Annotated in this window: 50 protein-coding genes (1 of these 50 only partly in view); 14 read left to right on the plus strand and 36 right to left on the minus strand. The window is 66.0% G+C overall.

Going from position 1 to position 57393, the window contains the following annotated elements; genetic code table 11:
- Positions 1-264: 264 nt before the first annotated feature.
- On the minus strand, positions 265-1584 hold the full coding sequence (locus IB274_RS24245; protein ID WP_192435409.1) for an MFS transporter: 1320 nt from the start codon (positions 1582-1584) through the stop codon (positions 265-267).
- 259 nt (positions 1585-1843) lie between these two features.
- Here IB274_RS24245 and IB274_RS24250 point away from each other — a divergent pair, with 259 nt between their 5' ends.
- Positions 1844-2248: an acyl-CoA thioesterase gene (locus IB274_RS24250; protein ID WP_017521585.1), complete on the plus strand. Its 405-nt coding sequence runs from the start codon at positions 1844-1846 to the stop codon at positions 2246-2248.
- A gap of 52 nt (positions 2249-2300) precedes the next feature.
- Here the strand turns inward: IB274_RS24250 and betA are convergent, their stop codons facing one another.
- The 3 genes from betA to betI all read right to left on the minus strand — a co-directional run bounded on the left by betA (position 2301) and on the right by betI (position 6224).
- Positions 2301-3983 (minus strand): choline dehydrogenase, encoded by a 1683-nt coding sequence (gene betA, locus IB274_RS24255; RefSeq protein ID WP_192435410.1) that lies wholly within the window; start codon positions 3981-3983, stop codon positions 2301-2303.
- A gap of 128 nt (positions 3984-4111) precedes the next feature.
- Positions 4112-5584: a betaine-aldehyde dehydrogenase gene (gene betB, locus IB274_RS24260; protein ID WP_192435411.1), complete on the minus strand. Its 1473-nt coding sequence runs from the start codon at positions 5582-5584 to the stop codon at positions 4112-4114.
- 46 nt (positions 5585-5630) lie between these two features.
- Positions 5631-6224, minus strand: coding sequence for a transcriptional regulator BetI (gene betI / locus IB274_RS24265; protein WP_192435412.1), 594 nt, complete (start codon positions 6222-6224; stop codon positions 5631-5633).
- Between the two features lie 366 nt (positions 6225-6590).
- Here betI and IB274_RS24270 point away from each other — a divergent pair, with 366 nt between their 5' ends.
- Both IB274_RS24270 and IB274_RS24275 read left to right on the plus strand, forming a co-directional pair.
- Positions 6591-7151, plus strand: a complete 561-nt coding sequence (locus IB274_RS24270) for an HdeD family acid-resistance protein (protein WP_192435413.1) — start codon at positions 6591-6593, stop codon at positions 7149-7151.
- Positions 7144-7314, plus strand: coding sequence for a hypothetical protein (locus IB274_RS24275; RefSeq protein WP_192435414.1), 171 nt, complete (start codon positions 7144-7146; stop codon positions 7312-7314). The genes IB274_RS24270 and IB274_RS24275 overlap by 8 nt, the downstream gene beginning before the upstream one ends.
- Before the next feature lies 1 nt (position 7315).
- Here the strand turns inward: IB274_RS24275 and IB274_RS24280 are convergent, their stop codons facing one another.
- Positions 7316-8527: a YeeE/YedE family protein gene (locus IB274_RS24280; protein WP_192435415.1), complete on the minus strand. Its 1212-nt coding sequence runs from the start codon at positions 8525-8527 to the stop codon at positions 7316-7318.
- A gap of 209 nt (positions 8528-8736) precedes the next feature.
- Entirely contained in the window at positions 8737-10197 is a 1461-nt protein-coding gene (locus IB274_RS24285) for a PLP-dependent aminotransferase family protein (RefSeq protein WP_192435416.1), read from the minus strand.
- 116 nt (positions 10198-10313) lie between these two features.
- Here IB274_RS24285 and IB274_RS24290 point away from each other — a divergent pair, with 116 nt between their 5' ends.
- The 3 genes from IB274_RS24290 (at position 10314) to IB274_RS24300 (ending at position 12449) form a co-directional block, all read left to right on the plus strand.
- On the plus strand, positions 10314-10763 hold the full coding sequence (locus tag IB274_RS24290; protein WP_192435417.1) for a GNAT family N-acetyltransferase: 450 nt from the start codon (positions 10314-10316) through the stop codon (positions 10761-10763).
- 12 nt (positions 10764-10775) lie between these two features.
- Positions 10776-11456: a GNAT family N-acetyltransferase gene (locus IB274_RS24295; RefSeq protein WP_192435418.1), complete on the plus strand. Its 681-nt coding sequence runs from the start codon at positions 10776-10778 to the stop codon at positions 11454-11456.
- Positions 11457-11537: 81 nt separating this feature from the next.
- Positions 11538-12449, plus strand: coding sequence for a D-hexose-6-phosphate mutarotase (locus IB274_RS24300; RefSeq protein WP_192435419.1), 912 nt, complete (start codon positions 11538-11540; stop codon positions 12447-12449).
- Positions 12450-12586: 137 nt separating this feature from the next.
- On the opposite strand, the gene IB274_RS24305 is transcribed toward IB274_RS24300, so the two are convergent.
- The 4 genes from IB274_RS24305 to purE all read right to left on the minus strand — a co-directional run bounded on the left by IB274_RS24305 (position 12587) and on the right by purE (position 15249).
- On the minus strand, positions 12587-13129 hold the full coding sequence (locus tag IB274_RS24305) for a DUF3299 domain-containing protein (protein ID WP_192435420.1): 543 nt from the start codon (positions 13127-13129) through the stop codon (positions 12587-12589).
- Positions 13130-13214: 85 nt separating this feature from the next.
- Entirely contained in the window at positions 13215-13460 is a 246-nt protein-coding gene (locus IB274_RS24310) for a GlsB/YeaQ/YmgE family stress response membrane protein (protein WP_081519143.1), read from the minus strand.
- Positions 13461-13663: 203 nt separating this feature from the next.
- Entirely contained in the window at positions 13664-14749 is a 1086-nt protein-coding gene (locus IB274_RS24315) for a 5-(carboxyamino)imidazole ribonucleotide synthase (RefSeq protein ID WP_192435421.1), read from the minus strand.
- 8 nt (positions 14750-14757) lie between these two features.
- On the minus strand, positions 14758-15249 hold the full coding sequence (purE, locus tag IB274_RS24320) for a 5-(carboxyamino)imidazole ribonucleotide mutase (protein ID WP_024766741.1): 492 nt from the start codon (positions 15247-15249) through the stop codon (positions 14758-14760).
- Between the two features lie 318 nt (positions 15250-15567).
- Between purE and adhP the strand changes: the two genes are divergently transcribed.
- A complete protein-coding gene (gene adhP, locus IB274_RS24325) occupies positions 15568-16602 on the plus strand; it encodes an alcohol dehydrogenase AdhP (RefSeq protein WP_192435422.1) in 1035 nt (344 codons plus the stop codon).
- 235 nt (positions 16603-16837) lie between these two features.
- Here adhP and IB274_RS24330 read toward each other — a convergent pair whose 3' ends face one another.
- From IB274_RS24330 to IB274_RS24360, 7 genes are all read right to left on the minus strand, one after another.
- Positions 16838-17230, minus strand: a complete 393-nt coding sequence (locus IB274_RS24330; protein ID WP_192435423.1) for a lysozyme inhibitor LprI family protein — start codon at positions 17228-17230, stop codon at positions 16838-16840.
- A 42-nt stretch (positions 17231-17272) separates the two neighbouring features.
- Positions 17273-18385, minus strand: a complete 1113-nt coding sequence (locus tag IB274_RS24335) for a class II histone deacetylase (protein ID WP_192435424.1) — start codon at positions 18383-18385, stop codon at positions 17273-17275.
- Positions 18382-19773 carry a purine-cytosine permease family protein gene (locus IB274_RS24340; protein WP_192435425.1) on the minus strand — a complete coding sequence of 464 codons (1392 nt, stop codon included), beginning with the start codon at positions 19771-19773 and terminating at the stop codon, positions 18382-18384. The genes IB274_RS24335 and IB274_RS24340 overlap by 4 nt, the downstream gene beginning before the upstream one ends.
- A gap of 66 nt (positions 19774-19839) precedes the next feature.
- Complete coding sequence (locus IB274_RS24345) at positions 19840-20886, minus strand: ABC transporter substrate-binding protein (protein ID WP_192435426.1); 1047 nt, start codon at positions 20884-20886, stop codon at positions 19840-19842.
- A gap of 184 nt (positions 20887-21070) precedes the next feature.
- A complete protein-coding gene (locus IB274_RS24350) occupies positions 21071-22453 on the minus strand; it encodes an aspartate aminotransferase family protein (protein WP_192435427.1) in 1383 nt (460 codons plus the stop codon).
- A 172-nt stretch (positions 22454-22625) separates the two neighbouring features.
- Positions 22626-24119 (minus strand): aldehyde dehydrogenase, encoded by a 1494-nt coding sequence (locus IB274_RS24355; protein WP_192435428.1) that lies wholly within the window; start codon positions 24117-24119, stop codon positions 22626-22628.
- A 195-nt stretch (positions 24120-24314) separates the two neighbouring features.
- Positions 24315-25112, minus strand: a complete 798-nt coding sequence (locus IB274_RS24360; RefSeq protein WP_192435429.1) for a carbon-nitrogen hydrolase family protein — start codon at positions 25110-25112, stop codon at positions 24315-24317.
- A 204-nt stretch (positions 25113-25316) separates the two neighbouring features.
- Here IB274_RS24360 and IB274_RS24365 point away from each other — a divergent pair, with 204 nt between their 5' ends.
- The 3 genes from IB274_RS24365 to IB274_RS24375 all read left to right on the plus strand — a co-directional run bounded on the left by IB274_RS24365 (position 25317) and on the right by IB274_RS24375 (position 28495).
- Positions 25317-26225: a LysR substrate-binding domain-containing protein gene (locus IB274_RS24365; RefSeq protein ID WP_192435430.1), complete on the plus strand. Its 909-nt coding sequence runs from the start codon at positions 25317-25319 to the stop codon at positions 26223-26225.
- Between the two features lie 323 nt (positions 26226-26548).
- Positions 26549-27577, plus strand: a complete 1029-nt coding sequence (locus IB274_RS24370) for a DUF5924 family protein (protein ID WP_192435431.1) — start codon at positions 26549-26551, stop codon at positions 27575-27577.
- Between the two features lie 78 nt (positions 27578-27655).
- Positions 27656-28495, plus strand: a complete 840-nt coding sequence (locus tag IB274_RS24375) for an acyl-CoA thioesterase (protein WP_192435432.1) — start codon at positions 27656-27658, stop codon at positions 28493-28495.
- 67 nt (positions 28496-28562) lie between these two features.
- On the opposite strand, the gene IB274_RS24380 is transcribed toward IB274_RS24375, so the two are convergent.
- Positions 28563-28904, minus strand: a complete 342-nt coding sequence (locus IB274_RS24380) for a zinc ribbon domain-containing protein YjdM (protein WP_192435433.1) — start codon at positions 28902-28904, stop codon at positions 28563-28565.
- A 173-nt stretch (positions 28905-29077) separates the two neighbouring features.
- Between IB274_RS24380 and IB274_RS24385 the strand changes: the two genes are divergently transcribed.
- Complete coding sequence (locus tag IB274_RS24385) at positions 29078-32056, plus strand: autotransporter domain-containing protein (protein ID WP_192435434.1); 2979 nt, start codon at positions 29078-29080, stop codon at positions 32054-32056.
- Positions 32057-32202: 146 nt separating this feature from the next.
- Here the strand turns inward: IB274_RS24385 and IB274_RS24390 are convergent, their stop codons facing one another.
- The 3 genes from IB274_RS24390 to IB274_RS24400 all read right to left on the minus strand — a co-directional run bounded on the left by IB274_RS24390 (position 32203) and on the right by IB274_RS24400 (position 36248).
- Positions 32203-32838, minus strand: coding sequence for a c-type cytochrome (locus IB274_RS24390; protein ID WP_225615009.1), 636 nt, complete (start codon positions 32836-32838; stop codon positions 32203-32205).
- A 168-nt stretch (positions 32839-33006) separates the two neighbouring features.
- Positions 33007-34821 carry a sodium-extruding oxaloacetate decarboxylase subunit alpha gene (gene oadA / locus IB274_RS24395; protein ID WP_192435435.1) on the minus strand — a complete coding sequence of 605 codons (1815 nt, stop codon included), beginning with the start codon at positions 34819-34821 and terminating at the stop codon, positions 33007-33009.
- An 11-nt stretch (positions 34822-34832) separates the two neighbouring features.
- Positions 34833-36248: an acetyl-CoA carboxylase biotin carboxylase subunit gene (locus tag IB274_RS24400; RefSeq protein ID WP_024766119.1), complete on the minus strand. Its 1416-nt coding sequence runs from the start codon at positions 36246-36248 to the stop codon at positions 34833-34835.
- Between the two features lie 227 nt (positions 36249-36475).
- Here IB274_RS24400 and IB274_RS24405 point away from each other — a divergent pair, with 227 nt between their 5' ends.
- On the plus strand, positions 36476-37411 hold the full coding sequence (locus IB274_RS24405) for a LysR family transcriptional regulator (RefSeq protein ID WP_192435436.1): 936 nt from the start codon (positions 36476-36478) through the stop codon (positions 37409-37411).
- Here IB274_RS24405 and IB274_RS24410 read toward each other — a convergent pair.
- Together IB274_RS24410 and hexR are read right to left on the minus strand one after the other, a co-directional pair.
- Positions 37365-37580 (minus strand): PA3496 family putative envelope integrity protein, encoded by a 216-nt coding sequence (locus tag IB274_RS24410; RefSeq protein WP_192435437.1) that lies wholly within the window; start codon positions 37578-37580, stop codon positions 37365-37367. The genes IB274_RS24405 and IB274_RS24410 overlap by 47 nt on opposite strands.
- A gap of 257 nt (positions 37581-37837) precedes the next feature.
- Positions 37838-38722 (minus strand): transcriptional regulator HexR, encoded by an 885-nt coding sequence (gene hexR, locus IB274_RS24415; protein ID WP_138213612.1) that lies wholly within the window; start codon positions 38720-38722, stop codon positions 37838-37840.
- Positions 38723-38812: 90 nt separating this feature from the next.
- On the opposite strand from hexR, the gene zwf reads away from it, so the two are divergent.
- On the plus strand, positions 38813-40288 hold the full coding sequence (zwf, locus tag IB274_RS24420; protein WP_192435438.1) for a glucose-6-phosphate dehydrogenase: 1476 nt from the start codon (positions 38813-38815) through the stop codon (positions 40286-40288).
- A gap of 103 nt (positions 40289-40391) precedes the next feature.
- Here the strand turns inward: zwf and IB274_RS24425 are convergent, their stop codons facing one another.
- The 4 genes from IB274_RS24425 to IB274_RS24440 form a co-directional block, all read right to left on the minus strand.
- Positions 40392-42824, minus strand: a complete 2433-nt coding sequence (locus IB274_RS24425) for a TonB-dependent siderophore receptor (RefSeq protein WP_192435439.1) — start codon at positions 42822-42824, stop codon at positions 40392-40394.
- A 115-nt stretch (positions 42825-42939) separates the two neighbouring features.
- A complete protein-coding gene (locus tag IB274_RS24430; RefSeq protein ID WP_412548447.1) occupies positions 42940-43947 on the minus strand; it encodes a FecR family protein in 1008 nt (335 codons plus the stop codon).
- Positions 43944-44528, minus strand: coding sequence for an RNA polymerase sigma factor (locus tag IB274_RS24435; protein ID WP_192435441.1), 585 nt, complete (start codon positions 44526-44528; stop codon positions 43944-43946). The genes IB274_RS24430 and IB274_RS24435 overlap by 4 nt, the downstream gene beginning before the upstream one ends.
- Before the next feature lie 126 nt (positions 44529-44654).
- Positions 44655-45569, minus strand: a complete 915-nt coding sequence (locus IB274_RS24440) for a LysR substrate-binding domain-containing protein (RefSeq protein WP_024766745.1) — start codon at positions 45567-45569, stop codon at positions 44655-44657.
- Between the two features lie 211 nt (positions 45570-45780).
- Here IB274_RS24440 and IB274_RS24445 point away from each other — a divergent pair, with 211 nt between their 5' ends.
- Positions 45781-47205: an aspartate ammonia-lyase gene (locus IB274_RS24445; protein WP_045214106.1), complete on the plus strand. Its 1425-nt coding sequence runs from the start codon at positions 45781-45783 to the stop codon at positions 47203-47205.
- A 315-nt stretch (positions 47206-47520) separates the two neighbouring features.
- On the opposite strand, the gene IB274_RS24450 is transcribed toward IB274_RS24445, so the two are convergent.
- From IB274_RS24450 to gbcA, 9 genes are all read right to left on the minus strand, one after another.
- On the minus strand, positions 47521-47817 hold the full coding sequence (locus IB274_RS24450) for a cell division protein ZapA (RefSeq protein ID WP_192435442.1): 297 nt from the start codon (positions 47815-47817) through the stop codon (positions 47521-47523).
- Positions 47814-48044: a hypothetical protein gene (locus tag IB274_RS24455; protein WP_138213642.1), complete on the minus strand. Its 231-nt coding sequence runs from the start codon at positions 48042-48044 to the stop codon at positions 47814-47816. Before IB274_RS24455 ends, IB274_RS24450 begins: the two co-directional genes overlap by 4 nt.
- 317 nt (positions 48045-48361) lie before the next feature.
- A complete protein-coding gene (locus IB274_RS24460) occupies positions 48362-49138 on the minus strand; it encodes an electron transfer flavoprotein subunit beta (RefSeq protein ID WP_192435443.1) in 777 nt (258 codons plus the stop codon).
- 108 nt (positions 49139-49246) lie between these two features.
- Positions 49247-50479, minus strand: a complete 1233-nt coding sequence (locus tag IB274_RS24465) for an electron transfer flavoprotein subunit alpha/FixB family protein (protein WP_192435444.1) — start codon at positions 50477-50479, stop codon at positions 49247-49249.
- Positions 50480-50606: 127 nt separating this feature from the next.
- The gene (gene dgcB / locus IB274_RS24470; protein WP_192435519.1) at positions 50607-52574 is read right to left on the minus strand and encodes a dimethylglycine demethylation protein DgcB; all 1968 of its coding nucleotides are present in this window, start codon (positions 52572-52574) and stop codon (positions 50607-50609) included.
- Positions 52575-52765: 191 nt separating this feature from the next.
- Positions 52766-54826, minus strand: coding sequence for a dimethylglycine demethylation protein DgcA (gene dgcA, locus IB274_RS24475; protein WP_192435445.1), 2061 nt, complete (start codon positions 54824-54826; stop codon positions 52766-52768).
- A gap of 159 nt (positions 54827-54985) precedes the next feature.
- Positions 54986-55516, minus strand: coding sequence for a 4-vinyl reductase (locus tag IB274_RS24480; protein WP_138213637.1), 531 nt, complete (start codon positions 55514-55516; stop codon positions 54986-54988).
- A gap of 125 nt (positions 55517-55641) precedes the next feature.
- On the minus strand, positions 55642-56619 hold the full coding sequence (locus IB274_RS24485) for a dipeptidase (RefSeq protein ID WP_192435446.1): 978 nt from the start codon (positions 56617-56619) through the stop codon (positions 55642-55644).
- 492 nt (positions 56620-57111) lie between these two features.
- Positions 57112-57393, minus strand: partial view of a glycine-betaine demethylase subunit GbcA gene (gbcA, locus tag IB274_RS24490; RefSeq protein WP_192435447.1) — the final stretch only. 1008 nt of this gene lie beyond the right edge of the window; the window shows 282 of its 1290 coding nt (coding positions 1009-1290); the start codon falls outside the window, past its right edge — the gene reads right to left on this strand; it ends in the stop codon at positions 57112-57114.

Genomic DNA, 57393 nt, shown 5'->3' on the forward strand with positions numbered 1-57393 from the left:
CATCAGCGGGAGGCGCATTCTACAGCGATCAAACTCGCTGTCAACCACCTCGGCGATCTTCTTTTCAGCCCGCTACCGAAGCAGCGAATGAAGAGCGGCAAGTGAATCACCCGCCTGACCACCACTCTCACCTCAGAACACCTGTAAGTACTTGATTTTCAAGTTCTTTCAGCGCTTCGTCGCTGGGAGTGGTGCGCATTATAGGGAGTTTAAATCGGCCGTCAACGACTAATTTAATCTTTCTGCAAAAAACTGTCCGCCTGATCAGTTTATAGCCACTTCCTGGCCTGCCAGCCGCCGTTCCTGGCGCAACAGGTAGGCCCCCACCAGCAGGCCCACCACGCACAGGGCTACTACATAGTAGGCAGGGCCCAGCGGATCCTCCTTCATCAGAAGGGCAACGACCATGGGCGTCAGGCCACCGAAGATGGCGTAAGCCAGGTTGTAGGAGAAGGACAGGCCGGTGAAGCGCACAACTGCCGGGAAGGCGTTGACCATCACATAAGGCACCGCGCCGATGACGCCGACGCACAGGCCGGTGACCGCATACAGCGGGAACAGCCAATCCGGATGCGCCTTGAGGCTGGTGTAGAAGGTCCAGGAGACGACGCCCAGCAGGATGCTTCCATATATAAAGGTGCGGCCCGCGCCGAAACGGTCGGCGAGACGCCCGGACAGGATGCAGCCGACGCTCAGGCAGACAATGGCCACGCTGTTGGCCTTGAGCGACGTAGCCGCGTCGAAGCCATAGACAGTCTGCAGCACCGACGGGGTCATCAGGATCACCACGACGATGCCGGCGGACAGTACCCAGGTCAGCAGCATGGACAGCACGATGGCCGGGCGATGTTCACGCACCACCACACCCAGCGGCACCTCATCGGCCAGTTGCTTGCGCAGCTGCAGTTCGGCGAATACCGGCGTCTCGTGCAGCCAGCGGCGCAGGTAGACGGAGAACAGGCCGAAGATGCCGCCCAGCAGGAACGGGATACGCCAGGCGTAACCCTGCACTTCTTCGGCGCTGTAGACGCTGTTGATCAGGGTCGCGACCAGCGAACCGATGAGGATGCCCGCGGTCAGACCCGACGTGAGCGTGCCGCAGGCATAGCCCACATGACGGTGCGGGACGTGCTCCGCTACGAACACCCAGGCACCCGGCACCTCACCACCGATGGCGGCGCCCTGGATGACACGCAGCAGTAGAAGCGCCAGCGGCGCCCAGATACCAATCTGTGCGTAGGTGGGCAGCAGGCCCATGATCAGGGTGGGAACGGCCATCAGGAAGATGCTCAGGGTGAACATCTTCTTGCGGCCCAGCAGGTCGCCGAAGTGGGCCATCACCACCCCGCCCAGCGGACGGGCCAGGTAGCCGGCGGCGAACAGGCCGAAAGTCTGCAGCTGGCGCAGCCAGTCGGGCATGTCGGCGGGGAAGAACAGCTTGCCGACCACGGTGGCGAAGAACACGAAGATGATGAAGTCGTAGAACTCGAGGGCGCCGCCCAAAGCGGACAGCGAAAGAGTCTTGTAGTCGCTGCGGGTCAACGGACGTGACGCAGGCGCGGCAGGAGCGTTCACAGAAGGCATGGTGCTTGTTATCTCTGCTGGCAAGGAGGCTGCGGCCGGCAGCCGCAGGTGCCGCACCATAGCAAATTGCGCGGAGGCGACACAGCGGCCGCGCCCGCAGGAATTTCACCCTATCCTGCGGTCGTCGCGCCGGCCCTCCCTCTATATAATGCGAGCAGGCCGATCAAAAGCTGTCCCAAGGCCTTGCGCCGGCAGGTGTCTTGGGAGAGTTTTTCCATAACCTCACCATGAGTACGCCGGGGGCAAGAGGCCCTTACCTATGATCGAGCTCGAACAAGAAGATCCTATCCCGCAAGGCGACCTGGCCTTGCAGATCACCGCCCTGCCGCGCGAGACCAACGGCTTTGGCGACATCTTCGGTGGCTGGCTGGTGGCGCAGATGGATCTCGCCGGAACCGCCATGTCCAGCCGCATCGCCGGAGGCCGCGTGGCCACGGTAGCAATCGACCGCATGGCCTTCCTGGTCCCGGTCGCAGTCGGCGCGCAGCTCTCCTTCTATACCCAGACCCTGGAAGTGGGCCGCAGCTCGATCCGCATGCTGGTCGAGGTATGGAGCGATGACCCGCTGTCCAGCGAATGGCGCAAGGTCACCGAGGCGGTTTTCGTCTTCGTCGCCATCGACGGTAGCGGGCGTACCCGACCGGTTCCTCCGCGTCGTGGCTGAAAACTGAAAGCGCCGGCACTCTCGCCGGCGTTTTCGTTTCTTACCTTCGGAATCAGCGCTGCGGTTTTCCGCGCACCGGCGCACCATCGGCCTTGAAGTAGTCGGCGGTACTGCGCGGCAGTGACGGGCGGCCGCGGACCTTATCGGCGAGCTTCTCGGCCATCATGATGGTGGTGGCGTTGAGGTTGCCGGTGATGATCAGCGGCATGATCGACGCATCGATCACGCGCAATCCTTCCATACCGTGCACACGGCCTTCGCCATCGACCACCGCCATGTCGTCATTGCCCATCTTGCAGGAGCAGGACGGGTGGAAAGCCGTTTCCGCGTGTTCACGGACGAAGGCGTCGAGGTCGGCGTCGCTCTGCTTGTCCAAGCCCGGGCTGATCTCGCGGCCGCGATAGGGGTCGAGCGCCGGCTGATTCATGATCTCGCGGGTGATCCGGATAGCGTCGCGGAACTCCTGCCAGTCCTGCTCGCAGGACATGTAATTGAACAGGATGCTCGGATGCTTGCGCGGATCACGGGAGGTCAGGTTGATCCGCCCGCGACTGGGAGAGCGCATGGAGCCGACATGAGCCTGGAAGCCGTGCTCGCTCACCGCGTTGCTGCCGTTGTAGTTAATGGCGACGGGCAGGAAGTGGTACTGGATATTCGGCCACTCGAATTCCGGACGGCTGCGGATGAAGCCGCCGGCCTCGAACTGGTTGCTCGCGCCCAGGCCGGTACCGAGGAACATCCACTCCGCGCCGATCTGCGGCTGGTTCCACCATTGCAGCGCCGGGTACAGCGACACCGGCTGCTTGCAGGCGTACTGCAGGTACATCTCCAGGTGATCCTGGAGGTTCTGGCCGACACCGGGCAGGTCATGCACTACCTCGATGCCCAGGTCGCGCAGTAGCGCGGAAGGGCCGACGCCGGAGCGCTGCAGCAGTTGCGGAGAAGCGATGGCACCCGAGCACACCAGCACTTCGCGGCGTGCGCGGACTTCCTTCAGCGCGTTGTCATCGCCATGCAGATAGGTCGCGCCGATGGCGCGCTTGCCGCTGAACAGGATGCGGTCGGTCAGCGCATGGGTGACGATGGTCAGGTTGGGCCGCTCGCGGGCCTGGTCCAGGTAGCCACGGGCAGTACTAGCGCGTCGTCCTTGCGGGGTGACGGTGCGGTCCATCGGGCCAAAGCCTTCCTGCTGGTAGCCATTGAGGTCTTCGGTACGCGGGTAACCGGCCTGCACGCCGGCCTCGACCATGGCGTGGAACAGCGGGTTGTTGCCAGCCTTGGGCGTGGTGACGCTCACCGGGCCGCTGCCGCCGTGGTAGTCGTTGGGGCCGATGTCGCGGGTCTCAGCCTTGCGGAAGTACGGCAGGCAGTCCAGGTAGGTCCAGTCTTCCAGGCCCTTCTCCTGCGCCCAGCCATCGAAGTCCATGGCGTTGCCGCGGATGTAGCACATGCCGTTGATCAGCGAGGAGCCGCCCAGGCCCTTGCCGCGTCCGCACTCCATGCGGCGGTTGTTCATGTACGGTTCGGGGTCGGTCAGGTACGCCCAGTTGTAGCGGCGGCCCTGCAGCGGATAGGCCAGCGCCGCCGGCATCTGCGTGCGGAAGTCGGCGCGGTAATCCGGGCCGCCGGCTTCGAGCAGCAGCACGCTGACGTCGGCGTCCTCGGTCAGGCGGGTAGCCAGTACGTTACCGGCAGAACCGGCGCCGATGATGATGTAGTCGTATTCCTGGGACATGCAGGCCTTCCTCTTTTTCAGGCACGACACCGCCCGCGACGCGTGCGCGCCGGTGTCTGCGTGTTCGGGATGGCCGGTGGTCAGGGAGTCATGCCTGCGACCGGCCTTTCATGGCTCGATCGCGGCGATCAGAACACCGAGGTGTAGTCGCCCAGCTCTACCTGTACGGATTTGATGCGAGTGTAGTGAGCCAGGGTGGTCAGGCCGTTCTCACGACCGACACCCGATTGCTTGTATCCGCCAACCGGCATCTCGGCCGGCGACTCGCCCCAGGTGTTGATCCAGCAGATGCCCGCTTCCAGGCGGTGGATCGCCCGGTGCGCGCGGGCCAGGTCCTGGGTCACGACGCCGGCGGCGAGGCCGTACTCGGTGTCGTTGGCGCGGCGGATGGCTTCGTCTTCGGTGTCGTAGACGAGGATGCTCATGACCGGCCCGAAGATTTCCTCGCGGACGATGGTCATGTCGTCCGTGCAGTCGGTGAACACGGTCGGCGCGACGTATGCGCCCTTGCCGAACTCGCCGTGGGTGACGCGCTCGCCACCGCACAGCAGGCGGGCCTTCTGTTCCTTGCCGGACTCTATATAGGAGAGAACGCTCTCCATGTGCGGGAAGCTCACCAGCGGGCCGAAGTTGGTGTTCTCGTCCTGCGGGTTGCCCAGGCGGATGCGCTTCACACGCTCCAGTACCTTGGCCTCGAATCGGGCCTGCAGGTTGCGGGGGATGAACACGCGGGTGCCGTTGGTGCAGACCTGGCCTGAGCTGAAGAAGTTGGCCATGACGGCGATGTCGGCGGCGCGGTCGAGGTTGGCGTCCTCGAAAATGATCAGCGGCGACTTGCCGCCCAGCTCCATGGTGACTTCCTTGAGCGAGGAGCTGGAGGCACTGGCCATGACCTTCTTGCCGGTGGCGGTGCCGCCGGTAAAGGAGATCTTCTCGATCAGTGGGTGCTCGGTCAGCCACTGGCCGACTTCGCGGCCACTGCCGGTGAGCACGTTGAACACGCCATCGGGCAGGCCGGCCGCGGTATAGACCTCGGCGAGCTTCAGCGCGGTCAGCGGGGTGACTTCGCTGGGCTTGAAGATCATCGCGTTGCCGGCGGCCAGGGCTGGGGCGGATTTCCACAGGGCGATCTGGATCGGGTAGTTCCAGGCGCCGATGCCGGCCACCACGCCCAGCGGCTCGCGGCGGGTATAGACGAAGCTGGTGTCGCGCAGCGGGATCTGTTCGCCCTCGATGGCGGGTACCAGGCCGGCGTAGTACTCGAGCACGTCGGCGCCGGTGACGATGTCGACGAAGCGGGTCTCGGCCAGCGGCTTGCCGGTGTCGAGGGTTTCCAGCTCTGCGAGTTCGTCGTTGCGCTCGCGGAGGATGTCCACGGCGCGGCGCAGGATGCGCGAGCGTTGCATGGCGGTCATTGCCGCCCAGACTTTCTGCCCTTGCACCGCCGCCTGCACGGCGCGTTCGACGTCGTCCTTCGAGGCGCGTTGTACCTGGGCGAGGACTTCACCGTTGGCCGGATTGATGGTCTCGAAGGTGGCGCCGCTGGTGGCTTCCACGTAGCGACCGCCAATGTAGAGCTTCTGTACTTCGAATCGAGCCATGGTGCGGTGGTCCTCTCTTGTCGGTGTCAGCGCAAGGCTGCGCCCGCTATCCGGGGCGCTTGGCCAGTTGTTGGTCGAGGTAGTCGTTGGCAATCGCCAACGCCTGCTCGGTTTCGAAGGCATCGCCCGAGAGCGCGCCCCGCAGCCACAGGCCGTCGATCAGCGCGGCCAGCCCGCGAGCGGCGCTGCGGGCCTGGGCCAGCGGCAGTTCGCGGCGGAACTGGCTGCACAGGTTCGAATACAACCGGTGGTCGTTGATCCGCTGCAGTCGGCGCAGCGCCGGCTGGTGCATGCTGGTCGCCCAGAACGCGAGCCAGGTCTTCATGGCCGGGCCGTTGACCTGCGAACTGTCGAAGTTGCCGGCGATGATGGCCCGCAGGTGCGAGCGCGGTTCGTCGTTGCGCAAGGTAGCGCGACGCTCGGCGACGGCCTTGCTCAATGCCGACATCAAATGTCGCATCGTCGCTTCCAGCAGCCCGTTCTTGTCCTGGAAGTAGTGGCTGATGATGCCGTTGGAGACCCCCGCGAGGCGGGCGATCAGGGCGATGCTGGCGTCGCTCATGCCCACCTGGTCCACCGCCTCGAGGGTCGCGTGGATCAGCTGGGAGCGGCGAATCGGCTGCATACCGACCTTGGGCATTTCGAATCTCCTCTTCGCCGGGCGTACCTGTGCCGTCCGGCGATAATGTGGGCCAGTCTATTCGTTTTTTATTGAACGCTCAATCAACTAAGAATATGCTGCGTTGCATCAACACCTCCGAGGCGCCCGCATGGCGGGGCCCGTGCCGTTCATCGCTACGCCACATTCCAACCCGCAAGGATCGCAGAATCCGCGCCGGATGTGTCGCAGCCGCTCTCCCCGGTGACGTCGCCTGACGGCACCTGCCCGTTGCGACGGGCTTTTTACAGCCCGGCCCGTGCCGGGCTTTCTTTTGCCCCACGTCAGGGCCCGCCCCGCGCACCAGCGACTATGGTTTCAGCCATACCCCTCGCGAGGATCGCCGCCATGTCGCAACACCCGCTCTGGCAAGCCCTGGGCCGCCACTGGAAATGGATCGCCCTGCGCGGCGTCGCCGCCCTGCTGTTCGGCATCCTGGCCATGGTCTGGCCGGGCATCGTACTGACCGTGATGGTGCTGTTCTTCGGTGCCTACGCCTTCGTCGACGGCCTGTTCACCCTGATTGCGGCCGCGCAGATGCGCGAATCCGGCCGGCCCTTGTGGCCGCTGGTGCTGGTGGGATTGCTGGGGATCGCTGCCGGGCTGGTCGCCTTCCTCTGGCCGCAACTGACCGCGCTGGGCCTGCTGATGCTGATCGCCGGCTGGGCGCTGGTAATGGGCGTGCTGCAGATCATCGCCGCGATCCGCCTGCGCAAGGCACTGCAGAACGAATGGTGGCTGGGGCTTTCCGGCGCGGTGTCGGTTCTGTTCGGCGTGATGATGATCGCCAATCCGGGGGCCGGGGCGATCGCCGTGGCCTGGGTGATCGGTGCCTACTCGGTATTCTTCGGCGCCCTGCTGATAATGCTCGCGCTGCGCCTGCGCAAGACCTCGACTTTCAATGCCTGAGCAGCGGGACTGGTGCCTGCTGCGCCTGGACGACAACGGCAACCGCTTCGTCATGCACCGCCAGCTGGCCCGCGCCGAGGCCGAGGCCCTGGCGCGGGACTACCAGGCCCGCGGCCACCGGCAGACCTACTGGGCGGAGCGCGAGACGCCACGCCCGGAATGACTCAACAGCCGGTCAGGCGCTCTTGCACACGCTCGGCGGGGAAGAAGACCGGGCGCAGACGCACGCCCACCGCGTTACCGAAGAACGCCGCCACCAGCCACAGCCAGCCGTGCAGGCTGCCGGAAGCGATGCCGCTGAAGTACGCGCCGATGTTGCAGCCATAGGCCAGGCGCGCGCCGTAGCCCAGCAGCAGACCACCGATCACCGCCGCGATGAGCGAGCGTGCGGGAATCTTCAAGCTCGGCGCAAAGCGACCGGCGAGGCCGGCGGCCAGCAGCGCGCCGATCATGATGCCGAAGTCCATGACGCTGGTGACGTCCTGCCACACCGGAGCGGCCAGCGCCTTGGCGTTGGCTTCGACTTGCCAGAAGGCCCACTGGTCGACGGCGATGCCGAGGCTTTCAAATGCCTTCGCGCCCCACAGGGCAAAGGCCGAAGTGACGCCCCACGGGCGCCCGGCCAGCACCAGGGTGGCGAAGTTCAGCAGCGCCAGCGCCACTGCGCCCCAAACCAGCGGCCAGGGGCCACGGAAGAACCGGCCGATGCCTTTCTCGCCATTGCTGGCAATCAGCTCCAGCACACCATGGCGGCGGCGCTCCAGCACCACGCTGACGGCGGCGATGGCAGCGAACAGCGCCAGGCTCAGTGCCAGCGCCGGGAACAGGCCGAGACTCTGCACGATGGAAGTCGGCGGCAGCGACGGCAGGGCGAACCACCAGCCGATGTGGTGGGTCGCGACCACCGAGCCGATGATGAAGAACAGCAGCGTCACCAGCATCCGCGCATTGCCGCCGCCCACGGTGAACAGCGTGCCGGAGGCGCAGCCGCCGCCCAGTTGCATGCCGATACCGAAGATGAAGGCGCCGACGATGACCGACGTGCCGGCCGGCGACACCAGCCCCTTCACCGGTTCGCCGAACAGCGTGCCGGCGGCCAGTGCCGGGAAGAACAGCAGCACCGCCAGCGCCAGCATCACCATCTGCGCACGCAGGCCGGCACCACGGCGCTCACGGATGAACACTCGCCAGGCGGAAGTGAAACCGAAGGCCGCGTGGTAGAGCGTCAGCCCCAGCGCGCCGCCGACCAGGAACAGCAACGCCTGCCGGCCGCTCACTACCTGGGCGAGGAAAAGCGCACCCGCCAGCAGCAGGAGGAAGGCGACCCAGGGCGCCGTGGACTTGCGCTCGGGGACGGTGGACAGGGCTAGGCTCATGGCGGCTCCGGGGTATTTTCGAGAGGGGCGATATTCTAGGGAGCCTGGTGCCTGCCGCCAACTTCGTAAGGCAGCTAAGGAAATAGCCGGGAGTTACAAGCCTCGGGGAAAGCCCGAGTTGAGCGTAGGGCGAATAACGCCCCAAGCGTTATCCGCCGCCCGACTGCGCCGGAGCTCGGACGGCGGATAACCGTAACCGGTTATTCGCCCTACGTTCGAGCCCAGGCCTTGCGCAAAGCCTTCAACGCCTCGGCAATCCGCGCCTCCGGCACCGCGGCAAAGCCCAGCACCAGCCCGGCACGCTGGTCCGCCGGCTCGATGGACTCCGGCAGCCAGTAATCGCTCAGGGCATTCACCTCGACACCAACCGCCGCCGCACGCTGCACCAGTTCCAGCTCACGCTCGCGGCTGTCGACCCGCACGCACAGGTGCAAGCCTGCTTCCACCGCCGGCATCGGCGCGCAGCCAGCCACCTCCGGCCAGCCGCGCAGCAGCGCATCGCGGCGACTGCGAGCAGCGCGGCGCATGCGCCGGACATGACGCTGGAAATGCCCTTCGGCGATGAAGTCCGCCATCACCCGCTGGGTACCGACCTCGGAATGCCGCACATCCAGCGCACGGCGACGGGCGAAGGATTGCGCCAGCGCCGGGGGGACGACCAGGTAGCCCAGGCGCAGCGCCGGAAAGGCGATCTTGCAGAAGGTGCCGACATAGAGCACGCGATCATGGCGATCCAGCGCGGCCAGCGGCATCAGCGGCGTGCCACTGTAGCGGTACTCGCCGTCGTAGTCGTCCTCGACTATCCAGCCGCCGCTGCGCTCGGCCCACTCCAGCAGTTCCAGGCGCCGCGCCAGGGAAAGGGTCACGCCGGTGGGGTACTGATGCGACGGCGTGACGTAGACCACCCGGCAGTCCGGCAGTTGTTCCAGCTGCGCTGTGCACAGGCCATCGGCATCCACCGGCACGCCGTTCAGGCGCGCCCCCGCCGTGGCGAATGCATGACCCGCAGCGCGGTAGCCGGGGTTCTCGATGGCCGCGCCGTCACCTTCGGCGAGCAGCACCTGGGCACAAAGTGCGATGCCCTGTTGGGCGCCGCTGGTGACGATGATCTGTCCGGCATCGCAATGCAGGCCACGGGTGGTGCGCAGGTAGGCGGCGACCAGTTCGCGCAGGCGATGCTCGCCGGCCGGGTCGCCGTAACCCAGGCAATCCAGCGGCGGATCGCGCCAGAAGCGCGCCTGCAACCGCGCCCAGGTATCGAAGGGGAAGAGGTCGAAGGCCGGTACGCCGACCCGGAACGCCCGTGGCGCGCCGGTCGGAGGCAGCGGCAGATGGTGCCGCGCGAGGCGTTCCAGCGAGGGCGCATCCGGGCTGCGGGCTTCGCTGCGAACCGCATCGACCGAGGGCTGAACCCGCTCCGCCACGTAGGTGCCATCGCCCGTGCGGCCTTCGATGTAACCCTCGGCGTAGAGCTGCTCGTAGGCGCGCACCACGGTATTGCGCGAAACCCCCAACGATGAGGCCAGGTCGCGGCTGGCCGGCAGGCGCGAACGGGCAGCCAGGCGACCGTCGAGGATGCGCTCGCGCAACGCCTGCAACAGTTGCGCGCCCAGCGGTCGGGCGGGATCGAGGCGGATGCCGGACGGGTTGAAGGACAACGGGACGCTCATGGAGGCTGATTCCAGATGACAGCAATGGTTCCTTTTATTTCACCATTAATGGCTCTTTAGCAGAACCAATTTCCGACCTAGTCTGAAAGCATTCCAACGCACACAAGGTTGTCAGCATGTCCTCCGCCGTCGAGATCCGTCCGATCAGCGCCGCTGATCACGCTGCCTGGCTGCCACTCTGGCAGGGCTACCAGCGCTTCTACAAGACCACCATTGACGAAGCCACCACGGCCGTCACCTGGCAGCGTTTCCTGGACGCGGCAGAACCGATGCACGCCGCCCTCGCCTGGCGCGATGGCGTGGCCATCGGCATGGTGCACTTCATTTACCATCGTTCCTGCTGGACCCAGGGCGACTACGTCTACCTGCAAGACCTGTATGTCGCTGAAGGCCAGCGCGGCGGCGGCATCGGCGCGCAGCTGATCGAGCACGTCTACGCCGACGCCCGCGCCAATGGCGCCTCGCGGGTGCACTGGCTGACCCACGAGAGCAACACCGACGCCATGTTCCTCTATGACCGGATTGCCGACCGCTCCGGGTTCGTCCAGTACCGTAAGATCCTCTGAGCCGGAGCGCCCATGAACGACCAACCCCTGCTGAACTGGCGCCCCTCCACCAGCCCCGAACGCCGTACCCTGACCGGCCGCACCATCAACCTGGCGCCGCTGGACGCCGCCCTGCATGGCGATGACCTGTGGCAAGCGTTGCAAGGCCCGGACTCCGATCCGGTGCTGTGGGACTACCTGCCCTACGGCCCCTTCCCCGAGCGCGCGCCTTTCGATGCCTGGCTGGCGGGCAACGCAGCGAGCAACGACCCACTGTTCTTCGCCGTGATCGACCGCACCAGCGGGCGCGCCGTCGGCCTGCTCAGTTACCTGCGGATTTTCCCGAAGGACGGCAGCATCGAGATTGGCCACATCGCCTACGGCCGTGTGATGCAACGCTCGCCGGCCTCCACCGAGGCGGTCTACCTGCTGGCCCGCTGGGCCTTCGAGATGGGCTACCGACGCCTGGAGTGGAAGTGCAACGCGCTTAACGCCCGCTCCATGCGCGCCGCCGCGCGCCTGGGCTTCGTCTTCGAGGGCACCTTCCGCCAGGCCACGGTGGTCAAGGACCGTAACCGCGACACCGCGTGGTTCTCCATCATCGACAGCGAATGGCCACGCTGCCAGCAGGCCTTCGAGGCCTGGCTGGTCGCATCCAATTTCGACGGCGAAGGACGGCAGCGGACACAGCTGGCAGACCTGCGCCTGCGCTGATCTTTTCATTCTCCGGGAACTGCCTGCGGCGCGAAGGATCGGTGATACTGAAACTTTCGCAGCGCAGTCCCGGAGAACACCATGAGCAGCGACATCCAGACTCCCCGCGTCGAGCAGGTACAGATCGATCAACTGTCCTGCTGGCGCATCCACACCGCTTATGGTGAAGCCCTGATCGCCCAGCAAGGTGCGCAACTGCTCAGCTACCAGCCCCACGAACAGCCGCCTTTGGTGTGGCTGAGCGATACCGCCGAGTATCGCCACGGCCAATCCGTGCGCGGCGGCGTGCCGGTGTGCTGGCCGTGGTTCGGCAACCTGGACCGCAACCCGGTGGACATCCGCACCGCCTACCAGGGCGACAAGCCGCCGGCCCACGGCCTGGTGCGTGCTCTCGACTGGCAGTTGGACGACATCGCCGACGAGCAGGGCCAGCTGTCGGCGCACTTCAGCTACGACGCCAGCCAGGGCCTGCCCGGCTGGGCGCACTCGGCGCGCCTGGAACTGGTGATGCGCTTCGGCGAACGCCTAACGCTGGAAATGACCACCCACAACCTCGGCGACAAGCCGCTGCCGCTGACCCAGGCACTGCACACCTACTTCGCCGTCAGCGATTGCCGCCAGGTCAGCATCGAAGGCCTGCAGGGCAACCGCTACCTCGACGCCATGGAGAACTGGGAGGAGCGCCAGCAGCACGGACTGATCCGCTTCACCGGCGAGACCGACCGCGTCTACCTGGACGTGGAGAAGACCCTGGTGATCCAGGACCCGCTGTGGGAGCGCGGCATCCACATCAAGGCTGGCGGCTCGCGCTCGGCGGTGGTGTGGAACCCCTGGATCGACAAGGCCGCGCGCCTGTCGCAGATGCCCGACGATGCCTGGACCGGCATGCTCTGCATCGAGACCGCGCGGGTGATGGACGACGCCATGAGCGTGGCGCCGGGGCGCAGCGAGACCATGAGCGTGGAAATCTGGGGTGAGCCGCTGAAGGCCTGATGGCCTTGGAGGGCGTCCAACGCGCCAGCGTTATCCGCCGTAGACGGTCCGGCGAATAACCTGTTCCAGGTTATTCGCCCTACGTTCTCTCCTCGAGAATCGGTGTGCAGCCGCGAACGGTGGTACGCCGACAAGCCTTACAGATCGCTCTCTTCCACCGGCCGCACCTTGGCGTCGTCGATGGCGTAGGCTGCGTCGGCCAGGTCATTGCTGATCTTCTCCACCTTCAGCGTGCCGCTGACCCAGATCGGGTTGTAGATATCGTCGATCTGGATGCCCTTGGGATAGCGCACCAGCACGATCTGGTTCGGCGGCGGCGGCGGCACGTGGATGCAGGCGCCCGGGTAAGGCACCAGGAAGAATTCGGTGACGCGGCCCTTCGCGTCGTTCTCCAGCGGCACCGGGTAGCCGCCCAGGCGCAACGCTTTGCCATTCAGCGCGGCCACGGTCTTGGTCGAATACATCACCTGCGGCAGCTTCTTGTCGGACTGCTTCAGCCCGCCCTTGTTGGTGAAGGTACCGTTGGCCTCGGGGCCGTTGTGGGTGATTTCCGGCATGTCCTCCAGCGCCTTGCGATCGCTCGGCGGCATCAGGGAAAGCCAGTCGGTTTCGGGGAGTTCGGCGGCAGACGCCAGGGACGTCAGCACTATCAGACAGCAGGCGAGCAATGGTCGGCGCATCGTGGACTCGAAGGGCCCGGTCGGGCACAGGCGGTAAGGGCTTCCTGCGCCCTCCCCCTGGGCGGGAGAGGGGCGGAAATCACCGTCAATTCTTCTTGATCAGGCCGTAAATGACCAGCAGCACGATGGCGCCGATTACCGCACCGATGAAGCCCGCCGCCTGGCCGGCCGCGTAGATGCCGAGCGCCTGGCCACCGTAGGTCGCCAGCAGCGAGCCGCCGATGCCGATCAGGATGGTCATGATCCAGCCCATGCTGTCGTCGCCCGGCTTCAGGAAGCGTGCGATGAGTCCGACGATCAGGCCGATGACGATGGTTCCGATGAAGCCCATGACAGTCCCTCCTTGTGGGATATGCGCGGCGTATTCGCGCGTGTCATGGGACAGTGTAGGAAAGCATCGCGTTCCGTGTTTCCCCGCGTGCCAGAGCGAGTCGGAGTGTTTCGCGAGCCTTACAGCAGTCTGCCGATCGCCCATGAAAAAAGCCGCGTCAGCGATTGACGCGGCTTTCTCCTGTCACCCTAGTCGGCGGGCCGTCAGGCCTTGGCGATCAGCGCCTCGACCTCGGCGATGCGCGCCTTCAGGGTCGGCAGGTCGGCGCTGCGCAGGGTGGCGTGGCCGACCTTGCGCCCGGCCTTGAAGGCCTTGCCGTAGTGGTGCAGGTGGCAGTCGGCAATGTTCAGCACATCGGCCACCGGCGGTACTTCGCCGATGAAGTTGAGCATGGCGCTCTCGCCCACTTTCGCGGTCGAGCCCAGTGGCAGGCCGGCGATGGCGCGCACGTGGTTCTCGAACTGGCTGCACTCGGAACCTTCGATGGTCCAGTGGCCAGAGTTGTGCACGCGCGGGGCGATCTCGTTGGCCTTCAGGCCGCCGTCGACTTCGAAGAACTCGAAAGCCATCACGCCAACGTACTGCAGCTGGTCCAGCACGCGGCCGACGTAGTCTTCGGCCAGCGCCTGCAGCGGGTGGTCGGTGCTCGCCACGGAAAGGCGCAGGATGCCGTTCTCGTGGGTGTTGTGCACGAGCGGGTAGAAGCGCGTCTCGCCGTCGCGGGCGCGTACCGCCACCAGCGAAACTTCGCCGGTGAAGGGCACGAAGCCTTCGAGGATGCACGGCACGCTGCCCAATTCAGCAAAGGCGCCGCTGACGTCCTCGGCCTTGCGCAGGACCTTCTGGCCCTTGCCGTCGTAGCCCAGGGTGCGGGTCTTCATCACCGCCGGCAGGCCGATGCTGGCCACCGCGGCGTCGAGGTCCGCCTGGGACTGCACGTCGGCGAACGCCGGGGTCGGAATGCCCAGGTCCTTGAACATGGACTTCTCGAACCAGCGGTCGCGGGCGATGCGCAGCGACTCGGCGTTCGGGTAGACCGGGACGAACTGCGAGAGGAAGGCCACGGTCTCGGCCGGCACGCTCTCGAATTCGAAGGTCACCACGTCGACTTCATCGGCCAGCTGGCGCAGGTGATCCTGGTCGCTGTAGTCGGCGCGGATGTGTTCGCCCAGGGCTTGCGCGCAGGCGTCCGGCGCCGGGTCGAGGAAGGCGAAGTTCATGCCCAGCGGTGTACCCGCCAGGGACAGCATGCGGCCCAGCTGGCCGCCACCGATGACACCGATCTTCATGGTCGTACTCAGGCCTCGCGCGGATCGGGATTGTCCAGCACCGTCTCGGTCTGGGTGGCGCGGAACTGCTTCAGCGCCTCGTGGTATTTGGGGTACTTGGCACCCAGGATGCTGGCGGAAAGCAGGGCTGCGTTGGTCGCGCCGGCCTTGCCGATGGCCAGGGTGGCGACCGGGACGCCGGCGGGCATCTGCACGATGGACAGCAACGAATCGACGCCCGAGAGCATGGAGGACTGGACCGGCACGCCGAGGACCGGCAGATGGGTCTTCGCGGCGCACATGCCCGGCAGGTGGGCGGCACCGCCGGCGCCGGCGATGATCACTTCGATGCCACGGCCATCGGCCTCTTCGGCGTACTGGAACAGCAGGTCCGGAGTACGGTGGGCGGAAACCACCTTCACTTCATACGGAATGCCGAGCTTGTCCAGCATGTCTGCGGTGTGGCTCAGGGTGCTCCAGTCGGATTTGGAACCCATGATCACGCCAACCAGTGCGCTCATCGTCGTGCCTCTCTCAAGTGCGCTCTTGGGCGCGTCAGAAACCAACAAGCCACGACTCCGTGAGGGCGTGGCTTGTACGTGGCCAAACCGGCGGGCAGTGCCGGCTTGAAGGCGGCGCAGTATACCGCAAAGGGCGCGGCGGAGTGCACTGTGCGTGACCGTTGGTCCCGATTTCGTCATTACCCGATTGAATCGCCCTGCAATGAATTCGGAAAAGCTTGCCGCAGCTCAAGATGACCTAGGCTCAGAGGCTCAGACTCGTCTGACACGAACCTGCCCGGATGGGGCAGGTCCCTCACCCTTCAAGGAGCGAGCGCAATGTCCACGACCCTGCCCACGACCATGAAAGCCGCCGTCGTCCACGCCTTTGGCGAGCCACTGCGGATCGAGGAAGTCAAAGTCCCGCTGCCCGGCCCGGGGCAGATCCTGGTGAAGATCGAAGCGTCCGGCGTCTGCCACACCGACCTGCACGCCGCCGAAGGCGACTGGCCGGTGAAGCCGAGCCTGCCGTTCATTCCCGGCCATGAGGGCGTCGGCTTCGTCGCTGCGGTCGGCGCCGGCGTCACCCGCGTGAAGGAAGGCGACCGCGTCGGCGTGCCCTGGCTGTACACCGCCTGCGGCTGCTGCGAGCACTGCCTGACCGGCTGGGAAACCCTCTGCGAGAGCCAGCAGAACACCGGCTATTCGGTGAACGGCGGCTACGCCGAATACGTGCTGGCGGACCCGAACTACGTCGGCATCCTGCCCAAGGACGTCAGCTTCCTGGAAATCGCGCCGATCCTCTGCGCGGGCGTCACCGTCTACAAGGGCCTGAAGGAAACCGGCGCGCGCCCCGGCCAGTGGGTGGCGATCTCCGGTATCGGCGGCCTCGGCCACGTGGCTGTGCAGTACGCCAAGGCCATGGGCCTGCATGTGGTGGCGGTGGACGTGGATGACGCCAAACTGGAGCTGGCCAAGCGCCTGGGTGCCAGCCTCACCGTCAACGCGAAGAAGGAGGACCCGGTCGAGGTGGTGCAGCGCGATATCGGCGGCGCCCACGGCGTGCTGGTCACGGCGGTATCCAACAGCGCCTTCGGCCAAGGCATCGGCATGGCGCGTCGCGGCGGTACCGTGTCGCTGGTCGGCCTGCCGCCGGGCGATTTCCCCACGCCGATCTTCGACGTGGTGCTCAAGGGCCTGCACATCACCGGCTCCATCGTCGGCACCCGCGCCGACCTGCAGGAAGCCCTGGATTTCGCCGGCGAAGGCCTGGTGAAGGCCACCGTCGCCTCCGGCAAGCTGGATGACATCAACGGCATCCTCGACCGCATGCGTGCCGGGCAGATCGAAGGGCGGATCGTGGTCGAGATGTAAAGCTCCTCCCGCACAGAGCAAGAGCCCCTCACCTGACCCTCTTCCGCTAGCGGGAGAGGGTCAGAGTGAAACGCGCGTCGCCAGCACCACCTGCTCCCCTTCCTTTCTGAGCGAGGTCCTTGCGCCAAAGCCTACCTGCAACACGGCCGGGAGCGCCTGGCCCATGGGCGCTACTCCTACACCCATCGCCGACAGCACGGGTATCGCTTCGCTCCACGCCACCCAACAAATGCACTCAGGGCCTGGGCGCGGGACAGTTGAAGTCGCCTTCCTGGCAGTCGGACAGCGTCTGCAGTTCCTTGATGCGATTCTCGGTCATGGCCTTCAGGCAATTGCTGTAGGCCATCGGGTAGCCCGATCCGCCCTTGGCGCCCGCCGTCTCGAACTGGCAGCTAAGGTCGCGGTACTTCAGCCAGGCCTTCTGCGCGGCGGTCAGGGCCTTCTTCTGCCCGGCATCCAGGCGTTGACGGTACTGCCCGTAGAGGTCGTTGAGGCGCTTGTCGCTGGCCTTGTAGGCGGCGCCGGTGCAGGCGTTTATCTCGGCCTGGGTCTGGGCGTGGGCGCAGTCGTCGGCGAGAGCCGCAGCGCTGAGGACCAGCAGCGGCAAGGAAAGAAGCAGAGCTTTCATGGGCGAATCGTCCTGACGTTCGATCCGCCCACTCTAGCAGTGTCAGCCGAGCAGCCTGGCGGCCATCCGCTCCAGCGCCTGGCGCTGGAAGGCGCGGAAGTCCGCGTCGGGCTGCTGGCCTTCGAGCATCGGCAGGAAGGGATCGACCACTTCGGTGCGCACGCCGGCCATTTCCTCGATCACCGCGTGGCCGCAGAACGGCACGTAGGCTTCCGCGTAGCCGCCTTCGTGGACCACCACCAGGCGGCCATCGCACAGACGCTCGGCGGCATCGCACACGGCGGCGGTCATGAAGCGGAAGGTCTCGCTGTGGGCGAGCATGCGCGCCAGCGGGTCCACGCCGTTGGCATCGAAGCCGCTGGCGACCACGATCAGCTCCGGCTGGAAGCGTTCCAACGCAGGCACGATGATGGTTTCCATGGCCACGCGGTAGGCGTCGTCACCGCTGCCCGGATAGAGCGGCACGTTGAGGTTGTAGCCCTTGCCCGCACCCTCGCCGATGTCACCCACCGCACCGGTGCCGGTGGGGTAGCAGTCGGCCTGGTGGATCGACAGGGTCAGCACGTCGTCGCGGCCGTAGAAGATCGCCTCGGTGCCGTTGCCGTGGTGCACGTCCCAGTCGAGCACCGCCACGCGCTGGATCCCGTGGCGCGCCTTGGCCGTCTCTACCGCCACGGCGATGTTCGCCAGGTAGCAGAAGCCCATGCCGCGATCCGGCAGGCAGTGGTGACCCGGCGGGCGGGACAGCGCGTAGGCGTTGTCCAGCTCGCCGCGCAGCACCGCATCCACCGCGGCGATGGTCAGACCGGCGGACTGCCGGGCGATGTCGTAGGTGCCATGGCTGACCATGGTCTCCTCGCCCATGTCGCCGTGGCCGACTTCGCTGTAGGCCTTGAAGCGCTCCAGGTAGCTGGCCGGGTGGACCCGCAGCAGGTCTTCCTCGCTGGCCAGCGGAGCGCTGGACAGGTGCAGCTGGCTGCTCAGCCCGGAGACGTCCATCAGGCTTTTCAGGCGGCGCTTGCTCTCCGGTGACTCGGCGTGGCCGCCGCCCACCGGCGGCTGCAACCAGCCACCGACGGGAAGGATCAGCGCGTGCAGCCCGGTCGCGTGCCAGAAGCAGCGCTCGTCGAAGAAGAACCCGGTACGACGACTCATGCGCGAGCCGCCTTCAGGGCACGCTGGCGCTTGCGGCTGAACAGCCAGTAGACCGGCGAGACCACGCCCAGGCCGACCACCCAGGAGATGTCCGCACCGTTCATGGCCTGCGCGGCGGCGCCCGTGTAGAGCGCAGTGGACATGAACGGAACCTGCACCAGGATGCCGAGGATGTAACAGTTCACCGCGGTCCAGTTGAAGGTGCCGTAGATGCCGCCGTCACGACGGAAGAACGACAGCACGTCGTACTCGCCATGGGCGATCAGGTAGTAGTCGACCAGGTTGATCGCGCTCCAGGGCACCAGCACGTAGAGCAGCAGCAGGATGAAGTTGGTGTAGTTGGCCATGAAGTTGTCCTGGCCGAGCAGGGCGATGGTCAGCGAACCGCCGAACAGCGCCAGGGCGATCACCGCGCGCCAGCCGGCCTTGGCCGACCAGGCCGGGATCAGCGTCTGGCCGACGGTGATGGCCGAGAGGGTGCCGCAGTACAGGTTCATCGAGTTGGTGGCGGCGATGCCGATGGAGAACACCGCGACCATGATGGCGCTGAAGCCGCCGGTCATCTCGATCAGGCCGGCGATGACGTCGCCCTCGCCCACCGACAGGCCGACCAGCACGCCCAGCAGCATCGGCAGGATCGAGCCCAGGCAGCAGCCCCAGTAGCTCGACCAGAACGCGGTGCGCGAACCGGTGCCCTGCGGCATGTAGCGCGAGTAGTCGGAGACGTAGGGCGCATACGCTAATTGCCAAAGCGCGGCGATGGACAGCGCGCCGAGGAAGCCGGGGATGTTGTTCTCGTTACGCTCAAGCAGGTCCGCCGGCAGGCCGTGGACGAACACCAGCCAGAAGAAGCTGACCAGCAGCACCGCGCCGGACAGCCAGGACATCACGCGGGTGTAGCCGTGGATCAGGCGGTAGCCGAACACCGTGGCGATCACACTGATCGCGCCCACCAGCAGGATGCCGGTGTTGGTGCCGATCACCTCGAAGCGAGCATGCAGCGCCTGGCCGCCGAGCACCAGGTTGGAGGCGAAGAAGCCCAGGTACATGATCACCACCAGGGCGACCACCAGCAGGGAACCGAAAGAACCGAACTGGCCGCGGGTCTGCACCATCTGCGGTACGCCCAGCTGCGGGCCCTGGGCCGAGTGCAGGGCCATGAACACGCCACCCACCAGGTTGCCGAGCACCAGCGCCAGCACGGCGGCGAAGAATGGCAGCTTGAACACGGTGACCGCCAGGGCGCCGGTGACCACGGTCAGCAGCATGATGTTGCTGCCGAACCAGATGGTGAAGAGGTCGCGGGCGCGGCCGTGTCGTTCGTGCGCGGCGATGGGCTGGATGGTGCTCAGCTCCAGCGTCGTCGCCTGGTTTTGCGTCGTTGTCATTGTGTTTCTCACGCGTCGTTGGCAAGGCAGGCCCGGCGCGAGCGCCGGGCTTGGATCAGGAAAGGATCAGCGGGCGGCCCAGGCGTTGAAGCGCTGTTCCAGCTCTTCGCCGTGGTCGACCCAGAAGGCCGCGTCCACCGAGCGGGCGCCTTCGAGGTTGGCCGGCGCGGTGGGCAGCGCGTCGCGCACGTCCGCCGGCAGCAGGTCCAGCGTGCCCTTGTGCACCGGGCCGTAGGGGATGTTCTCGGAGAAGGTTTTCTGGGTCTGCGGCTGGCTGGCGAAGGCGATGAACTTCTCGGCCAGCGCCTTGTTCGGCGTGCCCTTCACCACGGCCCAGTATTCCGGGTCGTACAGGCTGCCCGGCCAGACGATGCCCAGCTTCACGCCTTCCTTCTGCGCGGCAGCGATGCGGCCGTTGTAGGCGGCGCTCATCACCACGTCACCGGCGGCCAGCCACTGCGGCGGTTGCGCGCCGGCTTCCCACCACTGGATATTGCCCTTGAGCTGGTCGAGCTTGGCGAAGGCGCGATCGACGCCTTCCTTGGTGCCGAGCACCGTGTAGAGATCTTCCTGTTTCACGCCGTCGGCCAGCAGGGCGATTTCCAGGGTGTACTTGGCGCCCTTGCGCAGGCCGCGCTTGCCCGGGTACTCGGCGGTGTTCCAGAAGTCGGCCCAGGATTGCGGGGCCTTGGCGACCTTGGCGCCGTTGTAGGCCATGACCATGGACCAGACATAGGTGGCCACGCCGCACTCGCTGAGGGTGCCGGGGACGAAGTTCTTCTCGTCGCCGATGGCCGCCGGGTCGATGCGTTCGAACAGGCCTTCCTCGCAGCCGCGCAGCAGCTCGGGGCTTTCCACCTCGACCACGTCCCAGGTGACCTTGCCGACATCGACCATGGCCTTCACCTTGGCCATCTCGCCGTTGTACTCGCCGGCGACGATCTTGCCGGCGCCGCTGGCCTCGAAGGGCTTGAAGTAGGCCTGCTCCTGGGCCGCCTTGGTGGCGCCGCCGAAGGAGATGACGGTGATGCTTTGGGGCTGTGCATTAACGCTGCCGACAGCGGCAGCAAGGGCACAGGTGATGGAGATGCGCGTGAGCAAGGACACTTTCATGGAACGACTCCCACAGCCGGATTGGCGTTGTTGTGTTGCTGGGCAGTACCCCCGGCCAGAAGCCGGGCAAAAGGGTTCCATCGCGCGGGCGTCTTTGCGCTCGCGGCGTTGTTATCAGGTATTCGTGGAGCCGTAGGGCGGATAACGCTGGCGCGTTATGCGCCCTACAGTCGGCTCCGGCGCCTTACAGCACGCCGATTTCCTGGGCCGTGCGGTCGACCGCGCGGCGGGTCTTGTCGACCAGCTCGTCGATCTCGGCACGGCCGGCGACCAGCGCCGGGGCCATGATCATGCGGCCGAGGGTGGAACGGATGATCACGCCCTCCTCGAAGCCGATGGTGCGGCAGCGCCAGGCGATGTCGTTCTCGTTGTCGAAGCGCTTGCGGGTCGCCTTGTCCTGGACGAACTGCAGCGCGGCGACGAAGCCGGTGCCCTGGATGTCGCCCACCAGCGGGTGGTTGCCGAAGACTTCGCGCAGGCACTGCTGCAGGTACGGGCCGGTGTCGTTCTTCACCGCATTCACCCAGCCCTCTTCGCGCAGCGCGCGCAGGTTGGCCACCGCCACCGCTGCCGCCACCGGGTGGCCGGAGTAGGTCAGACCGTGGGCGAACACGCCGCCCTCTTCCACCAGCGCCTGGGCGATGCGCTTGCTCAGCACCAGGCCGCCCATGGGGATGTAGCCGCTGGTCAGGCCCTTGGCGATGGACAGGGTGTCGGGCTGGAAGCCGAAGTGCTGGTGGGCGAACCACTCGCCGGTGCGGCCGAAGCCGCCGATCACTTCGTCGGCGCACAGCAGCACGTCGTACTGACGGCAGATGCGCTGGATTTCCGGCCAGTAGCTTTCCGGCGGGAAGATCATGCCGCCAGCACCCTGGAAGGGCTCGGCGATGAAGCCGGCGACGTTGTCGGCGCCCAGCTCGAGGATCTTCTCTTCCAGCTGCAGGGCGCAGCGACGGCCGAATTCGGCCGGGGTCAGGTCACCGCCGGCGGCGAAGAAGTAGGGCTCGTCGATGTGCGCGATGTCCGGGATCAGGCCGCCCATCTCGTGCATGAACTTCATGCCGCCCAGCGCGGTGGCTGCCAGGGTGGAGCCGTGGTAGCCGTTCCAGCGGCCGATCATGATCTTCTTCTGCGGCTTACCTTCGATCTGCCAGAAGCGGCGCACGGTGCGGATCAGCACCTCGTTGGCCTCGGAGCCGGAGTTGGTGTAGATCGCGTGGCTGTAGTGGTCGGGCAGCAGGCTGAAGAGGGTCTCGGAGAGTTCGATCACCGCCGGGTGAGTGGTGTGGAAGAACATGTTGTAGTACGGCAGCTCGTCCAGCTGGGCGGTGGCGGCGGCGGTCAGGTCCTTGCGGCCGTAGCCCAGGTTGGTGCACCACAGGCCGGACATGCCGTCGATGTACTTGTTGCCATCGTTGTCCCAGAGGTGCAGGCCTTCGCCACGCACCATTACGCGCGGGCCTTCGGCGTTCAGCGCCTTCTGGTCGAGGAAGGCATGGATGTGGTGGGCCGCGTCCGCTTTCTGGTATTCGCGGGTATCACGTGGCGCGCGGGTCTTGTCGGTCATCGACTTTCTCCTCTATCCCTCGGCGGTGCTCCGGCAGCCGGCCTGAGGGGTCTTCAGGGGATCGAGGGCGACGGACTTACCTAGGCAGTCTCACCGGCCGTCTCGAACGGTTCGGTTAGGAATTCGGGTGTTGCTCAGGTGCCGGGCGCGACCCCGGCGGCCTGTCTTTCATTCAGTCGCGCAGCTGGAACCAGGTGGTCTTGAGCTGCGTGTATTTATCGAAGGAATGCAGCGAGAGGTCGCGGCCAAAGCCCGACTGCTTGCCGCCACCGAACGGAATCGCCGGGTCCAGCGCGTCCACGGTGTTCACCGACACGGTGCCGGCGTTCAACTTGCGCGCCACGCGGTGGGCGCGGTGCAGGTCGTCGCTCCACAGGGAGGCGGCGAGGCCGTAGATGCTGTCGTTGGCCAGGCGCACGGCTTCTTCTTCGCTGTCGAAGGGGATGACTGCAAGCACCGGGCCGAACACTTCGTCGCGGGCCAGGGATTGCTCCGGGCGCACGCCGGTGAAGATGGTCGGTTCGATGAAGTTGTCCGAGCCGTTGAAGCTCAGCTGGCGGCCACCGCAGGCGAGCTGCGCGCCGTCGCTCTGGGCGCGGTCGATGCAGGCCATGATGCCGGCAGTCTGCTTGTTGTCGACGATGGAGCCGGCGCGGCTGGCCGGGTCCAGCGGGTCGCCCGGCGCCCAGTCGCGAGCCTTGGCGATCAGGCGTTCGACGAACTCGTCGTGGATCGAACGCTCCACCAGCAGGCGCGAGTTGGCCGAGCAGACTTCGCCCTGGTTGAAGAAGATACCGAAGGCGGCCTTCTCGGCGGCGAGGTCGAGGTCGCGGCAGTCGGCAAACACCAGGTTCGGGCTCTTGCCACCGCATTCCAGCCAGACCTGCTTGAGGTTGGACTGCGCGGAATACTGCATGAAGTACTTGCCGACCTGGGTCGAACCGGTGAACACCAAGGCGTCCACATCCGGGTGCAGGCCCAGCGCCTTGCCGGCGGCTTCACCCAGGCCCGGCACGACGTTCAGCACGCCTTCGGGGATGCCGGCTTCCAGCGCCAGCTCGGCCAGACGCAGGGCCGAGAACGGCGACTGCTCGGCGGGCTTGAGCACCACGGAGTTGCCGGCAGCCAGCGCGGGCGCCAGCTTCCAGGCGGCCATGTCGAGGGGGAAGTTCCACGGCACCACGGCGCCGATCACGCCCAGCGGCGTGCGGGTGATGGTGGCCAGGGCGTTCTGCGCGGTCGGGGCGACCTGGTCGTAGAGCTTGTCGAGGCTTTCGGCGTACCAGGAGAACACGCCAGCGGCGCCGGGCACGTCGATGTTCCAGGCGTCCATCACCGGCTTGCCCATGTTCAGGGTGTCGAGCAGGGCCAGTTCGTCGCGGTGGGCCATCATCAGCTCGGCGAGCCTCTGCAGCACGGCCTTGCGCTCACGCGGCGCCATGCGTGCCCACGGGCCGGTCTCGAAGGCCTGGCGGGCGACGCGCACGGCGGCGTCGACTTCGGCCGCGCCACAGGCGGCGACATTGGCCAGCAGGCGATTGGTCGCCGGGTCGATGGCGGCAAAGGTCGCGCCATCCTGTGCAGTCACGCGGCGGCCGCCGATCAGCGCGCTGTCGATGAAAGTCTGCCGGGCAGCACGCTGCCGCCAATCGTTGAGCTTGTACACCAGGGCACTCCTGCTTCGCTCGCCCTCGAGGGACGTTGTTGTTCGAATGTGGATTGGATGGTCGCCCAAGGCCTTGCCAAGGAAAATTATTAAATTTGTCTTCGGGATATATGAAAAAGCTGGGCAGCCACGCACCGGCCCGGTGCATGGCGCACCATCACGGTGCGCGCCTGCGCACCGCTGCAGGGCCCGTATTCAGCGGGTCAGCGCGTCGTAAAGCTCGGGGCGACGGCACGGCAGGTAGGGGAAAGTGCCGGCCTGGCGGGCGCGCTGCTGCGGGTCCAGATCGACGATCAGCAGACTCTCCGCGGGCCCGGCGGCAGCCAGGCGTTCACCGTCCGGCGCGACGATGCAGGAGCCACCGAGGAAGGCCAGCCCGTCTTCCACGCCGCAGTGGTTGCAGTAGGCGACGAACAGCTGGTTCTCCACCGCCCGTGCCGGAACTATCACCCCCGGCACCGCGCCGTATTCGGGCGTCAGCGCGGTGGGAATGAGGATCAGCCCGGCGCCGTTCAGCGCGTGGGTGCGCACCGCCTCGGGGTACTCCACGTCGAAGCAGATCAGCAGGCCGATGCGCCAGCCGGCGTAGTCGAACGGCGCTTCCAGCACATCGCCGGCGCTGAACACCTCGCGTTCCATGGCACCGAACAGGTGCGCCTTGCGGTAGTGGCCCAGCGCGCTGCCGGACGGGCCGATCACCTGCACCGAGTTGTAAGGCTTGCCGCCCTGGGGATGGCGCTCGGCGTAACCGTAGGCGATGGCCAGCCCGAAGCGCTGCGCCAGCTCGCCGATGCGCCCGGCCGACGGCCCGTCCGCCGCTTCGGCCAGCTCGTTCATGCGCTGCGGCACGTTGTAGCCGCCCAGCCATAGCTCCGGGCAGAGCAGCAGTTGCGCGCCGGCGGCGGCCGCGGCGCCGGCCTGGCGCTCCAGTTGGTCGAGGTTGCCGGCGACATCGCCGGGGAGGCCGCAGGTCTGCCAAAGGGCCATACGCATGAGCTTTACTCCAGGCTGCGTGTACGGGATTTGCAGGGCGTTTTCACGCACTGCGCTGGAGTATGCTCGCGCCCGGAGGGTCGCAGCAGGCGGCCAAGGCCATGAAAAATGTGGTCCCCGGCGAGGAAAATCTTCGCCATGGGCCGCCCCCGCCGGCCGGCCCAACGCGGTATCTTGTATAAAAAAGCATCAACGAGGCGTGCAGTGGCTTCCTATACCTTGCGGCAATTGAAGTATTTCGTGACCACCGTGGAATGCGGCAGCGTAGCCGAGGCGTCGCGCAAGCTGTACATCGCGCAGCCGTCCATTTCCACGGCGATCAAGGGGCTGGAAGAAAGCTTCGGCGTGCAGTTGTTCATCCGCCACCACGCCCAGGGCGTGTCGCTCACCCCCAGCGGCGCGCGCTTCTACCGCAAGGCGCAGGAACTGCTGCGCATGGCCCACGAATTCGAGCAGAACGCCCTCGCCGACAACGACGTGGTGGCCGGGCAGATCGACATCGGCTGCTTCGAGACGGTCGCCCCGCTCTACCTGCCGCGCCTGATCTCGGGCTTCCGCGAACGCTATCCCGGCGTGGAAATCCGCATCAGCGATGGCGAGCAACAAGAGCTGGTGCAGGGCTTGACCGCCGGCCGCTTCGACCTGGCGCTGCTCTACGAGCACGACCTCGACGCCACCATCTCCACCGACCCGCTGATGCCCGCCCAGCGCCCCTACGCACTGCTGCCGGAGAACCACCGCTTCGCCAAGCAGGACAAGGTTTCCCTGCGCGACCTGGTGCTGGAGCCGATGATCCTGCTGGACGTGCAGCCCAGCCGCACCTACTTCGTGCGCATCTTTGAGGAACTGGGGCTGAACCCGCACATCGCCTTCAGCTCGCCGTCGATCGAGATGGTGCGCGGCATGGTCGGCCAGGGTTTCGGCTTCTCCCTGCTGGTCACCCGCCCGCATTCCGAGTGCACCTACGACGGCAAGAAGGTGGTGACGGTGGACGTCGCCGAAGAGGTCAGCACCTCCGGCCTGGTCGCCGCGTGGCTCAAGCGCGCCCAGCTGACCAAGCCGGCGCAGCTGTTCGTCGACTTTGCGCGGGAGGAGTTGAGCGGGAAGCACTGAGGCTGCTTTTCGCCTTTCGCTTTTCGTAGGACCGAGGGGGACACCTAGTCCTTGCTCGCGAATCACCCAACCTCCTGTGCGATGGCCTGCCCTCACCCTAACCCTCTCCCAGAGTGACAGGGGACAATTGGGCAGGCTCTGAAAGCTCGGCGCTCGCCGGCTGACTCCATAAACGACCCAGCCCTGCGGACGGCCCCCTCTCCCACCGGGAGAGGGCTGGGGTGAGGGAAAAGCCCAAACACCGAGCCCTCCCGTCACTCCCCGTGCCCCGCGCCGACATCCGGGGTTACAATCTCGCCCCCAATCCGCAATGCCTTCCCCCCATGCCCATCTGGAAAGAGCGCGTGCAGCGCCTCATCACTCTCGTCGTCGGCCTGCTGCAGAAGTACCCGCGCGTCATCGCCCTGTTCGGCTTCTGCTCCGGGGTGTTCAGCTTCATCATGGTCGACCGCCACCGTGCCGGCTTCGCCCGCGCCATGGCCATCGTCATGCTAGTCAGCTGGATCTGGCTGATGCTGGAGAACTTGCTGACCAAACGCTTCAAGAGCCGCTTCGGCTGGGAAGTCCCGCCGGGCCTGCTGCGCTACGCGACCCAGCTGATCCACCAGGAAAGCCTGTTCTTCTGCCTGCCATTCTTCTTCGTCACCACCACCTGGAACAGCGGCCAGGCCCTGTTCACCGGCGTGCTGACCCTCGCAGGGCTGGCAGCGATCACCGACCCCATCTACTACAAGTGGCTATCGGTGCGGCGCTGGACCTTCCTCGGCTACCACACCCTGACGCTGTTCGCGGTGCTGCTCACCGCGCTGCCGATCATCCTCCACCTGAGCACCCCGCAGAGCTACCAGGCGGCGCTGGGCATCGCCGTGCTGCTGTCCTTCCCGAGCCTGGCGGTGACGGTGAAGATCCACAAATGGTGGCGCTGGTTCGCCCTCGTCGGCCTGACGCTGTCCATTGGCGCGGTGGGCTGGTTCGCTCGCGCCTGGGTGCCGCCGTCGACCCTGTGGATGACCGAAATGGCAGTGACCGAGAGCTTCGACAACGCCCAACGCACCCCCGGCGACAGCCTGGAGACGGTCAGCGTTGCGCAGATCAAATCCCAGGGTCTCTACGCCTACACCGCGATCAACGCCCCGCGCGGATTGAACGAGCGCATCTACCACGCCTGGCGGCTGAACGGCCAGGAAGTTGACCGCATCGCGCTGGACATCAAGGGCGGCCGCGAGGCTGGTTATCGCGCCTGGACGCACAAGCAGAACTTCCCCACCGACCCAAGCGGCGACTGGCAGGTGCAGGTGCTTACCGAGGCCGGGCAAGTCATCGGCACATTGAGGTTCGAGGTCACGCCCTGACCACTCGGTATCCTTGACCCAACGCGGCGCTTTCCCCTACAAGACCCTCTCCCCAGAACAAAAAGCGCCGAGACAGTCATGACCGATACCACCCTGCACCCGTTCGACCGCGCCGTGGCCCTGCAACCCGTGGCCGACCAGCCCAACCTCTACGATGGCCACACCAGCCAGGACTACTGGAACATGGTCGGTCCCTTTGGCGGCGTCACCGCTGCGGTCCTGCTGCAGGGCGCGCTGCGCCACCCGCAGCTGCTCGGCAGCCCGGTGTCGCTGACGGTGAACTATGCGGCAGCGGTGGTGGCCGGCGCTTTCCAGGTCGAAGCCGTGCCGGTGCGCACCAACCGCTCCACCCAGCACTGGCTGCTGCAACTGACCCAGGCCGATGAGGCCGGCGAGCAGCAGGTCACCACCACCGCTACCCTGGTCACCGCGCTGCGCCGCGAGACCTGGAGCCTGACCGACATCCCCGCGCCGGACCTCGCCCCGCCCAGCGACTTCGAGCCGATGAGCCCTGCCGCCAAGGGTGTGGCCTGGCCCAAGCAATATGAGATGCGCCCGGTCTCCGGCGCCTTCCCCACCCAATGGGACGGCAGCGGTGAGACCAGCCGCAGCCAGCTCTGGCTGCGCGACGCCCAGGACCGTCCGCTGGACTTCCTGTCCCTGGCGGCGATGAGTGACATCTTCTACCCGCGCATCTGGCTGCGCCGCGCCACCCCGGTGCCGGCCGGCACCGTGTCGATCACCACCTACTTCCACACCGACGCCGCGCAGATGGCCGAAGTCGGTGCCGGCTACCTGCTCGGCGACGCCCGCGCCCAGGAATTCCGCAACGGCTTCTTCGACCAGAGCGCCCAGCTGTGGAGCCAGTCCGGCGCACTGCTGGCGACCAGCAACCAGGTGGTTTACTACAAGGAATGACTCCTGCAGGGGGAACCCAATGAAAAGCCCGGCACATGGCCGGGCTTTTTGTTAGCGCTGAGAAGGCTCAGACCTTCTTCACGAACTCCGACTTCAGCTTCATCGCGCCGATGCCGTCGATCTTGCAGTCGATGTCGTGGTCGCCGTCCACCAGGCGGATGTTCTTCACCTTGGTGCCGACCTTCACCACCAGGGACGAACCCTTGACCTTGAGGTCCTTGATCACGCTGACAGTGTCGCCGTCCTGCAGCAGGTTGCCGACCGCGTCCTTGATCACGCGGGCATCGCTGTCGGTCTCGCCCGAGCCGGCGGCCGACCACTCATGGGCGCACTCGGGGCAGACCAGCTGGGCGCCGTCTTCGTAGGTGTATTCGGAGTTGCATTTGGGGCAAGGCGGCAGCTGGCTCACGGCGGTTCTCACAATGAAAGCGGTAAAAAGACCGCAGAGTATATAAGGTTTCTCCCTTTCCTGCCCGGCGACCCAGTTGGCAAAGAGCGGCAAAGCGCCAGCACCGTTACAGAACATTCATAATCCATCGCTATAAAAGGCGGCCTCTTTGATAAGAAAAAGGACGCCGCGCCATGCTGCACAAGCCCTCCCCGCTCGCGCTGAGCATCACCCTGGTGCTGGCGAGCCTCGCCGCTGAAACCGTCGCTGCCGTTCCGGTGTCGCCCATCATCAGCGACGCGCAGACTGGCAGCCGGACCCTGGCCAACCAGGACACCCTGACCGTCACCAGCACCGGCAGCCTGGTCACCAGTGGTAAGAGCGTGGACCTCAAGGGCGCAGCCACCGGCACCGGCGTGGTCATCGACAACAGCGGCCTGATGCAGTCCACCACCGGCCGCGTGGTCGATACTTCCGGCAGCGACAGCACCACCCGCTTCTACCAGATCGTCAACCGCGAAGGCGGGCGCATCCTCGGCTACGACGACGCAATCCGCATGAACAACCCGTTCAGCGCCGGCAACGTGCTGGTCGACAACGCCGGCACCATCTATTCCGCCACCGGCCAGGCGCTGGACTTCGACAAGCTGCAGAGCAACGCCACTGTCACCCTGATCAACCGCGCCAGCGGGATCATCCACAGCGATGGTAACGACGGCATCCGCCCCGGCGGCAACGCGACGATCACCAACTATGGCGAGATCAGCAGCTCGGACATGATCACCGCCGACACCAAGAACGACGGCATCGACTTCCAGGGCGCCTCGGGCGGCTACGTGGAAAACCACGGCCTCATCAGTGGCGGCCGCCACGGCATCACCACCGATGTCGGCGCCACCCTGATCAACTACGCCGATGGCGTGATCATCGGCCGCAATGGCTCTGGCTTCGGTTCCGACGGCGACGGCACGGTGATCAACTACGGGCGCATCAGCGGCGCCTACAACGGCCTGGTGCCAAACGGCGACGGCGACGGCGTGGACATCGACTACACCGGCCATATCGAGAATCACGGCGTCATCGAAGGCCTGGGCGCTGCCGGCGAGAAAGACGGCTCGCCGAACAGCAGCGAAGGCATAGCCATGGGAGGCGGCACCATCATCAACTACGCCGGCGCGGTGATCCGCAGCGTCGATCGCGGCATCCTGGTCGACGACGGCAACGGTAATAGTGGCTTCAGCTCCACCTACCTGGAAAACCACGGCACCATCACTGGCGAGAAGCTCTCCGGCGTGACCCTGTCCGGCGACCTCGACGACACCGTGGTCAACGACGGCCTGATCCACGGTGGGAACGGCGTAGCCCTGGAAATGGGTGGCGGCAATGACAGACTGGTGCAGCACTCCGGCAGCCGCTTCGAAGGCCTGGTGGACGGCGGCAGCGGCCGCGACACCGTGACCCTCGACGACGACGACGCCGCTGGCGGCAGCTTCGGCAACAGCGCCAACTTCGAATGGCTGGACGTGAAACAGGGCAGCTGGACGCTCTCCAGCACCAACGACTTCAGCGAAGGCGGCGAAGTCTTCAGCGGCGCCAGCCTGAACAACACCGGCAGCCTCCTCGGCACCCTGCAGATCGACCAGGGCGCGACCTACTCGGGCAGCGGCCGTGTTGGCGGGCTGAACGTCGCCGGCACCTTGGTCACCTCGCCGGCAACCGGCGCCGCCCATGTGACCGGCAACCTGGACCTGCAGAGCGGCTCGACCCTGTCCTTCGGCGTGGAGCCCAGCGGCGCCCACGCCACCGTGCAGGTGGACGGCAGCACCCGCATCGACGGCTCGCACCTCTCGGTGCAGGCCGGCAGCGGCAACTGGCCGTGGCAGAGCAACGTGCAGGTGATCAGCTCTACCGGCGGCGTCAGCGGCCAGTTCGCCGACGTGAAGAGCAACTTCGCCTTCCTCACCCCGACCCTGAGCTACAGCGCCAACAGCGTCGACCTGCAACTGACCCGCAACGACGTGCAGTTCGGCGACCTGGCCAGCAGCGGCAACGGCCGTAACGCCGCCTCCGCCCTGCAGAGCCAGAACGGCGGCGCGCTGTACAACGCGCTGATCACCAGCGACGCGGACAACGCCACGGCGGCCCTGGAGCAACTGGCCGGCGCCAGCAACGCCAGCCTGGCCGCCGCGACCATCGCCGGCAGCCAGCAGGTCGGCAGCGCCATGCTCAATGCCGTGCGCCAGCTGGGCAGCAGCAGCCTGCTGGCGGCCACCGAGCGCAGCGACACGCCGATGCTCGCCGCCACCGGCGTGCCCAGCGCAGCGCGCAACCTGAACGACCCGAACGCCGCCGGCCGCCTCTGGGTGCAGGGTATCGGCAGCCACGGCAAGCTCGACGAACACGACAACAGCGGCGACCTGCAACAGAACACCGGCGGCACCCTGCTCGGCGCCGACTGGGCGGTGACTCCGGACTGGCGCCTGGGCGTGCTCGGCGGCTACTCGCACACCGACCTGGACGGCAGCAGCGGCGTCTCCGGCGACATCGACAGCTGGCACCTGGGCGCCTATGCGCTGCACCAGAGCGGCCCGCTGGCAGTGCGCCTGGGCGCGGCCTACAGCAGCCACGACGGCGAGAGCAAACGCCGAGTCGAGTTCGACGGCTTCAGCGATCGTCCCAAGGGCGACTACGACGCCGACAGCTGGCAGGCGTTCGCCGAGACTGGCTACGCCATGGGCAGCGGCCGTCTGAGCGCCGAGCCCTACGCGCGCCTGGACTACCAGCGCTACGAGCGCGATTCGTACGACGAGAAGGGCGGCGCCGCCGCGCTGCACGTCGATTCCCAGGACCAGGACAACCTGAGCAGCACCCTTGGCCTGCGCATCGCGCGCCTCGACACCCTGAGCAACGGCATGAGCTTCACCCCGCGCCTGGGCCTGGGCTGGCGCCACACCTTCGGCGACATCGACAGCGAAACCCGCCAGTCCTTCATCGCCGGCGGCGACGCCTTCAGCGTTCAGGGCACCGCGCTGGATCGCAACAGCCTGCTGCTGGACGTCGGCTTCGATGTCGGCGTCTCGGCGCGCAACACCGTCGGCATCGGCTACAGCGGCCAGATGGGCAGCAACGCGCAGAACCACGCCCTGATCGCGCAGTGGCAGATGGCGTTCTGATCACGATCCGCTGACGATAAAGCCCGGCGGAACAAGCTGCCGCTCCGGCCCAACGGGCCGTCGAAACAGCCAAGCCAGCCGACAAGCAGCAGTAAACACCCGCCGCTCAGCACAACAGCCAGCCGCCTCGGGGCGGCTGGCTGCTTTCAGGGCTGCAACTGGCTGAGGTAGGCGGTCAACGCAGGGATATCGTCGTCATTGAGCAACGCCGCCACCGCCAGCATCGGCGAATCCGCGCGGCTCGGGTCCTTGTCGCGGTATCGCTGCAGAGCATGGGTGAGATAGACCTGCGGCTGGCCGGCAATGCGCGGGAAGCCATCGCGCCCCATGGCCTTCTCGCCGTGGCAGGTAATGCAGACCGTGGCGAAGCGCTGGGCGCCCTGCTCCACCAACGCCCTCTCCGGCGCCGCCTCCGCACGTGGCAGGACCTTCTGCTGGCTGAAGTAGTAGGCGATGTTGACCCGCTCGTTGATGGTCAGCAGCTTGGCCGCCTGGTTCATCACGAAGTCGGTGCGTTGGCCGTCGACATACTTCTCGAAAGCATCGAAGAGGTACTGCGGATTCTGCCCGGCCAGGTTGGGGATGTAGTCGCGCTTGCTGTTGCCATCCTCGCCGTGGCACTTGCTGCACAGCAGGATGCGCTCCTGCGCGGCGGCATAGGCCTGCTCGCGCTTGGCAGGATCCTGCTCCAGCGCAGCGAGCCGATCCATCATCTCCGATGATTGCGCCAAAGCCTGGGAGGCCCCGCACAGCAGCACCCACAACAGAACGACTCTCCCCATCACCACACCCTGGTCAGTTTTCCCAGGGTCGACGCTAATGGGTTTCTGAAGGAAATTTCCGACCTGGATCAACCAATCGGTCTGAGCAAAAGCGAACCGGCACGCAAAAAAAAGGGGAGCATCGTGCTCCCCCGTGGGACTGAACCTTAAAGACCCGTCTGTCCTTGGTCAGCCTTCAATTTCAACCAGGATCTCACCGGGATTGACCCGGTCGCCCTTGGCTACGTGGATGGCCTTCACGGTGCCAGCGATGCCTGCCTGCACTTCGGTCTCCATCTTCATTGCTTCGGTGATCAGCACGGCCTGGCCGGCCTTCACACTGTCGCCTTCCTTGACCAGCACATCGACGATGTTGCCCGGCATGGTGGTGCTGACATGGCCCGGCTCGCTGGCCTGCTTTCGCTTGCTGCCGCCACCGGCGACGAATTCATTGAGCGGCTCGAACACCACTTCCTCGGGCATGCCATCCACCGACAGGTAGAAGTGGCGTTTGCCGTCGGTCTTCACGCCGACGCCGGTGATGTCCACGCGGTAGCTTTCGCCGTGCACGTCGACCACGAACTCGGTCGGTACGCCTTCACCGCCAGCAGCGGCGACGCCCTTGCCGTTGGGAATCGGCAGCAGCTCTTCGGGTTTCAGGGTGCCGGCGGCACGCTCTTCGAGGAACTTGCGGCCAATGTCCGGGAACATGGCGAAGGTCAGCACGTCTTCTTCGGACTTGGCCAGGCTGCCGATCTCCTCGCGCAGCTTGTTCAGCTCCGGTTTGAGCAGGTCGGCCGGGCGTACGTCGATCACTTCCTCGTTGCCGATGGCCTGGCGGCGCAGGGTCTCGTCGATCTTGCCCGGCGCCTTGCCGTAGCGGCCCTGCAGGTAGAGCTTCACCTCGTTGGTGATGGTCTTGTAGCGCTCGCCGGCCAGCACGTTGAAGAACGCCTGGGTGCCGACGATCTGCGAGGTCGGGGTGACCAGGGGCGGGAAGCCGAGGTCTTCGCGCACCCGCGGGATTTCCGCGAGCACTTCGGCCATGCGGTTCAGCGCGCCCTGTTCCTTGAGCTGGTTGGCCAGGTTGGAAATCATCCCGCCCGGCACCTGGTTGACCTGCACGCGGGTATCCACGCCGGTGAACTCGCTCTCGAACTGGTGGTACTTCTTGCGCACGGCGTGGAAGTACATGCCGATTTCCTGGATCAGCTCCAGGTCCAGGCCGGTGTCGAACGGCGTGTCGCGCAGGGCGGCAACCATGGATTCGGTGCCCGGGTGGCTGGTGCCCCAGGCCATGCTGGAGATGGCGGTGTCGATGCGGTCAGCGCCGTTTTCCACAGCCTTGAGCTGGCACATGCTGGCGACGCCGGCGGTGTCGTGGGAGTGCACGACCACGTCCAGCGGCAGCGCGTCCTTCAGCGCCTTGACCAGCTCGCCGGTGGCGTAGGGGGTCAGCAGGCCGGCCATGTCCTTGATGGCGATGGAATCCACGCCCATGTCGGCCATGGCCTTGCCCTGGGCAACGAAGGCATCGATGGTGTGCACCGGGCTGGTGGTGTAGGCGATGGTGCCCTGGGCGTGCTTGCCGGCGGCCTTCACGGCCTCGATGGAAACGCGCAGGTTACGCACGTCGTTCATCGCGTCGAAGATGCGGAACACGTCGATGCCGTTGACCGCCGCCTTGGCGACGAAGGCGCGGACCACATCATCGCTGTAATGGCGGTAGCCCAGCAGGTTCTGCCCGCGCAGTAGCATCTGCAGGCGGGTGTTGGGCAGCGCGGCCTTGAGCTTGCGCAGGCGCTCCCACGGGTCTTCCTTGAGGAAGCGCACGCAGGCGTCGAAGGTGGCGCCACCCCAGACTTCCAGCGACCAGTAGCCGACCTGGTCGAGCTTGTCGCAGATCGGCAGCATGTCTTCGGTGCGCATCCGGGTCGCCAGCAGCGACTGGTGAGCGTCGCGCAGGATGGTATCGGTGACGGTGACTTTCTTGGAAACGGTCATGGACGAATTCCTCACAGGCCAGCGTGGGCGGCAATGGCGGTAGCGATGGCGATGGCCAGGTGCGACGGGGTGCGCTTGATCGAGTACTGGGTCAGTTCCGGGTGGCTTTCAACGAAGCTGGTATTGAACTGGCCGTTACGGAATTCCGGGTTCTTGAGGATTTCCTGGTAGTAGGCCGCGGTGGTCTTCACGCCCTGCACGCGCATGTCGTCCAGCGCACGCAGGCCGCGGTCCAGCGCCTCTTCCCAGGTCAGCGCCCAGACCACCAGCTTCAGGCACATCGAGTCGTAGTACGGCGGGATGGTGTAGCCGGTGTAGATCGCCGTGTCGGTGCGCACGCCAGGGCCGCCTGGCGCGTAGTAGCGGGTGATCTTGCCGAAGGACGGCAGGAAGTTGTTCTTCGGGTCTTCGGCGTTGATCCGGAACTGCAACGCGAAGCCGCGGTGAATGATGTCTTCCTGCTTGACCGAGAGCGGCAGGCCGGAGGCCACGCGGATCTGCTCGCGGACGATGTCGATGCCGGTGATTTCCTCGGTGATGGTGTGTTCCACCTGCACGCGGGTATTCATCTCCATGAAGTACACCTCGCCGTCGGCGAGCAGGAACTCCACAGTGCCGGCGTTCTCGTAGCCCACGGCCTTGGCCGCGCGCACGGAGAGGTCACCAATGTAGGCACGCTGCTCGGGGGTGAGCTGCGGGCTGGGGGCGATCTCGATCAGTTTCTGGTTGCGGCGCTGGATCGAACAGTCGCGCTCGAACAGGTGCACGGTGTTGCCGAAGGAGTCGGCGAGAATCTGCGCCTCGATGTGCTTGGGGTTGACGATGCACTTCTCGAGGAAGACTTCCGCGCTGCCGAACGCCTTGGTGGCCTCGGAGATCACGCGGGGGAAGTTCTGCTCCAGCTCTTCGCGGCTGTTGCAGCGGCGGATGCCGCGGCCGCCACCACCGGAGGTGGCCTTGAGCATCACCGGGTAGCCGATGCGCTCGGCTTCGGAGAGTGCTTCGGCCAGGTCGGCGACATTGCCTTCGGTGCCGGGAGTGCAGGGCACGCCGGCGGCGATCATGCTGCGGCGCGCTTCGGTCTTGTCACCCATGCGGCGGATGACTTCCGCCGACGGGCCGATGAACTTGATCCCGCGCTCGGCGCAGATATCGGCCAGCTCGGCGTTCTCGGAGAGGAAGCCGTAGCCCGGGTGCAGCGCGTCGCAACCGGTTTCCACCGCCAGGTTCACCAGGGCGCGGGGGTTCAGGTAACCCGCCAGCGGATCGGCGCCCAGGCTGTGGGCTTCGTCGGCGCGCTTGACGTGCAGGGCGTGACGGTCGGCATCGGAATAGACGGCCACCGAACGGATGCCCATCTCAGCACAGGCGCGCACGATCCGGACAGCGATCTCCCCACGGTTGGCGATCAGGATTTTCTTGATCACTGCAGCTTTCCCTCGGCCCGGGCCTTTTGGACCCCGGCGTAAAAACCCATCGGCAGCTCCGCTCGCGGCAGCTGGCTCTCTCGGCCGGAGCGGGTTCCGGCGTGTTTTTACCCTAGCGCGGGAGGGAGGATTAACCAAAATCAATAATTATTGGGGTAGCCATAAAGAATGCTTTATAGTTGAGCGGAATTGTCGCGATCAGGCCGAGTTCTATGCGTAAGTCATTGATGCGTATGACCCTTCGCCAGCTGCAGGTTTTCCGCGCGGTGTGCGAAAGCCGTTCCTACAGCCGCGCCGCGGAGGAAATGGCCCTGACCCAGCCGGCGGTGAGCCTGCAGATCCGCCAGCTGGAAGAGCTGGTCGGCCAGCCGCTGTTCGAGTACATCGGCAAGAAGCTCTACCAGACCGATGCCGCCGACGCCCTGCTGCGCGCCACCACCGACATCTTCCAGCGCCTGGAAGTGCTGGACATGAACCTCTCCGACCTCAAGGGCTCGCTGCAGGGCCAGCTGCGCCTGGCGGTGGAATCCAGCGCCAAGTACATCACCCCGCACCTGTTCGCCGCCTTCCACGCGCAGCACCCGGACGTCAGCCTGAACCTCACGGTGGTCAACCGCGCGCAGGTGATCAAGCGCCTGTCGGACAACCGCGACGACCTGGTGATCATGTCCCTGGTGCCGCAGGACATGGCGCTGGAATTCCTGCCCTTCCTGAACAACCCGATCGTTGCGGTGGCGCCGCCGGACCATCCGCTGTGCAACGCCGCGAAGCTTTCGCTGAAGGACCTGGAACCCTACCCGCTGCTGGTCCGCGAGCCCGGCTCGGGCACGCGCAAGGCCTGTGAGGAACACTTCCAGCAGAAGCGCGCACACTTCCCGCAGACGCTGGAATTCGCCTCGCTGGAGGGTTCACGCGAAGGGGTGCTGGCGGGTCTGGGGCTGGCGCTGCTGCCGCGCCACGCGGTGAGCCGCGAACTGCAATCCGGGCTGCTCCACGAGCTGCCGGTGGAAGAGCTGCCGCTCTACCGCAGCTGGTGTCTGGTGCACGCCCGCGGCAAGCGCCTGAGCCCGGTGGCCCAGGCGTTCGTCGCCTTCATCCGTGAAGAGCGGGCGCTGATCAGCCAGCTGGCCGAACGCTTCGCCGGCCCTGCCTCGCCGAAGTGAGGTAGACGGCGGCGATCAGGTCGGGATAATCGGAGGTTTCGAGGGCGAGGCGCTGGGCCTCCATGCGATCCTCGATGGCGCGACGGAACTGCATGCGTCGTTGGTCTTCGAGCTTGCGGCGGGTCTTGCTATCCACTTGCAGCTGGGTGTCGTCGATATGGCGGGGCATCTCGCATCTCCCAAGGCCTGAGGGCTGGAGACGCCAGCATGCTGACGATGGATGACCGTTTGACGACGCGGGAATGAAGCGCCGGTGACGCCGACGGGCGGTTGGCATCGGGGCGATTTCGGATAACCCGAGGAGCCTTTGATCTTCGTAGGAGCGAGCTTGCTCGCGAACCGCCCGCCGTCAGAGTTCCCAGTCGACGCTATTCGCGAGCAAGCTCGCTCCTACAGAAAAGCCTTCTCTCGCCTACAGGTACTGTCTTAGGACGCCTCTTCCGGGCGCTCTTCGTGGTTCTTCACCACCTTCGGCGACAGGCGCAGGCTGCGCAGGCTGCGCTTCACGCTCTTGAGGTGATTCACCAGGTCCGGGCCGCGGGCCATGGCTACGCCCATCGCCAGCACGTCGATCACCACCAGGTGAGCGATACGCGAGGTTAGCGGGGTGTAGATATCGGTGTCTTCGTGCACGTCTACCGCCAGATTGACCGTGGCCAGGTCCGCCAGCGGAGTCTGGCTGGGGCACAGGGTGATCAGCGTGGCGCCGGCTTCGCGCACCAGGTTGGCGGTCACCAGAAGGTCCTTGGAACGGCCGGACTGGGAGATGCAGATTGCCACGTCCGAGGGCTTCAGGGTCACCGCCGACATGGCCTGCATGTGCGGGTCGGAGTAGGCCGCCGCCGACAGGAGCAGGCGGAAGAACTTGTGCTGGGCATCCGCCGCCACCGCGCCGGAGGCGCCGAAACCGTAGAACTCGACGCGCTGGGCGTGGGCGATGGCCGCGATGGCGCGTTCCAGGGCGTGGGTGTCGAGGTTCTCGCGCACCTCCATCAGCGAGTGCAGGGTGGTGTCGAAGATCTTCAGGCTGAAGTCCGCCACCGAGTCGCTCTCGTTGATCGAGAACTGGCCGAAACTGGCGCCGGCGGCCAGGCTCTGCGCCAGCTTGAGCTTGAGGTCCTGGAAGCCGCTGCAACCAATGGCGCGGCAGAAGCGCACGATGGTCGGCTCGCTGACGCCAACACTGTGGGCGAGGTCCGCCATGGAGCTGTGCATGACCGATGCAGGGTCCTGCATCACGTGATCGGCAACCTTGAGCTCCGACTTGCGGAGCAGATGACGCGACTGGGCAATGTGCTGCAAAAGGTTCACAGGGATAGGCTCGGTGATAGTTGTCTGAAATTTATGTAGTCTTGTTGTAGTTATACTACAAAACTAACCGCCACGCCCAGGGAATAAGTCTTGAATACGCCCGCCAGCCTTAGTCTTCCCAGCTCCTGCGACATTCTGGTGTTCGGCGGCAGCGGTGACCTGGCGCTGCACAAGCTGCTGCCGGCGCTCTATCACCTGCACCGGGAGAATCGCCTGCCGGCCGACACGCGGATCTTCGCCCTGGCCCGCAGCCAGCGCGACAACGCCGCCTACCTCGCCCTGGCCGAACGCAACTGCCGCGCCCAGGTGGCGCGCAGCGACTTTTCCGCCGAGGCCTGGCGCAGTTTCGCCCAGCGCCTGGAATACGTGGCGATGGACGCCTCGCAGAGCGCCGACTTCGCCCGTGTGGCCAAGGCCCTCAAGCGCACGGAAGGCCGCGTGCTGGTGCACTATCTGGCCACCGCGCCGAGCCTGTTCGCGCCGATTGCGCAGAACCTGAAGATCGCCGGCCTCGCCGGGCCGCTGGCGCGCATCGTGCTGGAGAAGCCGCTGGGGCATTCGCTGGAGTCGGCGGTGGCGATCAACCAGGCCATCGGTGAAGTATTCGACGAGTCGCGGGTGTTCCGCATCGATCACTACCTGGGCAAGGAAACCGTGCAGAACCTGATGGCCCTGCGCTTCGCCAACACCCTGTTCGAGCCGGTGTGGCGCAACGGGCACATCGACCACGTGCAGATCACCGTCAGCGAAACCCTGGGCGTGGAGAACCGCGGCAGCTACTACGACCATGCCGGGGCCATGCGTGACATGGTGCAGAACCACCTGCTGCAACTGCTCTGCCTGGTGACCATGGAGGCGCCGGTGCGCTTCGACGCCGAGGCGGTGCGCAACGAGAAGGTGAAGATCCTCCAGGCGCTCCGGCCGATTTCCGGGCAGGACGTGCAGGACAAGACCGTGCGCGGCCAGTACACCGCCGGGCACATCGGCGGGCAGGAAGTGCCGGCCTACTGGTTCGAGAAAAATGTCGACAACGACAGCGATACCGAGACTTTCGTCGCCGTTCAGGCCGAGATCGACAACTGGCGCTGGAGCGGCGTTCCGTTCTATTTGCGCACCGGCAAGCGCATGGCGAAGAAATGCTCGGAGATCGTCATTCAGTTCAAGCCGGTGCCCAACAGCCTGATCGGCAGCGGCGCCGGCGCGGCCAACCGCCTGTGGATAAGACTGCAGCCGGAGGAGCGCATCAGCGTGCAGCTGATGGCCAAGGCCCCCGGCAAGGGCATGCAACTGGAACCGGTGGAACTGGACCTCAACCTCGCCCAAGCCTTCAACACTAACAAGCGCCGCTGGGACGCCTACGAACGCCTGCTGCTGGACGTGATCGAGGGCGATTCGACGCTGTTCATGCGCCGCGACGAGGTAGAAGCGGCCTGGAGCTGGATCGACCCGATCATCAAGGGCTGGCACGAGCATTACCTGAGCCCGCGCCCCTACCCCGCCGGCAGCAATGGGCCGGAGCAGGCGCAGACGCTGCTGGAGTTGCAGGGGCGGCGCTGGCTGGAGTGATGCACCGCGCGGGTTTTGCCGGATGAAAGCCTCCTGGGATGGCGAGGAGCACAGCGATACCCATCCCGCAATTGCCGTGCGTGCCCGCCACGAGTCGCCCGGATCAGAACTCCACCGTGGTCGAAAACTCGAACTGCCGAGGCTCGCCGATAGCCACGTAGAGGTTGTTCGCCGCCGACGGGTAATAGGTGCGGTCGAACAGGTTCTTCACGTTGAACTGGAAACCGACGTTGTGCCCGCCCACTTTGGTGTCGTAGCTGGCGAAGGCGTCGGCCACGGTGTAGGACGGCAGCTCGAAGGAGTTGGACGGATCGCCCGCGCGCTTGCCCACATAACGCGCGCCGCCGCCCAGGCGCAGGTCGTCGCCGCCGAGCAGCGAGCCGGCGTCGTACACCGCCGTCAGCGAGGCGGTTTCCTTCGCCACGTTCTGTAGTCGGTTGCCCTCCAACTCCGGATCCTCGGTCACTTCCGCATCTAGCCAGGCGTAGCTGCCGAGCAGGCTCCAGCTGTCAGTCAGTTGGCCGGTGACATCCAGCTCGGCGCCATAGGAGCGCACCTTGCCGGCGGTGCTGACGCGGCTGTCGCCGTTGGCGTCGAGCTGGGTGACCATCACGTTGCGCTTGCGGATGTCGAAGAACGCCAGGTTGGCGGTGACGCGGCCGGGCATATCGAGCTTGCCGCCGATTTCCCAGGACGACGCCTCCTCAGGCTGGATCGCCGAGTCGATCACCTCGCCCGTGGAGAGCGGCGCGATGGTGGAGTTGGGCTTGAACGACTGGGTATAGCTGCCGTAAAGCGACATCTCGTCGTTGATCTTGTAGATCACCCCGGCGCGTGGCACCCACTTCTGCCCGCTGATATCGGTGTTGGCCTTGAATGGCCGGCCACGCCCGGCGTACTGGTCGTACATCTGGTAGCGCCCGCCAGCGACCAGGATCCAGTGGTCGTCCAGATGCCAGGAATCCTGCAGGAACAGCGAATCACTGCGCAGCTTGTCAGTCTGGTCGCTGTCCGACGGGCTGACGCGGGTGGCCGGGGAAATCTGCCCGTAGACCGGATCGAGGTAGTTCAGGGTGGTGTTCTTGGTGTCGCGGATCAGGTCGGCGCGATAGATCTTGCGCTTCTCGCTGTCGACGCCGACCACCAGTTCGTGGCGAAAGCCGCCCAGTTGCAGGTCGCCGTTCAGGCTGGCGGTGGCGAAGCTGTCGCTGCTCACCGCACCGTGGGTGCCGTCGACGCGACGGGTGACGGTGCCGTTGCCGTTGCCGTTGACCTTGGTCACCCGCGCCTGGTTGTCGTCGTAGGTCTCGCGGGTCCAGCCGTAGGCGAAGTGCGCCTTCCAGGCGTCGTCGAGGCGGTGCTCGATGTCCAGGCGGCTCAGGTCGGAGCGGCCTTCAGTGATATTGAACGGCTCGTCCAGCCGGCGGCTGCGCGGGATGTCCAGCGGCCTGTTGGTGCGTGGATCGATGGCGGTGCCACGGTCGAACGGCGTCTTGAACTCGCGGTGCTCGTAGCTGAGGTTGATCGTGGTGTCCTCACCGAACCAGGCCAGCGATGGCGCGACGAGGGTTTCGCGCTGCTGGCCGAAGTTGCGCCAGTAGTTCTCGTCCTGGTGATCGACGATCAGCCGGTAGGCCAAGTTGCTCTCGCCCAGCGCGCCGGTGGTATCGATCTGCGCGCCGCTGCCCTGCTTGCCGTGGGCGAAGGTCGAGCCACGCAGGGTGACGGCGTTGTATTGCTGCAGCTGCGGCTTCTTGCTCACCACATTGACCACGCCGCCCGGGTCCTGGATGCCGTAGAGAACGGAGGCCGGACCTTTTAGCACTTCGACGTGATCGGCGGTGGCGGTGAGGTTGCGGCCCAGCACCGAGGGCAATCCGTCGCGCATGATCGAGCCGTCGCGGTTGTCGCCGAAGCCGCGCTTCATCACCGCGTCCTGGGTGCCGCCGAGGGTGTTGGCCTGGGTCACGCCGCTGACGTTGCCCAGCGCGTCGTCGAGGTTGCGCGGCTTCTGGTCGCGCAGCGCCTGCGCCGGAACGGTGACGATGCTCTGCGGGGTTTCCAGCACCAGCGTGTCCGTGCGGCCGATGGAGGCCACCGGCGCTGGCTGGTAGCTGGTGGCAGCAGTCTGACCGGTGACGGTGGTGTCGTTGAGACTCAGGGTGTCGACGGGCAGGCGCTCCAGGGTCAGGGTATGACCATCGAGGGCGCGGAAGCGGTAACCGGAACCGGCGAGGAGACGGTTCAGCGCGTCATTGCCGCTGAGCTGGCCGGAGACCGCCGGGGCCTTGAGGTCGTAAGGTGCGTCATCGGTGTAGACCACGCTCAGGCCGCTCACCCGGCTGAACTCGCTGAGCGCCTGGGGCAGCGGCTGGGCGGCGATGTCGAAAGCGAATTTCGCCTGCAGCGCGGAACTGGTGGCGGCTTCTTCGGCTATTGCGGCCGGTGCCTGCGCGGCGACCAGAGCGGTGCCGAGCACGAAGGCGGCGAGCGGTTTCAGGGACAGTTCGGGGACAGCGCGGCGCAGCGGGGTCATCGGGGGCTCACTTGCTCGAAAGGTCGACTTCACATGCGAATAAATCGCATTCATGACCACTACACGGAGCAGCCGCGTCGGTACCTCATCCCTTTTTCGAAAATATTTTCCGCGCTCAGCGAATCAGCACGAAGCGCCCGAGCAGCGGCTGCTGGCGGAAGCCCACCACCGCCTGCAGCGAATCCAGCGCGGCCTGTGGGTCGGCGCTGCGGAAACTGCCGCTGACCCGACGCTGTGCCAGCTCCGGGTCGAGCAGTACGATGCGCCCCGGGTAGTAGGTGCCCAGACGCTCCAGCACCTCGCCCAGCGGCGCGCGGTAGAAGGTCAGCCAACCCTGGCGCCAGGCGAGCGCGGCCTGTGCGTCGTCGGGCTGTGCCTCACCCAGCTTCGTGCCGTCGATTTCAATACGTTCGCCAGCCCCGAGCACCACTTCCGGTCCGCCAACCGCGTGGCTGCCACGCACCGAGACGCGGCCTTCGGCGACGGTGACGCGGGTCTGCCCGCCCAGACGACGGACTTCGAATTCGGTGCCCAGCACCCGCGCTTCGCCTTCGCCCGCGCGCACTACGAAGGGCTTCGGCAGGTGCTTTACGGCAAAGGAGGCGGCGCCGCGCAACAGCTCGACGCGGCGTTGCTCGCCGTCCAGGGAGACGGCGACGGCGCTGTCGGCATCCAGGGTCAGGCGCGAGCCGTCGTCCAGGGTGATCTCGCGGACTTTGCCCGGTGCGCTGACGTAGTCCGCGGAGAGGTCGGTGAGCCAGTTGCCCGGCGACCACCAACCACCGGCCCAGAGCATCAGCAGCAGGCACGCGGCGCTGGCCAGCGGATAGCCCCAGCGTCGGTGATTGGGTTGCGCGCGACGATTCGCGGGGCGCTCCATCTGCGCCAGATAGGCGCTCAAGGCGTCGCCCTCCTCCATCGCCAGCCGTTGCGCCGGCGCGGCACTGGCCTGCCAGAGCGCATCGACTTCGGCATAGGCGCTGGCGTGCCGGGGATCAGCCGCCAGCCAGGCCTGGAAAGCACCCAACCAGGCTTCGCCGCCGCGATCATACAGACGCAGCAGCCACTGGCGCGCCTGACGCTGGGCGTCCTCGGGCGAGGTGGCGATGTCGGGCTTCATCAGTCGGCGGCTCCACGGCGATTGGCCGGCGCGGCGGGCATCAGGCTCGCCTTGCAAGCATCGAGGGCGCGCATCATATGTTTTTCCACCGCGCTCTGGGAAAGCCCCATGGCGGTGGCGATCTCGCCGTAGGTGCGGCCATGCACGCGGCTGAGCAGGAAGATGTGGCGGGTGCGCTCGGGCAACTGGCGCAGGGCGTCTTCTATGAGTGCCAGGTCGGCGCCGGCCTGTACCGCCTGTTCCGGCGAAGGCTGGGCATCGTCGTCATCGGGCAGCAGCGCGCTCAGGGTGCGGCCGCGCGAGTCCTCGCCGCGCAGGTGGTCGATGGCGAGGTTGCGCGCGCTGCGCAGCAGATAGCTTCCGAGTTCTTCCACTGGCGCCTGCTGGCGCTTCCAGAAGCGCAGGAAAAGGTCCTGCACCAGGTCCGCCGCGGTGGCGCGGCAACCGACGCGGCGTTGCACCAGGGCCTCCATGCGCGGGCGCTGGGAGAGGAACACCCGCAGGAAATCCTCGCGCGGCAGCGCCTCGGCGGGCGCCGGGGCGTCCGCGGCACGGGAGTCGGCCGGGCGGTCGGAATGGGACATCGGTGACGGAGGCTCGCCAGCGGTCCGCACCGAAGCCGGCGCAAGGGGAAGACCCTGGGAAGCCGCAAATGATAATGCTTATCAAATAAACAGAACAGCCCCGGTCGTCCGCCTCCGCGCGGCGGATCAGGGCGTCTCGTCCAGCCCCAGGCCGCCTTCCAGCTTGCGCCAGAGCAGGCGAATCTGCGCCTTGCGCACCAGGGCGCAGCGGTACAGGCGGATTTCCTGCGGGACGATCCAGTGCGGGCCGCCGCAAAGCGCCAGCTCGCCGCGCGCCAGCTCCGACTCCATGCTCAGGCGCGGCACCCAGGCCACACCCATGCCCTGCAGCGCCATGCTCTTCAGGCTGTCGGCCATCGCCGTTTCATAGACCGTCGTGTAACGCAGGTTGCGCTGGCGCAGCAGCAGGTTCACGCCGCGACCGAGGAAGGCACCGGCACTGTAGGCCAGCAGCGGCACGCTCTGCCCGCTGTCGAGATCGAAGAGCGGCACGCCGGCGGAGTTCACCGCGCACACCGGCAGCATTTCGGTGCGCCCCAGGTGCAGCGAGGGGAAGACTTCCGGGTCCATCTGCAAGGCAGCGTCCGGGTCGTAGAAGGCCATCATCAGGTCGCAGCCGCCTTCGCGCAGCAGGTGTACCGCCTCGCCGACGTTGGTCGCCACCAGGCGGCTGGCGATATTCAGGCCTTCCGAGCGCAGCCGGGAAATCCACGCGGGGAAGAATCCCAGCGCCAGCGAGTGCGCGGCGGCGAACTGCAGCACCTCGCCCTGCCCGCCTTCCAGGTGGTGCAGGTGGCGCACCACCTGGCCGAGTTGCTCAACCACTGCGCGGGCGGTGACGAGGAACAGTTGCCCCGCTTCGGTCAGTTCGATGGGCGTGCGCTGGCGGTTCACCAGGGTCAGGCCGAGGGCATCTTCCAGGCTGCGGATGCGTCGGCTGAAGGCCGGCTGGGTGACGAAGCGCTTTTCGGCGGCCTGGGAAAAACTGCGGGTGGTGGCCAGGGTGCTGAAGTCTTCCAGCCATTTGGTCTCGAGGTTCACGTCAACTCCAACGCATTCACACGCTGATCGATTGGTCAGGAGCCGGGCGCGCGTAGCACAGTCGCACGCTCGCCGTCATCAATTCGTCACAGGGTACATTATGCCGTTCGTGCATGAGGCAGCCTTTAACAGCATTGGCCGACGAAAGGCGAAATCCCTAGTCTACCGGGCATCGCGGCACTGGCCGTGTTTCCCTGAGACAATCCCCGTCATGTCCCCTGTTGCATCGTTCCGCATCGAGAAAGACCTCCTCGGCACCCTCGAAGTACCTTCTGACGCCTACTTCGGCATCCAGACCCTGCGCGCTGTGAACAACTTCCGCCTCTCGGGCGTGCCGCTGTCGCACTACCCGAAACTGGTCGTCGGCCTGGCGATGGTCAAACAGGCGGCAGCCGATGCCAACCACCAGCTTGGCCACCTGTCGAACGAGAAGCACGCTGCCATCAGCGAAGCCTGTGCCCGCCTGATCCGCGGTGACTTCCACGACCAGTTCGTGGTGGACATGATCCAGGGTGGCGCCGGTACTTCCACCAACATGAACGCGAACGAAGTGATCGCGAACATCGCGCTGGAAGCCATGGGCCACACCAAGGGTGAGTACAAGTACCTGCACCCGAACAACGACGTGAACATGGCGCAGTCGACCAACGACGCTTACCCGACCGCCATCCGCCTGGGCCTGCTGCTCGGCCACGACACCCTGCTGGCCAGCCTCGACAGCCTGATCCAGGCCTTCGCCGCCAAGGGCGTCGAGTTCGCCGGCGTACTGAAGATGGGCCGTACCCAGCTGCAGGACGCGGTACCGATGACCCTCGGCCAGGAATTCCACGCCTTCGCCACCACCCTGGGCGAAGACCTCGACCGCCTGCGTCGCCTGGCGCCGGAACTGCTGACCGAAGTGAACCTCGGCGGCACCGCGATCGGCACCGGCATCAACGCCGACCCCGGCTACCAGAAGCTGGCTGTCGAGCGCCTGGCTGAAATCAGCGGCCACCCGGTCGTTCCGGCTGCCGACCTGATCGAAGCCACCTCCGACATGGGCGCCTTCGTGCTGTTCTCCGGCATGCTCAAGCGCACCGCGGTCAAGCTGTCGAAGATCTGCAACGACCTGCGCCTGCTGTCCAGCGGCCCGCGCACCGGCATCAACGAGATCAACCTGCCGCCGCGCCAGCCGGGCAGCTCGATCATGCCGGGCAAGGTCAACCCGGTGATCCCGGAGGCGGTGAACATGTGCGCCTTCGAAATCATGGGCAACGACCTGGCGCTGACCATCGCGGCCGAAGGCGGCCAGCTGCAGCTGAACGTGATGGAGCCGCTGATCGCCTACAAGATCTTCGACTCGATCCGCCTACTCCAGCGCGCCATGGACATGCTGCGCGAGCACTGCATCACCGGCATCACCGCCAACGTCGAGCGCTGCCACCAACTGGTGGAGCACAGCATCGGCCTGGTCACCGCGCTGAACCCGTACATCGGCTACGAAAACTCCACCCGTATCGCCAAGACTGCGCTGGAAACCGGCCGCGGCGTGCTGGAGCTGGTTCGCGAGGAGAAGCTGCTGGACGAAGCCACCCTGGCCGACATCCTGCTGCCGGAAAACATGATCGCCCCGCGCCTGATTCCGCTGCGCGCCTGATCCTCCGCCCGGCGCGAGCCGGGCACGTCTCACCGGTTGAGGGGGAGTATTCCTCCCTCACCTTTCAGGGATTGGTTACCCCCACTCCCTTCTTTTATGCCCGGCGCGGCGGACTTGTCCGAAGCGCCACGTCTCACCGGTTGAGGGGCCTCTTGGCCCACTCTCCTTTAGAAGGGACACCGCTTACCCCGGTGTCCCCTTTTTTTGCCTGCGATTTGGGTATGCCCAAGCTCGGAAGGTGCCGGTGCAGGATCAGGTTCGCAAGCAAGGACCAGGCGTCCCCCACGATCCTACGAATGGCAGAAACGCGGGAGATCAGTCCTGCCGTTGCAGGTGATCGAGAATCCGCCGGTTGAGGGCGGCGATACGCTCCACGGCGTCCGCCTCGTCGCACTCCTCGTCCTGCGCGCCGAGCTGGCGGGCACAGAGATTGAGCGCGGAAAGCACCATCAGCTCGTTGCTGGTGACGTAGGGGAATTTCTTCTTGCTGGCGGTGATCTCCGCCTGCAACAGCGCGGCCGCGTCCTGCAGCCGGCGCTCTTCACCGACCGGCGCCCGGACGCTGTATTCGCGTCCGAGGATGCGCAGGACGCGGACGCCGTCGCCACTCATGCGTGGGCGCGGCTATCGCTGACGCGGCGGATCAGCGCCTGCAGGCGGGTGGCCGTGGCGTTGTGCTTCTCTTCCTGCTCCATCAGGGACAGCTGCAAGCTGTCGTTTTCCTCACGGGCCTTGAGCAGCTCTTCACGCACAGCGGCGTTGTCCTGCACCAGCACTTCGTTCTGCTGCAGCAGTTCGGCGACCAGCTGTTCAAGTTGTTCGAGGGTGGAATCAAGCATGGGAGCCTCCGCAAAGCCTTTCAAAGGGTGCGGAGGATAAAGAAAGGGGCGCGGCGGGGCCAGCAGAAACGGGATTCTTCTGACAAGCCGTATACTGTCAATTCAATAGCTTACGAGATGATTCTCGTGTCATTTCAATGATTTCCGGCTACCAGCGCGAATTGGACCGGAAAATCGCCCGCAAGGTTCGCTGCCACGCCTACGGTGAAGCAAACCGGTAGGAGCGAGGGGGACGCCCTCGTTATTGCTCGCGAACCGCTTGACGCCGGAACGGCCGGTAATCCGTTCGCAAACAAGCTCGCTCCTACGAAGAGCCGTCAGATACGAATCACGCCTTCTTCACGCAGCAGCTTGAAGATCGCCTCGGCGCCCGCTTCAGCCGTGACGTCCTTGAGCACCTGCCCGGTACCGCCGGATGCCTTGGCGGTGGCGGCCTTCATGCGCTCGGCACCCGTCTTCGCCTTGATCACCTTCAGGCGCTTGGGACGCGGGCGCGCCGGTTGAAGATTGCCTTCGGCAAGCAGCGGGTCATCCACTACTTCTACTTCATGGGCTTCCAGGTAGCCGCGACGTGCCGGGCCGAATGCACTCTGCCGGGCTACCGGCGCGGCATTGTCGACGCTGGCGACGAAGGGCAGGCGCACCTTCAGCCGACGGCGCTGGCCGCGGGGCAAAGCCTGCAGCACCTGGGCGCTGCCGCCTTCCACCTTCTCCACTTCCGCCAGGCCGACCACCAGCGGCCAGCCCAGGCGCTCGGCCAGCAGGAAGGGCAGCATGCCGGAGCCTTCGCCGGTTTCCGCCTGGGTGCCGGTGAGCACCAGTTGCGCATCGCTGTCTCCGAGATAGGCCGTCAGCGCCGGCAAGGCGTCGGCGCCAGCGGGCTGCTCGAGCACCGCCAGTTCATCCAGGCCCATGCCGAGGTAGCCGCGCAGCGCTTCTTCGCCGGCATCACCGGCATGCACCACGCGCAGGCGCTTGCCAGCGAGGCTCATGCCCAGTTCCACCGCGCGGGCATCCTGATCGGCGCGGCGCGCGCGGCCGGATGCGGGGTGGGCACCGATGGAAACCAGGGCGACGATGTTCAGGTCGTTCATGCTGCAATCTCGACGTAGGGCGAATAACGCGCAGCGTTATCCGCCGTTGTGACGATAGTGGCGGATAAAGCCTTTGGCTTCAGGCGCCCTACGAAGAAGCCGGAGGCGTCAGGCAGCATCGCGCGCCGCTCCATTGCGATGGGCTTCGGCCAGGGCCATCAGAGCCTTGAGGATCGCGGCGGAATCGCCGATCACCGAGAGGTCGGCGCGTTTGATCATGTCGCAGCCCGGGTCCAGGTTGATCGCCACTACCTTGTCGCAGGAGCCGATGCCCTGCAGGTGCTGGATCGCGCCGGAAATGCCAACGGCAAGATAGACCCGCGCGGTGACCCAGGTGCCAGTCGCGCCGACCTGGCGGGTGCGGGGCATGTGGCCATCGTCCACCACCACGCGCGATGCGCCTTCTGTGGCGCCGAGGGCGATGGCGGCGCGGTGGAACAGCTCCCAGTCCTTCACTCCATTGCCGCCGGAGAGGATGAACTCCGCCTCGGCCATGGGAATCTGCGCCGGATCTACGGCCACCGGGCCGAGGTCTTCGATGCGCGGGAGATTGCGTGCGACGCCGGAGTCCAGCTCCACCGCGCGGGCTTCGTGGCGGGTCTCGCTGACCGGCTCGGCGCACTCGGCGGCAGCCAGGATCAGGCGCGGCAGCTCGCGATGCAGGTCCTGCTGACCAGCGCCGGCACGGCCGACGCAGCGTTCGCCTTCGGCCAGCCAGACGCGGGTCGCCGGGCGTTCGCCGAGGCTCGCGGCCAAGCGCCGGCCCAACTCGCCGCCACCGCTGCGGCTGTCGGGCAGCAGCCAGTGGCGCGGGGCGAGCTGGCTGTTGGCCGAGCGCAGCGCCAGCACCCGTTGCTCCGGGGCGTAGCCGTCGTACTCGTTGCCTTCTATCTGCAGCAGGCGGTCGACGCCAGCGGTATCGAAGGCACTTTCCTTGTGCTCGCCGAACACCACGGCCAGCACCGCGCCGTCGCTACCGGCGAGCTTGCGGGCCAGGCCCAGCAGGTCGCGGTCGTGGCTGGAAAGACGGCCACCGATCATGTCCGGTACCACGGCAATCAGGAACGCAGGCTGTTCGAGGATGACCAGCGGCAACTGCACCACTTCCGGCGCGCTGCTGCGCTTGCCTCCAGTACCCTGCTGGCTCCCGGAGCGGTCGATGCGCTTGACGCCATTGGGACCGATGAAGCCGACCGCGTGGGGGTTCTTGCGCACCACGCCGTTGGGGCCCATCCAGCGGCTTTCGCCGCCCTGGGCCGATTGCACGGCCGCGTGCAGCGGGTGAAGGCGGTTGCGGGCGATCCACTCGGCGCGCGGGTCGCGGCGGATGATGTCGCTCATGACAAGGCCTCCAGCGCGAAGGTGCTTTTCGTAGCAGCGAGCTCGCTCTCGAAAGGATCAGCACCGAAGTTTGGGCGGTTCGCGAGCAAGCTTGCTCCTACAGGTTCAGGTCTGTGCAACGAGTTCATCAGTGCACCTCCTCCGCTGCTTCACGGCGCGCCAGCGAGGGCTTTTTTGCCGGCACCTCGGTGGCCTCGATGAGGACCTCGGCGACCAGTTCGGCAATGTCCTTGATCTCTGGGCGCGGTGCGACAACGCCCTCGAGCATCGCAGTGCATTGCGGGCAGCCCACGGCCACCAGCTCGGCGCCGGTTTCCTTGATGTCGACCATGCGCATGTCGGGAATCCGCTGCTTGCCGGGGATGTCGGTGATCGGCGCGCCGCCGCCACCGCCGCAGCAACGTGAGCGGAAGCCGGAGCGGGCCATTTCCTTCACTTCGATGCCGATGGCCTTGAGCACAGCGCGTGGGGCTTCGTACTCGCCGTTGTAGCGGCCGAGGTAGCACGGGTCGTGGTAGGTCACGCTGCCAGCCTTGCTCTGGCCGAGGTTCAGCGCACCCTTGCGCACCAACTCATCGATGAAGGTGGTGTGGTGCAGCACCTCGTAATTGCCGCCAAGGGCGCCGTATTCGTTCTTCAGCACGTGGAAGCTGTGCGGGTCGCAGCTGACGATGCGCTTGAAGCGGTACTTGGCCAGGGTGGCGATGTTGCGTTTGGCCAGAGTCTGGAAGGTGGCTTCGTCACCCAGGCGGCGGGCCACATCACCGCTGTCGCGCTCTTCCAGGCCGAGCACGGCGAAGTCGACATGCGCGGCCTTGAGAATCTTCACGAAGGACCGCAGGGTGCGCTGGTTGCGCATGTCGAAGGCGCCGTCGCCAACCCAGAACAGTACGTCGGCCTGCTGCTTGTCGGCCAGCAGCGGCAGGTTCAGGTCCGCCGCCCAGTTCAGCCGGCCGCCGGGGGCGAAGCCGCCAGGGTTGTCGGTGGCGATGAGGTTTTCCAGCACCTCGGCGCCCTTATTCGGGGTCGCGCCCTTTTCCAGGGTGAGGTGGCGGCGCATGTCAACGATGGCGTCGACGTGCTCGATCATCATCGGGCATTCCTCGACGCAGGCGCGGCAGGTGGTGCAGGACCAGAGGGTGTCGGCATCCACCAGCGCTTTGCCGTCCAGCGCAACGATGGGCTGGTGCGGGCCGCCGCTGTGTTCGCCGAGCGGTTTGCCCGGATACGGGGAGCCGGCGAAGTGGGCGTCATTGCCGCCGGCCAGGCCGATGACCATGTCCTGGATGAGCTTCTTCGGGTTCAGCGGCTGACCGGCGGCGAACGCCGGGCACATGGCCTCGCACTTGCCGCACTGCACGCAGGCGTCGAAGCCGAGCAGCTGGTTCCAGGTGAAATCGGTGGGCTTCTCGACGCCCAACGGCGCCATCGGGTCCTGCAGGTCCAGAGGCTTGAGGCCGGTGGAGCGGCCGCCACCGAAGCGTTCAGAGCGACGATGCCAGGCCAGGTGCAGGGCGCCGGCGAAGGCGTGCTTCATCGGGCCGCCCCAGGTCATGCCGAAGAACAGCTCGGACACACCCCAGGCCACGCCGATGGCGAGGATTACCGCGAGGAGCCAACCGCCGAAACCTTCCGGCAGGATGCCGGCCACCGGCAGGGTGGCGATGAAGAAGCTCGCCGAGAACATCAGCAGGCTTTTCGGCAGGCGCATCCACGGGCCTTTCGACAGGCGCGAAGGCGGGTCGAGGCGGCGCTTGGCGACGAACAGCGCACCGCCGAACATCAGCGCGGTGGCAGCCAACAGGGCGAAGCCGAGGATGCGGCTGTGCAGGCCGAAACCGTGGACGAGAATGGCCAGCAGCGCGGCCAGCACGAAGCCGCCGGCGGTGGCGACGTGGGTCTTGGACATGTACTTGTCACGCTCGACCACGTGGTGCAGGTCCACCAGGTAGCGGCGCGGCATCTTCAGCAGACCGCCGATCCAGTCGACCTGGGCGGGCCGGCCGCGGCGCCACATCGAAAAACGCTTCACAGCGCCCAGGACGGCAAGGCCGAGGGCGCTGAAGAGCAGGATGGGGAGGATGATGTTGAGCATTGTCATGGGTCTCCTCGCAGGGACCGAAATGGGGACTCCGGACCAGTCCCCTCTCCCTTCAGGGAGAGGGTTAGGGAGAGGGTGTTCGAGCCGGCACTGCGCATGGCCTGAAACACCCTCTCCCCCCGCCCTCTCCCGCAAGCGGGAGAGGGCGCTATCCGAGCCAGCCGGAGATCCTTACCGGGCCTGTATCAGAAGTCCTTGCACAGACGCAGCGCGTCATAGATCGCGGCGTGGGTGTTGCGCTGGGCCACGCAGTCGCCGATGCGGAACAGCAGGTAACCGTCGCCAGCCTCGCTGAGGCACGGCTGCGGCTTGATCGCGAACAGCGCTTCGACGTCGATCTGGCCCTTGTTGCGCGAGCCCTGCTTGAGTGCGTAGTAGAGGGTTTCGTCCGGACGCACGCCGTTCTCCACGACGACCTGGTCGACCACCCGCTCTTCCTTCGCGCCGGTGTATTCGTTCTCCAGTACCGCCACCAGCTTGTCGCCCTCGCGGTAGACCCTCTCCAGCATCAGGTCGCCGGTCATGATCACTTCCTTGGGGTACATGCTGCGGTAGTAGGTCGGGAAGGTGGTGCCGCCGATGGCCACGCCCGGCTTGATGTCGTCGGTGACGATCTCGACCTGGGCGCCCTTGTCGGCGAGGAAGTCCGCCACCGACATGCCGGAAAATTCGCAGATGGTGTCGTAGACCAGCACGTTCTTGCCCGGCGCAACCTTGCCGTCGAGCACGTCCCAGCTGCTGACCACCAGCCCATCGGCGGCGCCCCAGTGTTTGTTCTGTTCGATGAACGGGTGGCCGCCGTTGGCCAGCACCACCACGTCGGGGCGCAGGTCCAGAATGGTGTCGGCGTCCGCGCCGGTGCCCAGGCGCAGGTCGACGTTCAGCCGCGCCAGCTCCAGCTGGTACCAGCGGGTGATACCGGCGATCTGGTCGCGCTGCGGGGCCTTCGAGGCGGTGGTGATCTGCCCGCCGAGCTGCTCCTTCTTCTCGAACAGGGTGACGTCGTGGCCGCGCTCGGCGGCGACGCGCGCCGCTTCCATGCCGGCCGGGCCGCCACCGACGACCACCACCTTGCGCTTCACGCCAGTGGTCTTCTCGATGATGTGCGGCACGCCCATGTATTCACGGGACGTGGCGGCGTTCTGGATACACAGCACATCCAGGCCCTGGTACTGGCGGTCGATGCAGTAGTTGGCGCCGACGCACTGCTTGATCTGGTCGATCTGGCCCATCTTGATCTTGGCGATCAAGTGCGGGTCGGCGATGTGCGCGCGGGTCATGCCGACCATGTCCACGTAGCCGCCCTCAAGGATGCGCGTGGCCTGGTTCGGGTCCTTGATGTTCTGCGCGTGCAGCACCGGCACATTGACCACTTCCTTGATGCCGGCAGCCAGGTGCAGGAAAGGCTCCGGCGGATAGGTCATGTTCGGGATGACGTTGGCCAGGGTGTTGTGGGTGTCGCAGCCCGAGCCGACCACGCCGATGAAGTCGATCATCCCGGTGTCGCTGTAGTACTTGGCGATCTGCTTCATGTCGTCGTGGGTGAGGCCGTCCGGGTGGAACTCGTCACCGCAGATGCGCATGCCGACGCAGAAGTCGTCACCGACTTCCCGGCGCACGGCCTTGAGCACTTCCAGGCCGAACTTCATGCGGCCCTCGAAGGTGCCGCCCCACTCGTCGGTCCGCTTGTTGACGCGCGGGCTCCAGAACTGGTCGATCATGTGCTGGTGCACGGCGGACAGCTCGACGCCGTCCAGGCCGCCTTCCTTCGCCCGGCGTGCCGCCTGGGCGTAGTTGCCGATCACCCGCCAGATCTCTTCCGGCTCGATGGTCTTGCAGGTGGCGCGGTGCACCGGTTCGCGGATGCCCGAGGGCGACATCAGGGTCGGCCAGTTGAAGCCATCCCAGCGCGAGCGGCGGCCCATGTGGGTAATCTGGATCATGATCTTGGCCCCATGCTTGTGCATGGCGTCGGCCAGGTTCTGGAAGTGCGGGATGATGCGGTCGGTGGAGAGGTTCACCGAGCTCCACCATTCCTGCGGGCTGTCGATGGCGACCACGGAGGAACCGCCGCAGATGGCCAGGCCGATACCGCCCTTGGCCTTCTCCTCGTAGTACTTCACGTAGCGCTCGGTGGTCATGCCGCCGTCGGTGGCGTAGACCTCGGCGTGGGCGGTGGAGAGCACGCGGTTGCGGATGGTCAGCTTGCCGATCTGGATCGGCTGGAACATAGACTCGAAAGCCATTGCGGCATCCTCTGAAAACTACTGCGCTCGGTTATGCAGCGTTGGAGGCTGAATCGAAAATGCTCATTTACTACTCGTAAACTCCGCTTTTCGATTCAGCCTCCGCCTCGCCTACCCTTCGCTCGCTACGTTTTCAATCTCAATGGGGTTAAGGGGCGTTTAAAGGGGTTTGACGACGAACAGGCCGTCGTCGTGGCCTTCCTCGGCGCCGCTGTAGACCTGCTCGGCAACAGTGCGCAGGTCGCTGCCGCGCGCCTGGAGGATCTGGTCCATCGCGCCGGCGAACCAGCCGGTGAACATGTAGTCGACCTTGCGGTTGACCTTGCCGTAGACGTAGACGAAGGCCGAGTGCTTCAGGCGCACCTGGGCGGTGCCCTTGTCGAGGTCGATCTGCTCGATCTGGAACAGGCCCCAGCCGCGCTGCGACAGGCGCTTCATGTAGTGCTCGAAGACTTCCACGCCGACCAGGCCGTGGCACTCGGCTTCTTTCTCGCACCAGTGCCAGGCGGACTTGTAGCCGGCCTTGTAGAGGATTTCGGCGTAGCGCTCGGCGCCCAGCTCTTCCTCGATGCCCATGTGGTTGTTGACGAAGAAGTGCCGCGGTACGTACAGCATTGGCAGGGCGTCGGAGGTCCAGACGCCGGTTTCGCTGTCGACTTCGATGGGCAGTTCGGGGGCGTGCTTGGCCATGAGGTTTCGCTCCAATTCTTTTGGCTCCCTCTCCCTTGGGGAGAGGGTTGGGGTGTGGGGTTCTGCGGGTGAGTGCGGCTGGCCCTCACCCCGGCCCTCTCCCGGTGGGAGAGCGCAAAAGCGACTTACTCGCCCCAGACTTCGCCGAGGACGCGCACCCAGTTCTCGCCCATGACCTTGCGCACCACGCGCTCGGGCATGCCACGTTTGAGCAGGGTCTCGGTGAGGTTGGGGAATTCGCCCACAGTGCGGATGCCCAGCGGGTTGACGATCTTCCCGAAGTTGGTGAGGCGGCGGGCGTAACCCTTGTCGTGGGTCAGCCACTCGAAGAAGTCCTGGCCGTGGCCCTGGGTGAAGTCGGTGCCGATGCCGATGGCGTCCTCGCCGACGATGTTCATCACGTACTCGATGGCTTGGGCGTAGTCGTCGATGGTCGAGTCGATGCCCTTGGCGAGGAATGGCGCGAACATGGTCACGCCAACGAAGCCGCCGTGGTCGGCGATGAACTTCAGCTCGGCGTCGGACTTGTTGCGCGGGTGTTCTTTAAGGCCCGACGGCAGGCAGTGGGAATAGGTGACGGGCTTCTTCGATTCGAGGATGACTTCCTCGGAGGTCTTGGAGCCAACGTGGGACAGGTCGCACATGATGCCGACGCGGTTCATCTCCGCGACGATCTCGCGGCCGAAGCCGGAGAGGCCGCCGTCGCGCTCGTAGCAGCCGGTGCCGACCAGGTTCTGGGTGTTGTAGCACATCTGCACGATGCCCACGCCCAGCTGCTTGAATACCTCGACGTAGCCCAGTTGGTCCTCAAACGCGTGGGCGTTCTGGAAGCCGAAGAGGATGCCGGTCTTGCCCTGCTCCTTGGCCTTGCGGATGTCAGCGGTGGTGCGCACCTGCAGCACCAGGTCGCTGTTGTCGCGGATCAGCTTGCTGCTGGAGACGATGTTGTTCACCGTCGCCTGGAATCCTTCCCACACCGACACGGTACAGTTGGCGGCGGTCAGGCCGCCCTTGCGCATGTCCTCGAACAGCTCGCGGTTCCACTTGGCGATGATCAGGCCATCGATGACGATGCTGTCGGCGTGAAGTTCGGCTGGGCTCATCTTGGCGTCTCTCTATTCAGGCAAGGCTGGTGCGGCGGGACTTGTGCCGACGCTTTGCAGGCAGGATATCCCTGCACCCCGAGAAGACCCGGTTCGAAAGCGACCAGGGTCGAACCGAAAGCGTCAAGGCGACGACATGGGCGACAGCGTTTGCGTCGCGATGGGGAAGGCGGGGGGATGGTGGCCGCGAATTAGGGGTGCGCAGGCGATGAAGGAGCGAGCTTGCTCGCGAACGCTCTTCATTGCAGGCACGGCGCAAGAGGGTGATTCGGCGGCGGCACGGAGCCCGCCGGGGAGAGGTTCGCGAGCAAGCTCGCTCCTACAAGGGGCAAGTCACGCGACAGGCGTCAACGCTTGCGCCAGCAGGCAAAGAGGTTCCACGCCACCAAACCGGTGACGAAAGCGGAGCTGCTGTAGAAGAGCAGGGCGTCCACGTGGCTTCCTCCTTAACGACAACGCCCCCGAAAGACGGGGGCGCTGGCTGGCTGGGGCTTACTTCTCGGCGACCAGGCGGGCGTGAGCGGACTGCTCGCCCAGGTTGTTCAGCAGGCGCTCGCTGTACCAGTCGAGGAAATTGATCACGCCGAACTCGTAGGTCTTGGAGTAGGGCCCCGGCTGGTAGGCGGTGGAGTTGATGCCGCGCTGGTTCTCTTCGGCCAGGCGACGGTCCTGGTCATTGGTGGCGTCCCAGACTTCGCGCAGGCGAGCGACGTCGTAGTCGACGCCTTCCACCGCATCCTTGTGCACCAGCCACTTGGTGGTGACCATGGTTTC

It is taken from the genome of Pseudomonas sp. PDM18, assembly GCF_014852585.1.
Classification (GTDB): domain Bacteria; phylum Pseudomonadota; class Gammaproteobacteria; order Pseudomonadales; family Pseudomonadaceae; genus Pseudomonas.

Bases quoted from the DNA above. Each gene is read 5' to 3' on its own strand.
- IB274_RS24345 (WP_192435426.1), bottom strand. From the start codon at position 20,886: ATGAAAGTGTCCTTGCTCACGCGCATCTCCATCACCTGTGCCCTTGCT.
- IB274_RS24390 (WP_225615009.1), bottom strand. From the start codon at position 32,838: ATGGGGAGAGTCGTTCTGTTGTGGGTGCTGCTGTGCGGGGCCTCCCAG.
- IB274_RS24450 (WP_192435442.1), bottom strand. From the start codon at position 47,817: ATGAGTGGCGACGGCGTCCGCGTCCTGCGCATCCTCGGACGCGAATAC.
- IB274_RS24350 (WP_192435427.1), bottom strand. From the start codon at position 22,453: ATGACCGACAAGACCCGCGCGCCACGTGATACCCGCGAATACCAGAAA.
- IB274_RS24375 (WP_192435432.1), top strand. From the start codon at position 27,656: ATGACCGATACCACCCTGCACCCGTTCGACCGCGCCGTGGCCCTGCAA.
- IB274_RS24285 (WP_192435416.1), bottom strand. From the start codon at position 10,197: ATGAGCGTCCCGTTGTCCTTCAACCCGTCCGGCATCCGCCTCGATCCC.
- IB274_RS24245 (WP_192435409.1), bottom strand. From the start codon at position 1,584: ATGCCTTCTGTGAACGCTCCTGCCGCGCCTGCGTCACGTCCGTTGACC.
- IB274_RS24315 (WP_192435421.1), bottom strand. From the start codon at position 14,749: ATGAAGATCGGTGTCATCGGTGGCGGCCAGCTGGGCCGCATGCTGTCC.
- IB274_RS24455 (WP_138213642.1), bottom strand. From the start codon at position 48,044: ATGCTTGATTCCACCCTCGAACAACTTGAACAGCTGGTCGCCGAACTG.
- IB274_RS24405 (WP_192435436.1), top strand. From the start codon at position 36,476: ATGCGTATGACCCTTCGCCAGCTGCAGGTTTTCCGCGCGGTGTGCGAA.
- IB274_RS24305 (WP_192435420.1), bottom strand. From the start codon at position 13,129: ATGCGCCGACCATTGCTCGCCTGCTGTCTGATAGTGCTGACGTCCCTG.
- IB274_RS24250 (WP_017521585.1), top strand. From the start codon at position 1,844: ATGATCGAGCTCGAACAAGAAGATCCTATCCCGCAAGGCGACCTGGCC.
- oadA (WP_192435435.1), bottom strand. From the start codon at position 34,821: ATGACCGTTTCCAAGAAAGTCACCGTCACCGATACCATCCTGCGCGAC.
- IB274_RS24340 (WP_192435425.1), bottom strand. From the start codon at position 19,773: ATGACAACGACGCAAAACCAGGCGACGACGCTGGAGCTGAGCACCATC.
- dgcB (WP_192435519.1), bottom strand. From the start codon at position 52,574: ATGCTCAACATCATCCTCCCCATCCTGCTCTTCAGCGCCCTCGGCCTT.
- betB (WP_192435411.1), bottom strand. From the start codon at position 5,584: ATGGCTCGATTCGAAGTACAGAAGCTCTACATTGGCGGTCGCTACGTG.
- IB274_RS24370 (WP_192435431.1), top strand. From the start codon at position 26,549: ATGCCCATCTGGAAAGAGCGCGTGCAGCGCCTCATCACTCTCGTCGTC.
- IB274_RS24485 (WP_192435446.1), bottom strand. From the start codon at position 56,619: ATGAGCCCAGCCGAACTTCACGCCGACAGCATCGTCATCGATGGCCTG.
- IB274_RS24280 (WP_192435415.1), bottom strand. From the start codon at position 8,527: ATGAGCCTAGCCCTGTCCACCGTCCCCGAGCGCAAGTCCACGGCGCCC.
- IB274_RS24435 (WP_192435441.1), bottom strand. From the start codon at position 44,528: ATGTCCCATTCCGACCGCCCGGCCGACTCCCGTGCCGCGGACGCCCCG.
- betI (WP_192435412.1), bottom strand. From the start codon at position 6,224: ATGCCCAAGGTCGGTATGCAGCCGATTCGCCGCTCCCAGCTGATCCAC.
- IB274_RS24425 (WP_192435439.1), bottom strand. From the start codon at position 42,824: ATGACCCCGCTGCGCCGCGCTGTCCCCGAACTGTCCCTGAAACCGCTC.
- IB274_RS24300 (WP_192435419.1), top strand. From the start codon at position 11,538: ATGAGCAGCGACATCCAGACTCCCCGCGTCGAGCAGGTACAGATCGAT.
- IB274_RS24290 (WP_192435417.1), top strand. From the start codon at position 10,314: ATGTCCTCCGCCGTCGAGATCCGTCCGATCAGCGCCGCTGATCACGCT.
- adhP (WP_192435422.1), top strand. From the start codon at position 15,568: ATGTCCACGACCCTGCCCACGACCATGAAAGCCGCCGTCGTCCACGCC.
- IB274_RS24410 (WP_192435437.1), bottom strand. From the start codon at position 37,580: ATGCCCCGCCATATCGACGACACCCAGCTGCAAGTGGATAGCAAGACC.
- betA (WP_192435410.1), bottom strand. From the start codon at position 3,983: ATGTCCCAGGAATACGACTACATCATCATCGGCGCCGGTTCTGCCGGT.
- IB274_RS24480 (WP_138213637.1), bottom strand. From the start codon at position 55,516: ATGGCCAAGCACGCCCCCGAACTGCCCATCGAAGTCGACAGCGAAACC.
- IB274_RS24310 (WP_081519143.1), bottom strand. From the start codon at position 13,460: ATGGGCTTCATCGGAACCATCGTCATCGGCCTGATCGTCGGACTCATC.
- IB274_RS24275 (WP_192435414.1), top strand. From the start codon at position 7,144: ATGCCTGAGCAGCGGGACTGGTGCCTGCTGCGCCTGGACGACAACGGC.
- IB274_RS24385 (WP_192435434.1), top strand. From the start codon at position 29,078: ATGCTGCACAAGCCCTCCCCGCTCGCGCTGAGCATCACCCTGGTGCTG.
- IB274_RS24295 (WP_192435418.1), top strand. From the start codon at position 10,776: ATGAACGACCAACCCCTGCTGAACTGGCGCCCCTCCACCAGCCCCGAA.
- purE (WP_024766741.1), bottom strand. From the start codon at position 15,249: ATGAGCGCACTGGTTGGCGTGATCATGGGTTCCAAATCCGACTGGAGC.
- IB274_RS24465 (WP_192435444.1), bottom strand. From the start codon at position 50,479: ATGAGCGACATCATCCGCCGCGACCCGCGCGCCGAGTGGATCGCCCGC.
- IB274_RS24330 (WP_192435423.1), bottom strand. From the start codon at position 17,230: ATGAAAGCTCTGCTTCTTTCCTTGCCGCTGCTGGTCCTCAGCGCTGCG.
- IB274_RS24460 (WP_192435443.1), bottom strand. From the start codon at position 49,138: ATGAACGACCTGAACATCGTCGCCCTGGTTTCCATCGGTGCCCACCCC.
- dgcA (WP_192435445.1), bottom strand. From the start codon at position 54,826: ATGGCTTTCGAGTCTATGTTCCAGCCGATCCAGATCGGCAAGCTGACC.
- IB274_RS24335 (WP_192435424.1), bottom strand. From the start codon at position 18,385: ATGAGTCGTCGTACCGGGTTCTTCTTCGACGAGCGCTGCTTCTGGCAC.
- IB274_RS24445 (WP_045214106.1), top strand. From the start codon at position 45,781: ATGTCCCCTGTTGCATCGTTCCGCATCGAGAAAGACCTCCTCGGCACC.
- IB274_RS24270 (WP_192435413.1), top strand. From the start codon at position 6,591: ATGTCGCAACACCCGCTCTGGCAAGCCCTGGGCCGCCACTGGAAATGG.
- IB274_RS24360 (WP_192435429.1), bottom strand. From the start codon at position 25,112: ATGCGTATGGCCCTTTGGCAGACCTGCGGCCTCCCCGGCGATGTCGCC.